Source organism: Streptomyces sp. NPDC000229 (assembly GCF_040300825.1).
Classification (GTDB): Bacteria; Actinomycetota; Actinomycetes; order Streptomycetales; family Streptomycetaceae; genus Streptomyces.
In genome coordinates, this window is the sequence record NZ_JBEPEL010000047.1 from 1 (window position 1) to 56086 (window position 56086).

At 72.3% G+C, this 56086-nt stretch carries 53 protein-coding genes and 1 pseudogene (1 of these 54 cut by a window edge); 27 read left to right on the forward strand and 27 right to left on the reverse strand.

The window, feature by feature from the left end:
- From ABT360_RS21980 to hmgA, 3 genes are all read right to left on the reverse strand, one after another.
- Positions 1 to 796 (reverse strand): type ISP restriction/modification enzyme (locus tag ABT360_RS21980; RefSeq protein WP_351819002.1); only part of this gene is annotated, 796 nt, incomplete at its 3' end.
- A 14-nt stretch (positions 797 to 810) separates the two neighbouring features.
- Complete coding sequence (locus tag ABT360_RS21985) at positions 811 to 1560, reverse strand: GntR family transcriptional regulator (RefSeq protein WP_351819005.1); 750 nt, start codon at positions 1558 to 1560, stop codon at positions 811 to 813.
- A 12-nt stretch (positions 1561 to 1572) separates the two neighbouring features.
- Positions 1573 to 2907 carry a homogentisate 1,2-dioxygenase gene (gene hmgA, locus ABT360_RS21990; RefSeq protein WP_351819007.1) on the reverse strand — a complete coding sequence of 445 codons (1335 nt, stop codon included), beginning with the start codon at positions 2905 to 2907 and terminating at the stop codon, positions 1573 to 1575.
- 146 nt (positions 2908 to 3053) lie between these two features.
- Between hmgA and ABT360_RS21995 the strand changes: the two genes are divergently transcribed.
- The 6 genes from ABT360_RS21995 to ABT360_RS22020 all read left to right on the forward strand — a co-directional run bounded on the left by ABT360_RS21995 (position 3054) and on the right by ABT360_RS22020 (position 10311).
- Positions 3054 to 3668, forward strand: coding sequence for a TetR/AcrR family transcriptional regulator (locus ABT360_RS21995; protein ID WP_351819010.1), 615 nt, complete (start codon positions 3054 to 3056; stop codon positions 3666 to 3668).
- Between the two features lie 82 nt (positions 3669 to 3750).
- Positions 3751 to 5949, forward strand: a complete 2199-nt coding sequence (locus tag ABT360_RS22000; RefSeq protein ID WP_351819013.1) for a molybdopterin oxidoreductase family protein — start codon at positions 3751 to 3753, stop codon at positions 5947 to 5949.
- A gap of 121 nt (positions 5950 to 6070) precedes the next feature.
- Positions 6071 to 7456, forward strand: a complete 1386-nt coding sequence (locus ABT360_RS22005) for a CitMHS family transporter (protein WP_351819014.1) — start codon at positions 6071 to 6073, stop codon at positions 7454 to 7456.
- Positions 7456 to 8661 carry an MFS transporter gene (locus ABT360_RS22010; RefSeq protein ID WP_351819016.1) on the forward strand — a complete coding sequence of 402 codons (1206 nt, stop codon included), beginning with the start codon at positions 7456 to 7458 and terminating at the stop codon, positions 8659 to 8661. Before ABT360_RS22005 ends, ABT360_RS22010 begins: the two co-directional genes overlap by 1 nt.
- A gap of 96 nt (positions 8662 to 8757) precedes the next feature.
- Positions 8758 to 9300 carry a Tn3 family transposase gene (locus tag ABT360_RS22015; protein WP_351819019.1) on the forward strand — a complete coding sequence of 181 codons (543 nt, stop codon included), beginning with the start codon at positions 8758 to 8760 and terminating at the stop codon, positions 9298 to 9300.
- Between the two features lie 243 nt (positions 9301 to 9543).
- Positions 9544 to 10311: a dienelactone hydrolase family protein gene (locus ABT360_RS22020; protein WP_351819021.1), complete on the forward strand. Its 768-nt coding sequence runs from the start codon at positions 9544 to 9546 to the stop codon at positions 10309 to 10311.
- 224 nt (positions 10312 to 10535) lie between these two features.
- Here ABT360_RS22020 and ABT360_RS22025 read toward each other — a convergent pair whose 3' ends face one another.
- Positions 10536 to 11156, reverse strand: a complete 621-nt coding sequence (locus tag ABT360_RS22025) for a TetR/AcrR family transcriptional regulator (RefSeq protein WP_351819024.1) — start codon at positions 11154 to 11156, stop codon at positions 10536 to 10538.
- A 158-nt stretch (positions 11157 to 11314) separates the two neighbouring features.
- Between ABT360_RS22025 and ABT360_RS22030 the strand changes: the two genes are divergently transcribed.
- From ABT360_RS22030 to ABT360_RS22055, 6 genes are all read left to right on the forward strand, one after another.
- Positions 11315 to 12778, forward strand: coding sequence for an APC family permease (locus ABT360_RS22030; RefSeq protein ID WP_351819027.1), 1464 nt, complete (start codon positions 11315 to 11317; stop codon positions 12776 to 12778).
- A gap of 96 nt (positions 12779 to 12874) precedes the next feature.
- Positions 12875 to 14455 carry an amidohydrolase gene (locus ABT360_RS22035; RefSeq protein ID WP_351819030.1) on the forward strand — a complete coding sequence of 527 codons (1581 nt, stop codon included), beginning with the start codon at positions 12875 to 12877 and terminating at the stop codon, positions 14453 to 14455.
- 112 nt (positions 14456 to 14567) lie between these two features.
- Entirely contained in the window at positions 14568 to 15035 is a 468-nt protein-coding gene (locus ABT360_RS22040; RefSeq protein ID WP_351819033.1) for a DUF3574 domain-containing protein, read from the forward strand.
- A 98-nt stretch (positions 15036 to 15133) separates the two neighbouring features.
- Positions 15134 to 16528, forward strand: a complete 1395-nt coding sequence (locus ABT360_RS22045; protein ID WP_351819036.1) for an aldehyde dehydrogenase family protein — start codon at positions 15134 to 15136, stop codon at positions 16526 to 16528.
- A 34-nt stretch (positions 16529 to 16562) separates the two neighbouring features.
- Complete coding sequence (locus tag ABT360_RS22050; RefSeq protein WP_351819039.1) at positions 16563 to 17642, forward strand: zinc-binding dehydrogenase; 1080 nt, start codon at positions 16563 to 16565, stop codon at positions 17640 to 17642.
- Positions 17643 to 17878: 236 nt separating this feature from the next.
- On the forward strand, positions 17879 to 19207 hold the full coding sequence (locus ABT360_RS22055) for an MFS transporter (RefSeq protein ID WP_351819042.1): 1329 nt from the start codon (positions 17879 to 17881) through the stop codon (positions 19205 to 19207).
- Here the strand turns inward: ABT360_RS22055 and ABT360_RS22060 are convergent.
- A pseudogene (locus ABT360_RS22060) lies at positions 19126 to 19807 on the reverse strand (ArsR/SmtB family transcription factor); the annotation flags it as partial. The gene ABT360_RS22055 and the pseudogene ABT360_RS22060 overlap by 82 nt on opposite strands.
- 76 nt (positions 19808 to 19883) lie before the next feature.
- Positions 19884 to 20561 carry a TetR/AcrR family transcriptional regulator gene (locus ABT360_RS22065; RefSeq protein ID WP_351819045.1) on the reverse strand — a complete coding sequence of 226 codons (678 nt, stop codon included), beginning with the start codon at positions 20559 to 20561 and terminating at the stop codon, positions 19884 to 19886.
- Between the two features lie 55 nt (positions 20562 to 20616).
- Here ABT360_RS22065 and ABT360_RS22070 point away from each other — a divergent pair, with 55 nt between their 5' ends.
- From ABT360_RS22070 to ABT360_RS22080, 3 genes are read left to right on the forward strand one after another with little or no spacing between them, the layout of a single operon-like run.
- Positions 20617 to 21768, forward strand: coding sequence for an acyl-CoA dehydrogenase family protein (locus ABT360_RS22070; RefSeq protein ID WP_351819047.1), 1152 nt, complete (start codon positions 20617 to 20619; stop codon positions 21766 to 21768).
- Positions 21769 to 21827: 59 nt separating this feature from the next.
- Positions 21828 to 22115: a YiaA/YiaB family inner membrane protein gene (locus ABT360_RS22075; protein WP_351819050.1), complete on the forward strand. Its 288-nt coding sequence runs from the start codon at positions 21828 to 21830 to the stop codon at positions 22113 to 22115.
- A 58-nt stretch (positions 22116 to 22173) separates the two neighbouring features.
- Positions 22174 to 22824: a TetR/AcrR family transcriptional regulator gene (locus ABT360_RS22080; protein WP_351819053.1), complete on the forward strand. Its 651-nt coding sequence runs from the start codon at positions 22174 to 22176 to the stop codon at positions 22822 to 22824.
- On the opposite strand, the gene ABT360_RS22085 is transcribed toward ABT360_RS22080, so the two are convergent.
- Positions 22815 to 23276, reverse strand: a complete 462-nt coding sequence (locus tag ABT360_RS22085) for a MaoC family dehydratase (RefSeq protein WP_351819056.1) — start codon at positions 23274 to 23276, stop codon at positions 22815 to 22817. The genes ABT360_RS22080 and ABT360_RS22085 overlap by 10 nt on opposite strands.
- A gap of 104 nt (positions 23277 to 23380) precedes the next feature.
- On the opposite strand from ABT360_RS22085, the gene soxR reads away from it, so the two are divergent.
- Positions 23381 to 23866, forward strand: a complete 486-nt coding sequence (gene soxR / locus ABT360_RS22090) for a redox-sensitive transcriptional activator SoxR (protein ID WP_351819059.1) — start codon at positions 23381 to 23383, stop codon at positions 23864 to 23866.
- Between the two features lie 51 nt (positions 23867 to 23917).
- Here soxR and ABT360_RS22095 read toward each other — a convergent pair whose 3' ends face one another.
- The 6 genes from ABT360_RS22095 to ABT360_RS22120 all read right to left on the reverse strand — a co-directional run bounded on the left by ABT360_RS22095 (position 23918) and on the right by ABT360_RS22120 (position 29213).
- Positions 23918 to 24391, reverse strand: coding sequence for a DUF2267 domain-containing protein (locus ABT360_RS22095; protein ID WP_351819062.1), 474 nt, complete (start codon positions 24389 to 24391; stop codon positions 23918 to 23920).
- An 83-nt stretch (positions 24392 to 24474) separates the two neighbouring features.
- A complete protein-coding gene (locus tag ABT360_RS22100; protein WP_351819144.1) occupies positions 24475 to 24897 on the reverse strand; it encodes an Hsp20/alpha crystallin family protein in 423 nt (140 codons plus the stop codon).
- 98 nt (positions 24898 to 24995) lie between these two features.
- Positions 24996 to 26063 carry an RNA ligase (ATP) gene (locus ABT360_RS22105; protein ID WP_351819064.1) on the reverse strand — a complete coding sequence of 356 codons (1068 nt, stop codon included), beginning with the start codon at positions 26061 to 26063 and terminating at the stop codon, positions 24996 to 24998.
- Positions 26064 to 26088: 25 nt separating this feature from the next.
- A complete protein-coding gene (locus tag ABT360_RS22110) occupies positions 26089 to 26859 on the reverse strand; it encodes a 3-keto-5-aminohexanoate cleavage protein (protein ID WP_351819067.1) in 771 nt (256 codons plus the stop codon).
- 181 nt (positions 26860 to 27040) lie between these two features.
- A complete protein-coding gene (locus ABT360_RS22115) occupies positions 27041 to 27652 on the reverse strand; it encodes a hypothetical protein (RefSeq protein WP_351819070.1) in 612 nt (203 codons plus the stop codon).
- 322 nt (positions 27653 to 27974) lie between these two features.
- Complete coding sequence (locus ABT360_RS22120) at positions 27975 to 29213, reverse strand: exo-beta-N-acetylmuramidase NamZ family protein (RefSeq protein WP_351819073.1); 1239 nt, start codon at positions 29211 to 29213, stop codon at positions 27975 to 27977.
- A 164-nt stretch (positions 29214 to 29377) separates the two neighbouring features.
- Here ABT360_RS22120 and ABT360_RS22125 point away from each other — a divergent pair, with 164 nt between their 5' ends.
- From ABT360_RS22125 to ABT360_RS22135, 3 genes are read left to right on the forward strand one after another with little or no spacing between them, the layout of a single operon-like run.
- Complete coding sequence (locus tag ABT360_RS22125) at positions 29378 to 30142, forward strand: SDR family oxidoreductase (RefSeq protein WP_351819076.1); 765 nt, start codon at positions 29378 to 29380, stop codon at positions 30140 to 30142.
- Entirely contained in the window at positions 30139 to 31803 is a 1665-nt protein-coding gene (locus ABT360_RS22130) for a class I adenylate-forming enzyme family protein (RefSeq protein ID WP_351819078.1), read from the forward strand. Before ABT360_RS22125 ends, ABT360_RS22130 begins: the two co-directional genes overlap by 4 nt.
- Positions 31804 to 31845: 42 nt before the next feature.
- Positions 31846 to 32439 carry a TetR/AcrR family transcriptional regulator gene (locus ABT360_RS22135; protein WP_351819080.1) on the forward strand — a complete coding sequence of 198 codons (594 nt, stop codon included), beginning with the start codon at positions 31846 to 31848 and terminating at the stop codon, positions 32437 to 32439.
- Positions 32440 to 32451: 12 nt separating this feature from the next.
- On the opposite strand, the gene ABT360_RS22140 is transcribed toward ABT360_RS22135, so the two are convergent.
- The 3 genes from ABT360_RS22140 to ABT360_RS22150 form a co-directional block, all read right to left on the reverse strand.
- On the reverse strand, positions 32452 to 34215 hold the full coding sequence (locus tag ABT360_RS22140) for a lysyl oxidase family protein (RefSeq protein WP_351819083.1): 1764 nt from the start codon (positions 34213 to 34215) through the stop codon (positions 32452 to 32454).
- Between the two features lie 264 nt (positions 34216 to 34479).
- Positions 34480 to 35694: an acyl-CoA dehydrogenase family protein gene (locus ABT360_RS22145; RefSeq protein WP_351819086.1), complete on the reverse strand. Its 1215-nt coding sequence runs from the start codon at positions 35692 to 35694 to the stop codon at positions 34480 to 34482.
- A gap of 9 nt (positions 35695 to 35703) precedes the next feature.
- A complete protein-coding gene (locus ABT360_RS22150; protein ID WP_351819089.1) occupies positions 35704 to 36726 on the reverse strand; it encodes a phosphotransferase family protein in 1023 nt (340 codons plus the stop codon).
- Positions 36727 to 36873: 147 nt separating this feature from the next.
- On the opposite strand from ABT360_RS22150, the gene ABT360_RS22155 reads away from it, so the two are divergent.
- Positions 36874 to 38163 (forward strand): glucarate dehydratase family protein, encoded by a 1290-nt coding sequence (locus tag ABT360_RS22155; RefSeq protein ID WP_351819092.1) that lies wholly within the window; start codon positions 36874 to 36876, stop codon positions 38161 to 38163.
- A 19-nt stretch (positions 38164 to 38182) separates the two neighbouring features.
- Here the strand turns inward: ABT360_RS22155 and ABT360_RS22160 are convergent, their stop codons facing one another.
- The gene (locus ABT360_RS22160; protein WP_351819094.1) at positions 38183 to 38479 is read right to left on the reverse strand and encodes a hypothetical protein; all 297 of its coding nucleotides are present in this window, start codon (positions 38477 to 38479) and stop codon (positions 38183 to 38185) included.
- Positions 38480 to 38585: 106 nt separating this feature from the next.
- Between ABT360_RS22160 and ABT360_RS22165 the strand changes: the two genes are divergently transcribed.
- Positions 38586 to 39521 carry an NADP-dependent oxidoreductase gene (locus tag ABT360_RS22165; RefSeq protein WP_351819097.1) on the forward strand — a complete coding sequence of 312 codons (936 nt, stop codon included), beginning with the start codon at positions 38586 to 38588 and terminating at the stop codon, positions 39519 to 39521.
- A 457-nt stretch (positions 39522 to 39978) separates the two neighbouring features.
- Here ABT360_RS22165 and ABT360_RS22170 read toward each other — a convergent pair whose 3' ends face one another.
- The 3 genes from ABT360_RS22170 to ABT360_RS22180 are packed head-to-tail and all read right to left on the reverse strand — an operon-like array spanning position 39979 to position 41218.
- On the reverse strand, positions 39979 to 40299 hold the full coding sequence (locus ABT360_RS22170; protein WP_351819100.1) for a DUF202 domain-containing protein: 321 nt from the start codon (positions 40297 to 40299) through the stop codon (positions 39979 to 39981).
- Entirely contained in the window at positions 40299 to 40691 is a 393-nt protein-coding gene (locus ABT360_RS22175; RefSeq protein WP_351819102.1) for a YidH family protein, read from the reverse strand. Before ABT360_RS22175 ends, ABT360_RS22170 begins: the two co-directional genes overlap by 1 nt.
- Positions 40688 to 41218: an NUDIX hydrolase gene (locus ABT360_RS22180; protein WP_351819105.1), complete on the reverse strand. Its 531-nt coding sequence runs from the start codon at positions 41216 to 41218 to the stop codon at positions 40688 to 40690. The genes ABT360_RS22175 and ABT360_RS22180 overlap by 4 nt, the downstream gene beginning before the upstream one ends.
- Before the next feature lie 85 nt (positions 41219 to 41303).
- On the opposite strand from ABT360_RS22180, the gene ABT360_RS22185 reads away from it, so the two are divergent.
- Positions 41304 to 42962, forward strand: coding sequence for an FAD-binding dehydrogenase (locus ABT360_RS22185; protein WP_351819108.1), 1659 nt, complete (start codon positions 41304 to 41306; stop codon positions 42960 to 42962).
- Positions 42963 to 43053: 91 nt separating this feature from the next.
- Here the strand turns inward: ABT360_RS22185 and ABT360_RS22190 are convergent, their stop codons facing one another.
- The 4 genes from ABT360_RS22190 to ABT360_RS22205 form a co-directional block, all read right to left on the reverse strand.
- Positions 43054 to 43422: a nuclear transport factor 2 family protein gene (locus tag ABT360_RS22190; protein ID WP_444852303.1), complete on the reverse strand. Its 369-nt coding sequence runs from the start codon at positions 43420 to 43422 to the stop codon at positions 43054 to 43056.
- Positions 43423 to 43478: 56 nt separating this feature from the next.
- Complete coding sequence (locus tag ABT360_RS22195; protein WP_351819113.1) at positions 43479 to 43904, reverse strand: ASCH domain-containing protein; 426 nt, start codon at positions 43902 to 43904, stop codon at positions 43479 to 43481.
- Positions 43905 to 43967: 63 nt separating this feature from the next.
- On the reverse strand, positions 43968 to 45365 hold the full coding sequence (locus tag ABT360_RS22200) for a GntT/GntP/DsdX family permease (RefSeq protein WP_351819115.1): 1398 nt from the start codon (positions 45363 to 45365) through the stop codon (positions 43968 to 43970).
- Positions 45366 to 45391: 26 nt separating this feature from the next.
- Positions 45392 to 45901 (reverse strand): gluconokinase, encoded by a 510-nt coding sequence (locus ABT360_RS22205; protein WP_351819118.1) that lies wholly within the window; start codon positions 45899 to 45901, stop codon positions 45392 to 45394.
- A 142-nt stretch (positions 45902 to 46043) separates the two neighbouring features.
- Between ABT360_RS22205 and ABT360_RS22210 the strand changes: the two genes are divergently transcribed.
- From ABT360_RS22210 to ABT360_RS22225, 4 genes are all read left to right on the forward strand, one after another.
- Positions 46044 to 46745 (forward strand): FadR/GntR family transcriptional regulator, encoded by a 702-nt coding sequence (locus ABT360_RS22210; protein WP_351819121.1) that lies wholly within the window; start codon positions 46044 to 46046, stop codon positions 46743 to 46745.
- 205 nt (positions 46746 to 46950) lie between these two features.
- Positions 46951 to 48417 (forward strand): amino acid permease, encoded by a 1467-nt coding sequence (locus ABT360_RS22215; protein WP_351819124.1) that lies wholly within the window; start codon positions 46951 to 46953, stop codon positions 48415 to 48417.
- A gap of 139 nt (positions 48418 to 48556) precedes the next feature.
- Positions 48557 to 49642 carry an S-(hydroxymethyl)mycothiol dehydrogenase gene (locus ABT360_RS22220; RefSeq protein WP_351819127.1) on the forward strand — a complete coding sequence of 362 codons (1086 nt, stop codon included), beginning with the start codon at positions 48557 to 48559 and terminating at the stop codon, positions 49640 to 49642.
- Entirely contained in the window at positions 49642 to 50271 is a 630-nt protein-coding gene (locus ABT360_RS22225) for an MBL fold metallo-hydrolase (protein WP_351819130.1), read from the forward strand. Before ABT360_RS22220 ends, ABT360_RS22225 begins: the two co-directional genes overlap by 1 nt.
- On the opposite strand, the gene ABT360_RS22230 is transcribed toward ABT360_RS22225, so the two are convergent.
- From ABT360_RS22230 to xylB, 3 genes are read right to left on the reverse strand one after another with little or no spacing between them, the layout of a single operon-like run.
- Positions 50255 to 51184 carry an RluA family pseudouridine synthase gene (locus tag ABT360_RS22230; protein ID WP_351819133.1) on the reverse strand — a complete coding sequence of 310 codons (930 nt, stop codon included), beginning with the start codon at positions 51182 to 51184 and terminating at the stop codon, positions 50255 to 50257. The two genes, ABT360_RS22225 and ABT360_RS22230, sit on opposite strands and share 17 nt — an antisense overlap.
- Positions 51181 to 53448: an alpha-xylosidase gene (gene yicI, locus ABT360_RS22235; RefSeq protein WP_351819136.1), complete on the reverse strand. Its 2268-nt coding sequence runs from the start codon at positions 53446 to 53448 to the stop codon at positions 51181 to 51183. The genes ABT360_RS22230 and yicI overlap by 4 nt, the downstream gene beginning before the upstream one ends.
- Positions 53445 to 54884, reverse strand: coding sequence for a xylulokinase (gene xylB / locus ABT360_RS22240; RefSeq protein ID WP_351819139.1), 1440 nt, complete (start codon positions 54882 to 54884; stop codon positions 53445 to 53447). The genes yicI and xylB overlap by 4 nt, the downstream gene beginning before the upstream one ends.
- A gap of 87 nt (positions 54885 to 54971) precedes the next feature.
- Between xylB and xylA the strand changes: the two genes are divergently transcribed.
- Positions 54972 to 56086, forward strand: partial view of a xylose isomerase gene (gene xylA, locus ABT360_RS22245; protein ID WP_351819141.1) — the 5' portion only. 55 nt of this gene lie beyond the right edge of the window; the window shows 1115 of its 1170 coding nt (coding positions 1-1115); its start codon is at positions 54972 to 54974; its stop codon lies off the right edge, out of view.

Sequence of the window (56086 nt, forward strand, 5' to 3'; positions counted from 1 at the left end):
CGACCGCGGTTTCCGGTGTCAGGTGGTACCGGTCACCCTCCATGGGGACGTAGCGGGGCTCGCCGCCCCGGGCGCCGCGCAGCTGGACGTCCGTCATGCGGCGGCCCAGCGCCACGCCCGCCGCCCAGGCGGCCGGGTCGGCGGGCAGCGGGACGGCGCACCCGGCGGGGGAGGGGCGCGCGGCCGCCACCGCCCAGGCCAGCAGGTCCTCGGGGGCGACCCCGGTGCCGTACCGCGTGCTCAGCAGCTCCCCCAGCCCGGGCGTGACGTTCGGCTCCCGCCCGCCGGGGCGCCGGTACAGCGGCCGGATGCGGCCCGGGCGGCCCGCGGGGGAGCGGCCGTCCGGCAGCGCGGCCGTCACCAGCAGGGCCGGGCCCGGCGCCCCGGGAACGTACCCCTGCTCGACGGCGAACACCTGCCGCTCGCCGTCCGCCACGCGCCACAGTTCCGGGCGGGCCACGTCCAGCAGCCGGTGGTCGGGCAGCAGCCACTGCTCGTCGAACGGTCCGTGGGCCAGCCGCACCGGCTCCGGGCACGGCCCGGCCTCCCGGGCGAACCGGGCCGTCCCCGTCCGCTGCCCCGGCAGCGCGGCGACCGAAGTCGCGAGCGTCCGCGCCCGGCTGGGCCGGAACAGGGCCTCCCGCTCGTCGCCGCCGGACCGTACCAGCGCGTCCCAGCGGGCCCTCAGCGTGCGCACGTCCGGAGCCACGACCCAGGAACGCCCCAGTCGCAGCGGCGCCACGGACCAGGGCATCAGGTCGTCGAGGAGGGGCACATCATCCGTCACGGCCCGCATCGTAGTGACCGCGTTCAGTCCGCCTCCACCGTGACGGTGAAGGAGAACCGGTCGCCCCGGTAGCGGATGCGCGCCACGTCGACCACCCGGCCGTCCTCGCCGTACGTCACACCCGTGTAGTGCAGGATCGGCGACAGCAGCGGGACCTGGAGCAGCTCGGCCGTCTCGGGGTCCGCGAGCCGCGCCTCCACGGTGTCGGTGATCCGGCTGATCCGCACCCCGACCGCGTCCCGCAGCACCTTCGTCATCGGCCACCTCTCGAGGTCGGCCAGGTCGATCCCGGCCGCGATCTCCGGGCGGACCGCGTTCTCCGCCCAGTTCGTCGGCTCCCCGCTCTCGCCGTCGCAGCGCAGCCGCCGGTAGGTGACCACTTCCGCGAGGTCCGGGAAGTGCTCGGCGAGTTCACCGGGGACCTTGTCCTCGCCGTGACCGAGAATCGTCGTCCGCTCACCCGACTGCTGGGCCACGATCGCGTCGATCGAGCCCAGCAGCCGGCGCGGCGCGCTGCGCCGGGCGCCCGGCTCGATGAAGGTGCCGCGCCGCCGGTGCCGGCTGATCAGCCCTTCCGCCTCCAGCTCCTTGAGCGCCTGGCGCATGGTCAGCACGCTGACCCCGTAGTGCGCGGCCAGCTGTTCCTCGGTGGGCAGGCGCAGGGAGGCGTCCGGCGCGCGCCCGAGTATGGAGGCGCGCAGGGACTGCGAGACCTGGTACCACAGCGGGAGCTTGCGGTTCAGGACCAGCGAGTCGGGGGCGAAGGCGGTCACGTGTACTCCGTACTACGGCCGAAAGTGGCGCTCAAGACCCTGCCACACGTCGTCGTACCCGCGCTGCAGGTGGTCGGCGTTCGCGGCCTGGGCGGTGGCCGTGACGGGCCAGCGGGTCTCGAACATGAAGGCCAGACCGTCGTCGATCTTCTGCGGCTTCAGCTCCGCCGCGCTCGCCTTGTCGAACGTCTCCCGGTCGGGGCCGTGCGCCGACATCATGTTGTGCAGCGAGCCGCCGCCGGGGACGAACCCTTCGGCCTTGGCGTCGTACGCGCCCTCGATCAGGCCCATGTACTCGCTCATCACATTGCGGTGGAAGTACGGGGGGCGGAAGGTGTCCTCACCGACCAGCCAGCGCGGCGCGAAGACCACGAAGTCGACGCCCGCGAGGCCGGGGGTGTCGGACGGCGAGGTGAGCACGGTGAAGATCGACGGGTCGGGGTGGTCGTAGGAGATCGTCCCGATGACGTTGAAGGTGCGCAGGTCGTAGACGTACGGGACGTGGTTGCCGTGCCAGGCGACGACGTCGAGGGGGGAGTGGTCGTACGTCGCGGTCCACAGGTTGCCGCAGAACTTGTTCACCACCTCGACCTCGCCCTCGACGTCCTCGTACGCGGCGAGGGGCGCGCGGAAGTCGCGGGCGTTGGCCAGCCCGTTGGCGCCGATCGGGCCGAGGTCGGGGAGCTGGAACGGCTGCCCGTAGTTCTCGCAGACGTACCCGCGGGCGGTCTCGTCGAGGAGCTCGACGCGGAAGCGCACCCCGCGCGGGATCAGCGCCACGTCACCGGGGCGGGCGGCGAGGATGCCCAGCTCGGTGCGGAGCAGCAGTCCGCCGCGCTCGGGGACGATCAGCAGCTCACCGTCGGCGTCGCTGAAGACCCGGTCCATGGGCGCGTTGGCGTGGTACAGGTGCACCGCCATGCCGGTGCGCTGGGTGGCGTCGCCGTTGCCGCCGAGGGTCCACAGGCCGGCGAGCCAGTCCGTGCCGGGCGCCGGGTCCGGGAGCGGGTTCCAGCGCAGCCGGTTGGGGTCGGGGACGGTCTCGGTGAAGGGCGCGGTGCGGAGGGCGCCATTGCCGGTGCGCGTGAAGGGCGGGTGCGCGGCCGAGGGGCGGATCCGGTAGAGCCACGAGCGGCGGTTGTGGGCGCGCGGCTCGGTGAACGCGGAGCCGCTCAGCTGCTCGGCGTAGAGGCCCAGCGGTGCGCGCTGGGGGGAGTTCCGGCCGAGCGGCAGGGCGCCGGGCAGGGCCTCGGAGCTGTGCTCATTGCCGAAGCCGGAGGAGTACTCCAGCGCCTCGGCGATCTTCAGTGCCTGTTCCCGCCGCTGTTCGGTGCCGTCGTTCGTCATCGCCCGCTCCTGCCCGCTCGACCTGTCCTGTCACGGAATCCTATGTAAGACCGTAGGATTCCGTGCGGCCCGCGTCAACGGGGGCGGGTCTTGGACGATTCCCGGTGGGCCCGGGTTCCGGCGTCCCCGGGCGGCATCATGGAGCCGTGCCCCCGCCACCTCCGCTCCGCCGTACACCGGTGCAGCAGCGCAGCGCCGAGCGCCTGGCCAGGATCCTCGACGCCTGCGCACAGCTCCTCGACGAGGCCGGCTACGAGGAGCTGAGCACCCGTGACGTCGCCGTGCGCGCCGGCGTGCCGATCGGATCGGTGTACCGCTTCTTCTCCGACAAGCGCGCCATGGCCGCCGCCCTCGCCCATCGCAACCTCGACCGTTACGCCGAGCGCGTGGCGGCCCGGCTGGCCGAGCGCGACCAGGACCGCGGGGTCGGTGTCGTGGTCGACGTCATGCTCGACGAGTACCTCGCGATGAAGCGCGCCGTCCCCGGCTTCGCGCTGGTCGACTTCGGGGTGCCGGCAACCGTGGAGAGACCGGGCGACGACCCCAACCACCTCGTCGCCGACCGGCTCTGCGGCCTGCTCGCCGCCCACCTCGGCCGCACCGCCGACGACGTACTCCGGCGCAAGGTGCTCGTGGCCGTCGAAGCCGCCGACGCGCTGCTCCGGCTCGCCTTCCGCGCCGGGCCGCCCGGCGACCCGCAGCTGGTCGCCGAGACCCGCTTGCTGCTCCACGCCTACCTCTCACCCGTCCTCGCGGGCTGAACCGTCGCCAGCATGCCTACCGGTCGGTATGCTCGGCGGGGTCTGCGCGTCATCGTCAACGCCGCCGCCCCGGGAGGCCCCCATGCCCACCGCCCTGCGTATCTGCCCGCTCTGCGAAGCCACCTGCGGGCTCACGCTCACCATCGACGGCACGCGCGTCACCGGCGCGCGCGGTGACCGGGACGACGTCTTCAGCCAGGGGTTCATATGCCCCAAGGGCGCGTCGTTCGGCGAGCTCGACGCCGACCCCGACAGGCTCAGGGCCCCGCTCGTACGAGGCGAGGACGGCGCTCTCCGGGACGCTTCCTGGGAGGAGGCCTTCGACCTGGTCGCGCGCCGGCTGCCGCCGCTCGTCGAGCGGCACGGCGCCGACGCCGTCGGGGTCGTCCTCGGCAACCCCAACGTCCACACCATGGCCGGGGCCCTCTACCCGCCGGTCCTCCTCGGCGCCCTGCGCACCCGCAACCTGTTCACCGCGTCCACGCTCGACCAGATGCCCAAGCACGTCTCCAGCGGGCTGATGTTCGGTGACCCGTTCGCCATCCCCGTCCCGGACCTGGACCGCACCGCCCACCTGCTGGTCATCGGCGCCAACCCGCTGGAGTCCAACGGCAGTCTGTGCACCGCCCCGGACTTCCCCGGCAAGCTCAAGGCGCTGCGCAAACGCGGCGGCACCCTCACCGTCGTCGACCCGCGCCGCACCCGCACCGCGCGCCTCGCCGACCGGCACGTCGCCATCCGCCCCGGCACCGACGCGCTCCTGCTCGCCGCCCTCGTCCACGTGCTGTACGAGGAGGACCTCACCGACCTCGGGGCGCTCACCGGCCACGTCCAGGGGGTCGAGGAAGTCACGGACGCGGTACGGGAGTTCACGCCCGAGGCGGTCGCCGGCGCGTGCGACGTGGACGCCGCCACCATCCGGGCGCTCGCCCGTGAGCTGGCGGCGGCGCCGGCGGCGGCCGTGTACGGGCGGATCGGCGGCAGCACCGTCGCGTACGGCACCCTCACCAACTGGCTCGTCGACGTCCTGAACGTCCTCACCGGCAATCTCGACCGGCCCGGCGGCGCCCTGTTCCCGCTCTCCGCCACCGCTCCCGCGCCCCGCCCGGCGGGCCCCGGCAAGGGCTTCGCGCTGGGCCGCTGGGCGAGCCGGGTGTCCGGGCACCCCGAGGCGAAGGGCGAACTGCCCATGGCCGCCCTGGCGGAGGAGATCGAGACCCCCGGCGAGGGCCGGATCCGCGCGCTCGTCGCCATCGCCGCCAACCCGGTCCTGTCCGCCCCCGACGGCGACCGCCTCGACCGCGCCCTCGGCGGACTGGACTTCATGGTGAGCGTCGACCCGTACCTCAACGAGACCTCGCGCCACGCCGATGTGATCCTCCCTCCGCCGCCACCGTCCCAGAGCGCCCACTTCGACTTCGCGTTCAACGGCTTCGCCGTCCGCAACCAGGCCCGCTACACACCCGCGCCCGTCCCCCTGGAGCCGGGCCGCATGGACGAGTGCGAGATCCACGCCCGGCTGATCCTCGCGGCTACGGGCATGCACGGCGCCGAGCCCCGGGCCGTCGACGACATGGTCATCGCCCGCACCCTCGCCAAGGCCGTCACCGAGCCCCACTCGCCCGCCCACGGCCGGGACCCCGAGGAGTACGCGGCCGGGCTCACCGGCGGCACCGGCGCCGAGCGACGCCTGGACCTGATGCTGCGCCTCGGCCCGTACGACCTGACCCTGGACCGGCTGCGCGAGCACCCCCACGGCATCGACCTCGGCCCCCTCGAGCCCCGTATCCCGTCGCTGCTCAAGACCCGCAGCGGCCGTGTCGAGCTCCTGCCGGACCCGGTCGCCGCCGACCTGCCCCGGCTGCGCGCCGCCCTCACCGCCGGGAACGACGCCCTGGTCCTCGTCGGCCGCCGCCACCTCCGCTCCAACAACAGCTGGATGCACAACGTCCCCACGCTCAACAGCGGCACCAACACCTGCACCCTCCAGGTCCACCCCGACGACGCGGCCCGCCTCGGCCTCGCCGACGGCGCGCCCGCCCGGGTCAAGGCCGAGGGCGGCGAGCTCCAGGTCCCGGTGGAGGTCACCGACACCGTACGGAGAGGCGTGGTGAGCCTCCCGCACGGCTGGGGGCACGACCGGCCCGGGACGCGCATGGCCGTCGCCGCGGCGCGCCCCGGGGTGAACGTCAACCAGCTCCTCGACGGGACCCGGCTCGACCCCCTGTCCGGCACCGCCGTGCTCAACGGCTTCCCCGTCCATGTATCGCCAGCGCTATGACCTGGGGTTTTGCTCGTATTGCTCACACGTCAACATCTTGTTAAGGGCTCAACGAGGCACCTAACGTCATCCGGACCGCCGCCCCCCGGTGGAGTTCAAGGGTGAACGTTAGGTGTCCTCCATGCTGACAGTCCTCGGCTTCGCCATGATCGCGACCTTCCTGGTCCTGATCATGATGAAGAAGATGTCGCCGATCGCGGCGCTCGTCCTCATCCCCGCCCTCTTCTGCGTCCTCGTCGGACAGGGCGCACAGCTCGGCGACTACGTCCTCGAAGGCGTCGGCAACCTGGCGCCCACCGCCGCGATGCTGATGTTCGCCATCGTCTACTTCGGCGTGATGATCGACGTCGGCCTCTTCGACCCGATCGTCCGGGGCATCCTGCGCTTCTGCAAGGCCGACCCGATGCGGGTCGTCGTCGGTACGGCGGTGCTCGCCGCGATCGTCTCGCTGGACGGCGACGGCTCGACCACCTTCATGATCACCGTCTCGGCGATGTATCCGCTCTACAAGCGCCTGAAGATGAGCCTGGTCGTGATGACCGGCGTCGCGGCCACCGCCAACGGCGTCATGAACACCCTGCCCTGGGGCGGCCCCACCGCCCGCGCGGCCACCGCGCTCAAGCTGGACGCCGGTGACATCTTCGTACCGATGATCCCGGCCCTCGGCGTCGGACTGCTCTTCGTCCTCGCCCTCGCGTACGTGCTGGGGCGGCGGGAGCGCAAGCGCCTCGGCCACCTCACCCTGGACGAGGTCCTGGAGCCGCGGACCGAGACGGTACTGGTCACGGCCGGCGCGGGCGGCGGCGAGGACCGGCCCAGGGCCACGGGTGGCGGCGTCGGCGTCGGACCGGAGACCGACGAGGGGTTCCAGGGGCTCGACCCGAACCGCCCCACCCTCCGCCCCAAGCTGTACTGGTTCAACGCGTCCCTCACCGTGGCCCTGCTCACCGCCATGATCATGGAGGTGCTGCCCATCCCGGTGCTCTTCCTGATCGGCGCGGCCCTCGCCCTCACGGTCAACTTCCCTCACATGCCCGACCAGAAGGCCCGGATCGCCGCCCACGCCGACAACGTCCTCAATGTCGCGGGGATGGTCTTCGCCGCCGCCGTCTTCACCGGCGTCCTCACCGGCACCGGCATGGTCAAGCACATGGCGGACTGGCTCGTCGGCGCCGTCCCCGACGCCATGGGCCCCCACATGGCGCTCGTCACCGGACTGCTGAGCCTGCCGCTGACGTACTTCATGTCGAACGACGGCTTCTACTTCGGCGTCCTGCCCGTCCTCGCCGAGGCCGGTGCCGCGCACGGCGTCTCGCCGCTGGAGATCGCCCGCGCCTCGCTGGTGGGCCAGGCCCTGCACATGTCGAGCCCGCTCGTGCCCGCCGTGTACGTCCTGGTCGGCATGGCCAGGGTCGAGTTCGGCGACCACACCCGGTTCACCGTGAAGTGGGCGGCGCTCACCTCGCTGGTGGTGCTCGGAGCCGGAATACTCTTCGGCATCATCTGATGGAGCGCCGGTACTGGCTGCTGCGCCTCGTCATCGCCTTCGCCTTCGTGCAGGGGGCGGTGTCGATGGCGCGGCCCGCCGTTTCGTACCGCGCACTCTCGCTGGGCGCCGACGAGCGCGCGATCGGTGTCATCGCGGGCGGGTACGCGCTGCTGCCGCTGTTCGCCGCCGTGCCGCTGGGGCGCAGGACCGACCGGGGGCGGTGCGCGCCCCTGCTGCCGGTCGGTGTCGTGCTGATCGCGGGCGGGTGCGCGCTGAGCGGGACGGCGGGTTCGCCGGTGTGGATGGCGGCGTGGAGCGGGGTCATGGGGCTCGGTCACCTGTGCTTCGTGATCGGCGCCCAGTCGCTGGTGGCCCGCCGGTCCGCCCCGGCCGAACAGGACCGCGACTTCGGCCACTTCACCATCGGCGCCTCGGTGGGGCAGCTCGCCGGACCGGCCGGGGCGGGGCTCCTCATCGGCGACGACATGGGCCGCAGCAGCGCCCTCGCGCTGGTCGTCTCGGCCGCCGTCGCCGCCGTGTCCCTCACATCCCTGTGGCGCGTCGAGGACCGGGACGCGAGCCCCCGGCACGCGCGCGTGGAGCGGGAAAAGGCGCGGGATAAGGAGCCCGACAAAGTCCCCGTCCACCGCATCCTCCGCACGCGCGGGGTGCCGGCCGGCATCTTCATCAGCCTCGCCGTGCTCTCCGCGACCGACATCCTCACCGCCTACCTGCCGGTCATCGGCGAGCACCGCTCCCTCGCCCCCGCCACCGTCGGCCTGCTGCTGAGCCTGCGCGCCGCCGCCACCATCGCATGCCGACTGGTCATGACCCCGATGATCCGGCTGCTGGGCCGTACGGCATTGCTCAGCGTGACGTGTCTGCTCGCCAGCTTGCTGTGCGCGGGCATCGCGCTGCCCGTCCCGGTGTGGGCGCTCGCCGTGATGCTGGCCCTGCTCGGCTTCTGCCTCGGGGCCGGCCAGCCGCTGTCGATGACCACCGTGGTCCAGGCGGCTCCCCAGGAGGCCCGCTCCACGGCCCTCGCGCTGCGCCTGACGGGCAACCGGCTCGGCCAGGTCGCGGCACCCGCGTCCGCCGGGCTGATCGCCGGACTCGCCGGGACGGCCGCCCCGTTCGTGATGCTGGGCGCCCTGCTGCTCGCGGCGGCGGGCCTGGGGGCACGGGCGGGGCGGGGGCCGGGCGAGGCCGCCGCGGGGGTGTGACCGAGGTACGCCCCAAAGGGGCAACGGGATCTTGAAGCCCTGAGCGCCCGTCGCCCGTCCCATTCGGCTCAGTGTCGTTGGCGGTGATGTTGAGCGTTGTCCGGGGCCTGGGGTGGGTTCACACTGCTCAAGCGCCTGCGCTCCGGGTCACGGAAGAACGCCACCTACGCCGCCTTCCGCGAGGTCGGCCGCGTGATCCGCACCGTGCAGCTGCTGCGCTACCTCTCCGAGGCGCCGCTGCGCCGACGGGTGACTGCGGCGACCAACAAGGTCGAGTCGTTCAACCGGTTCTCCCAGTGGATCGACTTCGGCAACCGTGGCGTCATCGCCGACAACGGCCCCATCGAGCAGGAGAAGGCGATGAAGTTCAACGCGCTGCTCACGAACGTGGTGATCTTCCACAACGCCCTGGACATCGCGGAGATCGTGCGGCAGCTGCTGGAGGAGGGATGGGAGATCGACCCGGAAGCCCTGGCGCACATCTCGCCGTACCTGACCGAACACATCAACCGGTTCGGCGAGTACAACACCCACGAACTCGGCATCCAGCCCGAGGCCTACGACCCGAAACCCGACGTCGACTTCACCCCGCTGCGCGAGCAGGACCTGACCCCCGCCGGCCTCGGCCAGGCCGCCTGAACCGTGAGGTGAACCAGCTGGTGACGCCCTTCACGGGAGCGCGCCGGTATACCTCAGAATCCTGCTGCGAGGGTCAGCCTCCACCACCGTGGCCTGGGCAGGTGATCCGACAGCGCTGCCGTGGGGACGGGGTTTGTGACGGAGCTCGTGAGCCCTCGCCGTATGTCAGCGGGATACCCGCGCTGATCTGCCAGCGGCAGAACACCAGCCGGACCGGGCTCGACGATCACTACAGTCCAGTTCATGACGACGATTACGACGCGTACGGTCGAGTATCCGGCCGACGGGTTGACGATGATCGGGCACCTCGCGCTCCCGGCCGGTGTCGACCGCCGGCCCGCGGTGCTGCTCGGACCAGAGGGCATGGGGCTCAGCGACGTCGAGCGCCGCCGGGCCGATGCTCTCGCCGAACTGGGATATATAGCGCTGGCCTTCGACCTTCACGGCGGGCGCTATTTGGGCGACCCCGAGGAGATGCTGGCCCGTTGCCTGCCGCTGCTCGCTGATCCCGACCGGATGCGGGACATCGGCCATGCGGCGCTCGACGTGGTGCGCACCGAACCGCGGACGGACCCCGACCGGATCGCCGCCGTCGGCTACGGCACCGGGGGCGCCGTCGGGCTGGAACTCGGGCGCGGCGGCGTCAGCCTGCGCGCGATCGGGACAGTCAACGCAACTACCACGGGCCGACCGGGCGAGGCGGCGCGCATTCGCTGCCCGGTGTGGGCCGGGGTCGGGTCGGAAGACCCGATCATGCCGCCCGCGCAACGGGACGCGTTCACCGCTGAGATGCAGGCTGCGGGCGTCGACTGGCGCCTCGCGGTCTACGGCGGCGCCTTGCACGCCTTCCACCACCCGCCGGTCGGCCACCCTGTGGTCCCCGGCGTCGGCTACCACCCACGGCACGCGCAGCGAGCCTGGCGCGACGTCGTCGACCTGCTCGCCGAGTGCCTGCCCGTGACGGAGGATCTGGGGCATGACCCAGGTAAGCGTGCTGGCGCCGGGCGCTGACAGTCCCCTCCCCTCAAGTCCGCACAGCAGAACCATATTCGGGCGGATGCTCGATCGCGGAAACGCGTTCACAACTGCCGCAGTAAATGCCGGATTTACCGCGACAGGGCCCGTGCTTCGCCGCACGTAACTCCGAGCGGATCAGGGCTTCACGATCATCCCGTTGCCCCTTTGGCGCGTATCTCGGCCACACCCCCCGCGGGGACGGTGAGCCGCGGGGCACGTCAGCGGGCGTGACCCCGGCGGCCGAGCAGCGTCCGGCAGTGGCCGATCAGCCCCTCCAGGGCCACTTCGAAGGCCGCCTCGGCCCGCCCCGCCCCCACTGCCTTCAGGGCACGGGCGAGCCGCGGAGTGCTGGTCTCCTCGGTCAGCTCCCACATGGTCTCGGGCGCGGCCAGGTCCAGCGCGGAGCCCAGGACCAGGTTCTCCAGGCCGGTGAGCACCGGCATCACGTCCGCCACGTCGAACCCGGCGTCCAGCAGCACGCCCACCGCCCGCTCGTACTGCTCCAGCACCTTCGGTGCCCGCACCGGTGACGTGGTCAGCAGCGGGATCACGCGCGGGTGGGCGGCGAAGGCGGCACGGTACGACCGGGCCCAGGCGGCCAGCGCCGCGTCCCAGGGCTCCATGTCCAGGGTGGCCGACTCGATGGCCTCACAGATCCGCTCCCGCATCAGCTCGACGATGCCGTCCCGGCCGTCCACATGGTGGTACACCGAGCCCGTCTGCGTACCGAGCCGTCTGGCGATCTGCGGCACGCTGAACTCGCCCTGCTCGTCGACCAGTTCCAGCGCGGTCGTGGTGATGCGAGCGCGGTCGAGCAGTGGTGTGCGCGGCCGTCCCATGGCGCAAGCTCCTGTCGTCAGCCCTTCCCGGATCCCCTGACGGAGGCTACATTGCCGAAACCGAAAGCCTTTAGGTTTTCGCCCGGGTTCCCGTTCCGTTTCCGTTCCCCCCGGCTCGCAGCCCCGCCATCCGTACGCAGAAGGGCTCACCCACACCCATGTCCGTGACCTCCAAGGCGTCCCCGGAGAGAGCCGAACGGCAGCCCGCCGGGGCCCGGCTCCGCACCGGCACCCTCGGCACCGCCGACATCACCTTCTTCGTGGTCTCCGCCGCCGCCCCGCTCACCGTGATGGCGGGCGTCGCGCCCATCGCCATCGTGCTGGGCGGCATCGGAGCCCCGGCCGCCTACCTGATCGCAGGCATCACCCTCACGGTCTTCACCGTGGGGTTCACCACCATGAGCCGTCACATCCGCAGCGGCGGCGCCTTCTACGCCTACATCACCCAGGGCCTCGGCAAACCGGTCGGCATCGGCGCGGCGCTCCTCGCCGTGGTGGGCTACAACGGCATGGAGATCGGGGTGTACGGGCTGCTCGGCTCCGCCACCGCCGACACCGCCCACGCCCTGTGGGGCGTCGACATCCCCTGGCTGCCCATCGCGCTCGTCGGGCTGGTCCTCATCTGGTACGGCGGTTACCGGTCCGTCGACTTCGGCGCCAAGGTCCTCGGCGTCCTCCTCGTCGCCGAGACCGGGATACTCGTCCTCCTCGCGGGCGGCGTGCTCGTCGAAGGCGGCGCCGACGGCCTGTCCCTCGCCTCGCTCGCCCCGGACAACGTCCTCGTCCCCGGCACCGCCGCCGTCCTCGCCTTCGCGTTCATCGCCTTCACCGGCTTCGAATCCACGGTGATCTACCGCCGCGAGGCCCGCGACCCGTCCCGTACCGTCCCCCGCGCCACCTATGCCGCCGTCTGCTTCCTCGGCGTGTTCTACGCGTTCATCGTCTGGGCCGTGATCCAGGCCTTCGGCGACGCGCAGGTCGTCAAGGCGGCGGCCGACGACCCCGGCGGCCTGTTCTTCGCCGCCATCACCACCTATGTGGGCGCCTGGGCCGCCGGCCTGATGCACGTCCTCATCGTCACCAGCATCCTGGCCTCGCTGCTGGCCTTCCACAACGCCATCAACCGCTACGGCCTCGCCCTCGCCGAGGAGGGCGTCCTGCCGCCGTCCCTCGCCAAGGTGCACCCCCGGCACCGCTCCCCGTACGTCGCCGGAATCGCCCAGACCGTGCTCGGCCTGGTCGTCGTGCTGGCCTTCGCCCTCGCCGGGGCCGACCCGTACACACAGCTCCTGCTCTGGGTGAACACCCCCGGCGGCATCGGGCTGATGGTGCTCCAACTGCTCGCCGCGATCGCCATCCCCTGCTACTTCCGCCGGGTCCCGCACAACGAGGGAGCCGTCCGCACGATCGTCGCGCCCGTGACCGCCGCCGTGCTCCTCACGGGCGCGATCGGGCTGGTCGTCTCGAAGATCGACCTCTTCACCGGCGCCTCGGCCACCGTCAACACCGTCCTGGTCGCCCTCGTCCCCGGGGTCTTCCTCCTCGGCCTGCTGCTCGCCCGCCGGCTCCGCCGCAGGCGGCCCGAGGTGTACGCCCGGTTCGCCGAAGAGCCGGCCCCATGACACGAAGGCCCGCCGAACGACCCGAACCAGCCGCATGACACCAACGCCCGCCGAACGACCCGAACCAGCCACACGACCCGAACAAGGAGTACGTCCGTGCCCGCAGCCGACCTCGTCCTCACCGGCGCCAAGGTCCGCACCCTCGACCCCGCCCGGCCGCACGCCACCGCCGTCGCCGTACGCGACGGGCTGATCGCCGCCGTGGGTGACGCCTCCGACGCGCGCGACTGGGCGGGCCCCGGCACCGAGACCGTCGACCTCGCCGGGGCCGCCCTCACCCCCGGCCTCACCGACTCCCACAGCCATCCCGTGTGGGGCCTCGACATGGCGACCGGGCTCGACCTGTCCACGGTCACCGACGTCGAGGGGCTGCGGACGACGCTCGGGAACGCCGAGCGCACCGGGGGCTGGGTCGTCGCGTACGGCCTCGACCACAACACCTTCGGCGGCCGCCCCGTCGACCGGGCTCTCATCGAGGACGTCGTGCCGGACGTCCCCGTCCTCATCCGCCTGTACGACGGTCACTCCGCGCTCGTCAACGAGGCCGCCCTGAAGGCCGCCGGGATCGACGGGCCGCGCACCTTCGCCCAGCGCTCGGAGATCGTGTGCGACGCGGACGGGCGGCCCACCGGCCATCTGGTCGAGCACGCGGCCATGGCCCTGGTCACGGGCGTGGTGCCCGCACCGTCCTACGAGGAGCGGCGTGCCCGGCTCGTCGAGCTGCTGTCCGCCATGGCCGCCACCGGACTGACCGCCGCGCACGTCATGGACCTCGGCGACGGCGACGTACCGGACCTGCTGGCGGCCGTCGAGGAGACGGAGGACCTGCCGCTGCGGTTGAGGCTCGCGCCCTGGTGCATGCCGGGCGCCGGCCCGGAGGCGCTGGACGAACTGATCGCCCTCCAACGGCTGCGTGGCCGGAACTGGCTGGTCGGCGGGGTGAAGTTCTTCATGGACGGCACCGTCGAGGGCGGCACCGCGTGGCTGGAGCACGCCGACTGCCACGGTCAGGGCACGGAGGCGTTCTGGCCGGACCCGGCCGAGTACAGCGCCGCCGTGCGCCGGCTCCATGCGGCGGGGGTGCGCACCGCCACCCACGCGATCGGCGACGCCGCCGTGCGGCACGTCCTCGACACCGTCGCGTCCCTGGGGGAGAGCGGGCGGCTCGCGCACCGCATCGAACACATCGAGACTCTCCCCGCCCACCAGATCGCCCGCTTCGCCGAGCTGGGCGTCATCGCCTCCATGCAGCCGCCGCACACCGCGTACACCCGTGCCGACCGCACCGACGAGTGGTCCAGGCGGCTCGGCGAGGAGCGGGCCGCGCGCGCCTGGCGGTGCCGGGACCTGCGGGACGCCGGGGCGTACGTGGCGCTCGGCTCCGACTGGCCGATCGCCCACTACGACGCCCGGCAGGTCCTCGCCACGGCCCGTGCCCCGCGCGGCGCGGCGGCGGCCGGGCGGGGCCTGACCGGCCTGATGGCCCTGGAGGGGTGCACGACCCACGCGGCGGTCGCGGCGGGTGAGCAGGCCGTGGCGGGGCGGATCGCGCCGGGGCTGCGCGCCGACCTCACGGCGTTCGCGGTGGATCCGGTCGACGCGCCGGTCGACGAGGTCGTGGACGCCCCGATCCGGTTGACCGTCTCCGCGGGCCGGGTGACGCACCGGGCGCCCTGAGGGCGGCCGGCACTCGGATCCGGCCGAATCCGGTGTTTCGGCCGGGCCGCGCGGCGGCGGACTGCCAGAGTGATCGGCGCTCACGCACCCCCACGGAAAGGGCTGTGCCGCCATGCCGATCCTCACCACCACCCGCACCCGTCTGGCCGCCACCACGGCGACCGTCCTGCTCGCCGCCGGTGCCCCCGCCGCGTACGCGACCCTCGGGGACCCGACCGCGCCCGCGGCCGCCACCACCACCGCCCGGGGCGCGGCGTACCTGGAGACCCGGCTGTTCTTCGGGACCGAGCGGCCCGACGGGGGGCCGGACGTGACGGACGCGCAGTTCATGGCGTTCGTCGACCGGGAGGTGACGCCCGCCTTCCCGGAGGGGCTGACCGTGCAGGACGGCCGCGGGCAGTGGCGGGACGCGAACGGCAGGATCGAGCGGGAGCGTTCGTACGAACTGATCCTGCTGTACCCGGCGTCGGAGGCGAAGGCCCGCGATCCGCGGATCGAGCGGATCCGCAGCGCCTACGAGCGCGCATTCGGCCAGGAGTCGGTGGCCCGCCTCGACGAACGGACCACGGCCGACTTCTGATGTGATGTGCTCGGTCCCGAAGCCCCTGGCGCCAGAAAACTACCACCGCTAGTTTGGGGGCCGGACGACCACGGAGAACCGGCCCGAAGGAGAAGCGGATGAAGGCGCACGACGGGATGTACATAGACGGCGCGTGGCGGCCCGCCGCCGGCACCGACACCATCGCGGTGGTGAACCCCGCGGACGAGCAGGTCATCGCCCATGTCCCGGCCGGCACCGCCGAGGACGTGGACGCGGCGGTCCGGGCCGCCCGCGCGGCCTTCCCGGCGTGGGCCGCCACCCCGCCCGCCGAGCGGGCCGCACGGCTCGCCGCCCTGCGCGACGCGCTCGCCGCGCGCCAGGAGGAGATCGCCGAGACGGTGACGGCGGAGCTCGGCGCGCCGCGGCAGCTCGCCCAGCAGGTGCACGCCGGTCTGCCGGTCCTGATCGCCGGCACCTACGCGGAGATGACCGCCTCGTACCCGTTCGAGGAGAAGGTCGGCAACTCCACGGTCCTGCTCGAACCGGTCGGCGTGGTGGCCGCGATCACGCCCTGGAACTACCCGCTGCACCAGGTCGTCGCCAAGGTGGCGCCCGCCCTCGCCGCCGGCTGCACCGTCGTCCTCAAGCCCGCCGAGGACACCCCGCTGACCGCCCAGCTCTTCGCCGAGGCCGTGGACCGGGCCGGTCTGCCCGCCGGCGTCTTCAACCTCGTCACCGGCCTCGGGCCGGTCGCCGGCCAGGCGCTGGCCGAGCACGAGGGGGTGGACCTGGTGTCCTTCACCGGCTCCACCGCCGTCGGCAAGCGGATCGGCGCGCTCGCGGGCGGGGCGGTCAAGCGCGTCGCCCTGGAGCTCGGCGGCAAGTCCGCCAACGTCATCCTGCCCTCCGCCGACCTGGCCAAGGCGGTCCAGGTGGGTCTCGCCAACGCGCTGTCCAACTCCGGCCAGCGGTGCAGCGCCCTGACCCGGGTGCTGGTGCACAAGGACCAGTACGAGGAGGCCGTGGCGATCGCCGCCGAGGCCGTCGCCAAGTACACCCCGGGCGACCGGATCGGCCCCATGGTCAACGCCAAGCAGCGGGAGCGCGTGCGCGGGTACATCGAGAAGGGCATCGAGGAGGGCGCCCGGCTCGTCACCGGCGGCACCAGGGCTCCGCTCGAACGGGGCTACTACGTCAGCCCGACGGTCTTCGCGGACGTCACCCCCGAGATGACCATCGCCCAGGAGGAGATCTTCGGCCCGGTCGTCGCGTTCCTCAAGTACGAGGACGAGGACGACGCCCTGCGCATCGCCAACGGCACGGCGTACGGCCTCGCCGGCGCCGTGTGGGCCGGCGACGAGGCCGAAGCCGTCGCCTTCGCGCGACGCATGGAGGCGGGGCAGGTCGACATCAACGGCGGCAGGTTCAACCCGCTGGCCCCCTTCGGCGGTTACAAGGAATCGGGCGTCGGCCGCGAGCTCGGCGCGCACGGTCTCGCCGAGTACCTCCAGACCAAGTCCCTCCAGTTCTGAGCCGGTCGACGAACCGGGAGAGAGAGAAACGATCGTGGTCCGCGCCGCCGTCCTGCCCGCCATAGGTGCTCCTCTGGAGATCACCGGTATCGAGCTCCCGGAGCCCGGCCCCGGCCAGGTGAGGGTCCGCCTCGCCGCCGCCGGTGTCTGCCACTCCGATCTGTCCCTGTCCAACGGCACCATGCGGGTGCCCGTCCCCGCCGTCCTCGGCCACGAGGGCGCGGGAACCGTGCTCGCCGTCGGCGAGGGCGTCACCCATGTCGCGCCCGGCGACGGCGTGGTCCTCAACTGGGCGCCGTCCTGCGGCTCCTGCCACCCCTGCACGCTCGGCGAGGTGTGGCTGTGCGCCGACGCCCTCACCGGCGCGGGCACCGTCTACGCCGTCACCGAGGACGGCACGGAACTCCACCCGGGCCTGAACGTGGCCGCGTTCGCCGAGGAGACCGTCGTCGCCGCCAACTGCGTGCTGCCGGCCCCCGACGGGGTACCGCTCACCGACGCCGCCCTGCTGGGCTGCGCCGCCCTCACCGGGTACGGGGCGATCCACCACTCCGCGCGGGTGCGCGAGGGCGAGTCGGTCGTCGTCTTCGGCGTCGGCGGGGTGGGCCTCGCCACCCTCCAGGCGGCCCGGATCGCGGGTGCGGGGACGATCATCGCCGTCGACGTGTCGCCCGCGAAGGAGGACCTCGCCCGGCAGGCCGGTGCCACCGAGTACCTCGTCGCCTCCGACACCACCGCCAAGGACGTCCGGAAGCTCACCGGCGGCCACGGCGCCGACGTCGCCGTCGAGTGCGTCGGCCGCGCCGCCACCATCCGGACCGCCTGGGACTCCACCCGGCGCGGCGGCCGCACCACGGTCGTCGGCATCGGCGGCAAGGACCAGCAGGTGGCGTTCAACGCCCTGGAGATCTTCCACTGGGGCCGCACGCTCTCCGGCTGTGTGTACGGCAACTCCAACCCCGCCGAGGACCTGCCCGTCCTCGCCGCCCACATCCGGGCCGGACGGCTCGACCTGGGCGCGCTCGTCACCGAGCGGATCGCGCTGGAGGGCATCCCGGCGGCGTTCGACAACATGATCGCGGGCAAGGGCGGGCGGGCGCTGGTCGTCTTCTAGGCCTTCCCGCCCGCCTTCCCGCCTGCCCGGTTGAACACCCCGGCCGCACCACGCGGCCGGGGTGTTCGTGCTGCGGAAGCCCGGCCGAGGCCTGCGGGGAGGCGGGCGGGTGCCCGTGGCCGCGCGTCGAAACTGTGACCGTACGAGCCGTTGACCGCCATACCAGCCGGTCGGTACGGTCCCCGTCAACTCAAGGCGCCGCCCCCCGTTCCCCGCACCCCCGGAGTGTGCTCCGCATGGACACGGCACCCCCTCCCGCCTCGCCCACCACCGCTCCCAGCAGCCGCAACCGGCGCAGGGTGGCCACCGCGGCCGCGCTCGCCTCCGCCGTCGAGTGGTACGACTACTTCGTCTTCGGTATCGCCGCCGCCCTCGTACTCGGCGATCTCTACTTCCCGTCCGGCAGCGCGTCCGCGGGAGTCCTCGCCGCCTTCGCGACGTTCGCCGTCGGGTTCCTCGCCCGGCCCGTCGGCGGTGTCATCGCGGGACACTTCGGTGACAAGCGGGGCCGCAAGCCCATGCTGGTCCTCGCGCTCACCCTGATGGGCCTGGCCACCGCCGGCATCGGCCTGCTCCCCACGTACGAGACGATCGGCATCGCCGCTCCGGTGCTGCTCGTCGTGTTCCGCGTCCTCCAGGGCATCGCCGTCGGCGCCCAGTGGGGCGGCGCGATGCTCATGGCGACCGAGTACGCCCCCGAGGGCAAGCGGGGCCTGTACGGCAGCCTCGTCCAGCTCGGTGTCCCGATCGGTGTGGTGACCGCCAACACCGTGTTCCTGGTCGCCGGGGCGTTCACCAGCGACGCGGCGTTCGCCTCCTGGGGATGGCGGGTGCCGTTCTTCGTCGGCTTCCTGGTCCTCGCCCTCGCCTGGTACATCCACGCGCGGGTAGAGGAGACGCCGGCCTTCAAGGAAGCCGAACGTGCCCTGGCGGAACAGGAGAAGAGCGCCGCGCGCTCACCGCTGCGGACCATTCTGCGCAGCCATCTCGGCACGGTCTTCCTCGCCGGCGGTTCCTTCGCCGTCAACACCGCGACGTTCTACATCATCATCACCGGGGTGCTGGACTACTCGACCCGCTCGCTGGGCATGGAGCGCGGCGCGGTCCTCACCGTGTCCCTCGGCGTCAGCCTCACCCAACTGGTGCTGATACCCGCCGCGGCGGCCCTCTCCGACCGCATCGGACGCCTGCGCATCTACACGCTGGGCGCGATCGGCCTGCTGGTGTGGGCGGTCCCGATGTTCCTGCTCATCGACACGAAGTCGCTGCTGTGGCTGGCCGTGGGCACGTTCGTCACCAGTTGCTTCCTCAGCATCATGTACGGGCCGCAGGCGGCGCTGTTCGCCGAGCTGTTCACGGCGGAGATGCGCTACACCGGGGCCTCGCTCGGCTACCAGATCGCCGCGGTGTTCGGCGGCGGCCTGGCGCCGTTCGTGATGGTGCTGCTGCTGGAGGCGACCGGCACCTCGATGGCCGTCTCCGGCTACATCATGGGCCTCGCCGTCATCGCCCTGATCTCCATCAAGATCCTCGCTTCGCGGGCTTCACGGGCCGCCTCCCACTGACGGCGGCGCCCTCCGCGCTCCCGGCCGCGGCATCCCCCTTCCGCGACCGGGAGCGCGACCGCCTCCGGCGCGTACCGGCACAGCGCCGCGCCGGTGGCCCCGGCGAGGTGCGGCGTCCGCTCCGTCCAGTGGCGGCACCCGCGCGCCACCGGCCGCCGCCCCTTCACCTCCAGCCGGATGCCCGAGGCCCCGAACCGGCCCACCCCGTGGTCGGTGAGCGCGAACCCGGTGTCCTGGCGCAGCAGTCCGCGCACGGTCAGCGCCTCCGCGATCGCGACCCCGAGCCTCCCGGCGAGGTGGTCGTAGCGGGTCCGGCCCCGCGCCATGGCGCCGCGCACACCCGCCCCGCGCGGCGACCGGGGCGCCTCGCCCTCCGGGCCCGACCGGGCCGCCAGGCCCTCCACCGGCTGCGCGATCCGCCCGTCGGCCAGCCGCACGTACCGGCGCCGCCCCTGCCGCTCCTCGGTCAGCACGCCACCGGCGACGAGCCGCCCCAGGTGCTCAGTCGCCGTGGACGGCGCCACGCGCGCGTGCTCCGAGTTCGCCCGCCGTCCACGCCCGCCCGTCGAGCAGGGCGAGGCGGAAGGCGGCGAGGGTCTCGGCGCGGTCTTATCGGCGGACCGTGCGAGCGAAGGCGGCGAGGGTCTTGGCGGTCGTGCCGCTCGGGATGGCGCCCCTACGCTTCGGCCGGCGCCGAACCCTCCCGGTTCCGTGCCCCGTCGTACTGGACCGCCAGCCCGTCCAGCAGGGCCCGCAGGCCCGTCTCGAAGGCGCCCTCGTCGACCTGTTCCTGGTGCTCGGCGAGCAGGTGGGCCTGGCCCAGGTGGGGATAGTCGGCGGGGTCGTACGCCGTCTCGTCGTCGACGAAGCCGCGCGCGAAGGAGCCGAGCGCCGAGCCGGTGATGAAGTACCGCATCAGGGCGCCGATGTGGGTGGCCTGGGCCGGCGGCCAGCCCGCGCGGACCATGGCGCCGAAGACCGCGTCGGCGACGCGGAGGCCGGCCGGGCGGCGGCCGGGGCCGCGGGCGAGGACGGGGACGATGTTGGGGTGGTCGGTGAGGGCGGCGCGGTAGGAGACGGCCCAGTCGTGCAGGGCCGTGCGCCAGTCACGGCCGTCGTCCTCGTCGAACATCGACAGGTCGACCTTCGCGCTCACCGCGTCCGCGACCGCCTCCAGGATCTCGTCCTTCGTCCGGAAGTGGTTGTAGAGCGACGGCCCGCTGACGCCCAGTTCGGCGGCGAGGCGCCGGGTCGAGACGGCGTCCAGTCCCTCCGCGTCCACGAGGGCACCGGCCGTGGCGACGATGCGGTCTCGGCTGAGGAGGGGCTTGCGCGGTCGGGCCATGCGGCACATAGTAGGCCTGACCAAAGAAACTAGCACTGATAGTTAAAGTGGGGTGGGTCCGCGCATGAACCTGGAGCTGAGCGAGGAACAGGCGGCCGTCCGGCAGCTCGCCGAGGACTTCGTCCAGCGCGAGATCGCCCCGCACGCCGTCGAGTGGGACCGCGCCGAGAACGTGGACAAGTCGATCGTCAAGAAGCTCGGCGCGCTCGGCTTTCTCGGCCTCACCGTCCCCGAGGAGTACGGCGGCTCGGGCGGCGACCACCTGGCGTACTGCCTGGTCACCGAGGAGCTGGGGCGCGGTGACTCGTCCGTGCGCGGCATCGTGTCCGTCTCGCTGGGCCTGGTCGCCAAGACCGTCGCGGCCTGGGGCGACGAGGAGCAGAAGCGCCACTGGCTGCCCCGGCTGACCGCCGGGGACGCGCTGGGCTGCTTCGGCCTCACCGAGCCCGGCACCGGTTCCGACGCCGGGAACCTCACCACCCGCGCCGTGCGCGACGGCGGCGACTACGTCATCAACGGCACCAAGATGTTCATCACCAACGGCACCTGGGCCGATGTGGTGCTCCTCTTCGCCCGCACCAACGACCGCCCGGGCCACCGGGGCGTCTCCGCCTTCCTCGTCCCCACCGACACGCCCGGCCTCACCCGCCGCACCATCCACGGCAAGCTCGGCCTGCGCGGCCAGGCCACCGCCGAACTGGTCCTCGAGGACGTCCGGGTGCCCGCCTCGGCGCTGATGGGCCCCGAGGGCAAGGGCTTCTCCATCGCCATGTCCGCCCTCGCCAAGGGCCGGATGTCGGTCGCCGCCGGCTGCGTCGGCATCGCCCAGGCCGCACTCGACGCGGCCGTGCGGTACGCGGGGGAGCGCGAGCAGTTCGGCAAGCCGATCGCCTCGTACCAGCTCGTCCAGGAACTGATCAGCGACATCTCCGTCGACGTGGACGCGGCGCGGCTGCTGACCTGGCGGGTCGCCGATCTCGTCGACCGGGGCGAGGAGTTCGCCACGGCCGCCTCCAAGGCCAAGCTCTTCGCCTCCGAAGCCGCCGTGCGCTCCGCCAACAACGCCCTCCAGGTCTTCGGCGGTTACGGCTACATCGACGAGTACCCGGTCGGCAAACTGCTGCGCGACGCGCGCGTGATGACGCTCTACGAAGGCACCAGCCAGATCCAGAAGCTCATCATCGGCCGCGCCCTGACGGGGGTCTCCGCCTTCTGAGTACGACCATGAGTACGAGGGCGGATGTGGGCCCCGTCACAGCAGCGCAGGCTGTCCCCATGAGTGACACACCGGTCAAGCAGCAGAACACGGCCGCCTACTACGGCCAGGCAGTCGCCTCCTTCGCGATCGCCCTGGGCGCGGTCGCCCTCGGCATCTTCAATCTGGAGACCGACGCGTGGGTGCGCGCCTTCCTGGGTGTCGCCGTGCTCTACCTCACCACCTCCGCCTTCACGCTCGCCAAGGTCGTCCGCGACCGGCAGGAGGCCGGGCAGATCGTCAGCCGGGTCGACCAGGCCCGGCTGGAGAAGCTGCTCGCCGAGCACGACCCGTTCCAGAAGCTCTAAGCGCTTGCTCACTGTCGGGGTATGGTGTTCGTCCTGTGACCACCGGAAGGGGCGAACGATGAGCACGGCGGAGGAAACGGCCGGCGGCGAGGACACGCCATGGGACGAGGTGACCCCTGACGCGGCCAGGAGGCTGCTCGTCGCCGCCGTCGAGGCCTTCGCCGAGCGCGGCTACCACGCGACCACCACCCGCGACATCGCGGGCCGGGCCGGGATGAGCCCGGCCGCGCTCTACATCCACTACAAGACCAAGGAAGAGCTGCTCCACCGGATCAGCCGCATCGGCCATGTCAAGGCGCTGGAGATCCTCCAGGCCGCCGCCGACGGGCCCGGAACCGCCGCCGAGCGGCTCGCCGACGCCGTACGCTCCTTCGTCCGCTGGCACGCCGGGCGGCGCACCACCGCACGCGTGGTCCAGTACGAACTGGACTCGCTCGGTGACGAGCACCGCGCGGAGATCTTCGAGCTGCGCCGCAAGAGTGACGCCGCGGTGCGCCGCATCATCAACGAGGGCGTCACGGCGGGCGAGTTCGACGTCCCCGACGTCTCCGGCACCACTCTCGCCGTGCTCTCGCTCTGCATCGACGTGGCCCGCTGGTTCAGCACCGAGGGGCGCCGGACGCCCGACGAGATCGGCGCGCTCTACGCCGACCTCGTCCTGCGCATGGTGGGCGCCGGGGCAGCGGAGCCCTCTCCGGCTCAGAAGTAGTAGCGGGACACCGACTCGGCGACGCACACGGGCTTGTCGCCGCCCTCGCGCTCCACCGTCACCGCGGCCGTCACCTGCACCCCGCCGCCCGCGTCCTCGACGCCCTTCAGCACGGCCGTCGCGCGCAGCCGCGACCCCACCGGCACGGGGGCGGGGAAGCGGACCTTGTTCGCCCCGTAGTTGACGCCCATCTTCATACCCTCCACCCGCATGACCTGCGGTACGAGGAGGGGGAGCAGTGACAGCGTCAGGTACCCGTGCGCGATGGTCGTCCCGAAGGGCCCCGCCGCAGCCCGCTCGGGGTCCACATGGATCCACTGGTGGTCGCCCGTCGCCTCGGCGAACAGATCGATCCGCTTCTGGTCGACCTCCAGCCAGTCGCTGTGCCCCAGATGCTCGCCGACCGCGCCGCGCAGCTCGTCGGCGGAGGTGAAGATCCTCGGCTCTGCCATGTCCCGGCTCCCTGACTCTCGATGTCTAAGCGCTTGCTCAGCATGCTGGGGTGAACGCGGTCCTGTCAACGGACCGCCGGGCGGCGGCCAGTAGGGTTCGAGGGGTGCCGCAGATTCCAGAGAAGATCCACGAGCTCACCGTCGGCCAGCTCTCCGCGCGGAGCGGAGCAGCCGTCTCCGCCCTGCACTTCTACGAGTCCAAGGGCCTGATCAGCAGCCGCCGCACCAGCGGCAACCAGCGCCGTTACGGCAGGGACGCGCTGCGCCGGGTCGCCTTCGTACGCGCCGCCCAACGCGTGGGCATCCCGCTCGCGACGGTCAGGGACGCCCTGGCGGAACTCCCGGAGGAGCGCACGCCCACCCGGGAGGACTGGGCGCGCCTGTCCGAGGTGTGGCGCTCGGAACTCGACGAGCGGATCAAGCAGCTCGGCCGGCTGCGGGACCACCTCACCGACTGCATCGGCTGCGGCTGCCTCTCCCTGGAGACGTGTGTGCTGTCCAACCCGGACGACGTCTTCGGCGAGCGCATGGCCGGTTCGCGCCTCCTGCCCGAGCGGCGCCGGCCGACGTCACAGGAGGCGCCGTCGTAGCGGGCGCGCTCGGGGGTCCGTCGCGGGAGGCGCCGTCGCGCCGGGAGCCGTTCAGACTTGCGGAGGCAGGCCGGGTTCGGTCATCCCGGTCTGCCCGGGCTTCCCGGGGGCGGCCTCCGGCTGCCTGGGCTCGCTCATACCGGGACGGCCGAACAGCAGGTCGTAGCCCGGCGGCAGTTGGAGCAGGATACGGCGCATCAGATCCTCGTCCGCCGTGTCGGCCACGACACTGAGGACGGCGCCGATGTCCCACTTGGCCGTCTCCTCCGTGGCGCCCTCGATCCACGCGGCCGTGGCCCGCACGAACCGGTCGGGCCCGAGCGGTTCGGCGGCCGGGAGCGGGTTGAGCAGCACCAGGGCACAGGTCTCCGGCAGGCCGGCGGCCAGCTCGGCCCGCTCGTTGCCGACGAGGTGTGCGCCCAGCAGGGCCAGGACGACCCGGGCGGCCCGGTCGGCCTCCCGCCGGGAGGGGTATTCACCGCGTTCTTGCACCGCGGCCAAGAACGCGTCCCACTGCATGCGCATCTTTCTCCCTCGGCCTTGATCGACGGGCATGGGCGGGGCCGGGAGGAACCCGTCCCCGCCCATCATGCGGTGCGGCGGGCGGATCAGCCGCTGATCTGCCTCCGGTCGCTGCCGCCGCTGATCTCGATCTTGCGCGGCTTGGCCTGCTCGGCGACCGGGATCCGCAGGGTCAGTACGCCGACGTCGTAGGACGCCTCGATGCGTTCGGTGTCCAGCGTCTCGCCCAGGAACAGCTGGCGGCTGAAGGTGCCGGACGGCCGCTCGGCGATCACCATCTCGGCGTCGCCGTCGGGAGCCGTACGGCGCTCGGCCTTGACGGTGAGGACGTTGCGCTCGACATCCAGGTCGATGCTTTCGGGGCTCACGCCGGGAAGATCCAGCTGGACGACGAACGTGTCCCCTTCGCGGTAGGCGTCCATCGGCATGGCCGCCGGGTGGGCGGTGGTGCCCAGCAGGCGCTCGGTGAGCCGGTCGAGCTCACGGAAGGGGTCGGTCCGCATCAGCATCATCGGTCCCTCCTCTTGTGTCTCACGGATGCTGCTGACCGTCTGCTATTTCTTATAACTCCACCGGCCAAAGTTGACAAGCTCGGACTCAAGAAAACTCACTCATACTCGGTGCCGCCCTTCCGGGTCAGGTACGCCGGGCTCACGGCCTTGGCGATCGCCCGCCCGCCCACCACCGGGCTGTACCGCTCGGCGGCCGACCGGATCACCACGCCCTCCCGCAGGTGCAGCTCCCGGCCCGACACCGTCTCCGGGCCGGTGGCCAGCTCCAGCACCTTCGCGATGTCGTACGGCCCCGCGTACAGCCGGGGGACCAGTGGCAGCTCACCCTCCAGCAGCTCGGCCGGGTCCAGCCGGCGGACCTGGCCGTCGACCTCGGCGGCCACGTCGAAGACCGCGTAACCCAGCTCCTCGCTGCGGCCGTCGGCGCCGTACGCCAGGTCCTGTACCCCCGCGCCGTACACCTCACCGAACACGCCGACCCGGGTCGCGCCCAGCCGTGCGGCGAGCCGGGCGGCCACGGCGGGCACGTCGTACGTACGGATCGCGCGCCAGTACAGATTGCGCGGGTCCTCCTTCAGGGCCAGGCCCTTGGCGCCGAAGCCCTTCGAGGAGACGAGCACCCGGTCGTCCCCGGCGACGTACGTCATCAGGCAGGCCGTGCCGTGCAGCTTCTCGGTCAGGACCACCGGCTCGCCCGGCGTGAAGATGTCCGGGTACCGCTGGATGTTCTCGATGTCGACCCACGGCAGCAGGTCGGGCGCCGACTCCACCTCACCGTCCATCGTGGTCGGCACCGGCGGTGCCCATTTGGTGATGCCCAGGGCCTCCGCGAAGTCCGTCCTCTCGGCCGCCGCCCGCGCCAGGTCGACGTCCGCCAGCGCCCGCGGCCGGCACACCAGGCCCTGCGACAGCTCGCCGCGCAGCCGGACCGCCTTGACCCGGTTCGACGCCTTCCCGGACAGCCGCCCGGTCAGCCCCAGCTCCTCGACGAGCTCGGGCGGCAGCACCGCCTGCTCGGGTATGTACACGGCGGCGTCACCGGTGCGATAGGCGCCCTTGGCGACGACCGCGCGGTACAGCCCGACCTGGGCCAACTCCAGGGCGTCGGCGTTCGGATGGCCGTGGACGGTCAGCAGCTCGGCGGTGACACGCAGGGTCGACACGGGTGGACTCCTCTTGGTGCGGTTCTCATCGCCGACCACTGTCGCCGCGCGGGAATCCGGTGGGCCACCGGATTTTGCGCCTGATAGCGTCACGCTCTTCGCACGCCGCCTCGACCAGCCGTGCGTTCGACTCCGCGGGGCGTCCGTCCGGCAGGAGCAGCGTGTCCTCCAGGCCCACGCGGGTGTCCAGCCCCAGCCGTATCGCCAGGCGCAGCACCGGCCACGCGCCGCCGTCCTCGCCGTGCAGCAGGACGGGTACACCGTGCGTGCCGCCCAGCTCCGCCAGCAGGGACCGGGCCGTGCCGACGGCCGTCCCGGGGTCCGGGTCCGTCACCTCGGCCAGCACGCGCAACACCCGGGGCGCCAGGGGTGACGCCAGGAACCGCAGCGCCCCGTCCGTCCCCGACCAGATGCCCGCCTCCACGCCGACGCCGCGCTCCAGCAGCGCGGCGGCGACCTCCTCGGCACCCGGCTCGTGCCAGTTGACCGAGGCGTGGTCGGGGAGCACCGTCCAGGAGCGCACCCGCTCCAACCGCCGCCGCGGGTCCGGCTCGGCCCAGCAGCCCGTGGTCACCCCGACCGGGACGTCCACGGCCTCCCGTATCGCCTGGAGTGCCGCGCCCACCACACGCGGCGACAGCGTGTCGTCCCCACACGGCGTCCTGGGGTGGACGTGCACGTCGGCGGCCCCGGCGGCAACCGCCCGGGCGGCCGACTCCGCCATCGCGCCGGGCGACATGGGCACGGCCGCGGAATCCCCCGTCCCGCGACGCCCGTTCAGACAGACCTGGATCATGCCTCGATGGTGACACCCACCACTGACAGCGGGCTCGGGCCGGATGAGTTCATGCCGGACCCCATGGACTCGCACCGCATGAGCGCATCCTCGCCCCACTCACCGCCGACGGGCCTGTCTCGCGGACCCCGGGCAACGGGGGCGTGCCGGCGCTGTTGCGCGCCCCCGCGCGTTTCCGCGCTCATGCCACCGAGACGAGCTCCTTGCGCCGCCCCCGTTTGGCCATCGCCAGCGCCTCGGGGGTCAGCACCGCCTGGGGCACCAGCACGCCACAGCCCGTGCACACCGGCCCGAACCACGGCTCGTTGGACAGGTCGGGCCGCCAGACGATCGCGTCCCCCGCACACACCGGGCAGTGCTCACCGGGCCCCGCCTCCAGGGCGGTGATCAGCCGGCGCAGCGCCACGGCCAGCGGCACTGTCGGGTGCACCGACGGGTCGTCGCACCGGGCTATGCCGTTGCCGCCCCAAGTGCGCCGGTGCCAGTCGTCGATCCAGCCGGGGCGCCGCAGCCCGTCGTGCTTCTCGCGCTTCCGGCGCTCCGCGAACTGCTCCTCGTAGGCGAGCCAGACCGCCCGCGCCTCTTCCAACTCGTCGAGCGCGGCCACCAGCCGCGCCGGATCGGGCTCCCGGTCCTCGGGACCGAACCTGTGCCTGGAGCACAGGTGGTCCCAGGTGGCCCGGTGCCCATAAGGGGCAAACCGCTCAAGGCACTTCCGCAGCGAATACCGCCGCAGTGCCAGATCACATCCCGGATCACGCACCTGTCTTGCAAGGCTCCGGAAACCGGCCATCGCACTGCCACCTCCGTCACTCGTACTTCGGCGTCGATGAATGGACGTACGGGTTCCCAGTTCGGCTCCATCGAAAAACGAATGGAGCCCATCAGCGGGGCATCTGACGCGAAATGCCCCCACGGCGCCCCGTGTGGCGATTCCGGGGAGGTGACGCTCCCTCACCACACCGGGGGTGCCGCGCCGTCAAGGGGCGTACAAATGTGCCCTCACCGGCCGCATCGCCCGATCACCGGCATCGGCGGGATACCACCGCCCCCGGAGGCCGGCCCGAGAGGCCGTCACCTCCTCCGGCGGTGGCCGTTTTGGACACCCCCGGCCGTCAGCGGTACAGCAGGTGGCGCCGCCGCACGGCCCGGAAGGCCGCCAGGTCCGCCTCCCAGGCGTCCACGACCTCGTCCGTGCCCGCGCCCGCGTCGATCAGCGTCCTCACCTTCGCCGAACCGGTCAGCTTGTCGATCCAGTTGTCCGCCCGCCAGGCGAAGCCGCTCCAACTCCGCTTCGCCGTCACCAGCAGTCCGATACCCGTGCGCACCGGGTCGAACGCCTCCCGGTCGTGCACGTGCACCTGCACCCCGCCCACCGTCTTCCCCTGGAACTTGGAGAACACCGGTGCGAAGTACGCCTCCCTGAACCGCACGCCCGGCAGCTCCAGCGCGTTCGCCGCCTCCGCCCACCGCCGGTCGACGCCCGCCGCGCCCAGCAGCTCGAAGGGCCTGGTCGTGCCGCGCCCCTCCGACAGGTTCGTGCCCTCGAACAGGCAGGTCCCCGCGTACACCAGCGCGGTGTCCGGCGTCGGCATGTTGGGGCTGGGCGGCACCCACGGCAGGCCCGTCCCGTCGAAGAAGTCCGCCCGCCGCCAGCCGGACATGCGCACCGTCGCCAGCTCCACCGGCCTGGCCAGGAACTCGGCGTTGAACAGCCGCGCCAGCTCCGCCACCGTCATCCCGTGCGCCTGGGAGATCGGCTCGCGCCCCACGAAGGTCGCGAAGGCCTTGTCCAGTACGGGCCCGAGGGCGGCCCGCCCGGTCACGGGGTTCGGCCGGTCCAGCACCATGAAACGTTTCCCCGCCAGCGCCGCCGCCGCCATGCAGTCGTACAGCGTCCAGATGTACGTGTAGAACCGCGCGCCCACGTCCTGGATGTCGAACACGACCGTGTCGACGCCGGAGGCGGTGAAGATGTCCGCCAGCGCCTGCCCGCTCTTCAGGTACGTGTCGTACACCGGCAGCCCCGTCGCCGGGTCGTCGTACCGCCCCTCCGAACCGCCCGCCTGGGCCGTGCCCCGGAAGCCGTGCTCGGGGCCGAACACGGCGATCAGGTCCACCCGGTCGTCGGCGTGCATGACGTCCACGATGTGCCGCACCTCGGCAGTGACCCCCGTGGGGTTGGTCACCACGCCCACCCGCTGACCGGCCAGCGCCGCGTACCCGTCGGCCGCGAGCCGGTCGAAGCCGGTCCGCACCCGGCGGCCACCGCCGTGCGCGAAGGCGGGCGACGCCGTCGCCGCCACCCCCACCGCGCCACCGGCGACCAGCAGACCCCGTCTGGACACGCTCATCCGCACACCTCCGTGACCGCTCGACCGCTCCGGCCACGCACGCTAGCGCGCGCGTCCGTCCCAGGGAACGAGGCAGGCGCCATGGCCTTCCCCCGCGACATACCGACCGGTTAGTCTGTCAACCCGGACGGCAGCGAGCAGTCACGAGGGAGAGGCGGGTCCCGATGAGTACGGTCCAGGGCGCGAGCGTGGTCGTCACAGGAGCGGGCGGCGGGATCGGAGCCGCACTCGCCCGCAGGTTCGCCGCGGAAGGCGCCCGCGTCGTCGTCAACGACATCGACCCCGGCCGCACCAAAGCCGTCGCCGACGAGATCGGCGCCACCGCCGTACCCGGGGACGCCTCCCGAATCGTCGACGAGGCCCGCGACGCACTCGGCGGCACCGTCGACGTCTACTGCGCCAACGCCGGGCTCCCCTCGCCCGGCGACGCCTTCGCGGGCGAGGACGTCTGGGCGGCCGCCTGGGACGTGAACGTGATGGCCCATGTCCGCGCCGCGCGCGCCCTGCTGCCCGACTGGCTGGAGCGCGGCTCCGGGCGCTTCGTGTCCACCGTCTCGGCCGCCGGGCTGCTCACCATGGTCGGCGCCGCGCCCTACAGCGTCTCCAAGCACGGCGCGTACGCCTTCGCCGAATGGCTCTCGCTCACCTACCGCCACCGCGGCCTCAAGGTCCACGCGATCTGCCCGCAGGGCGTCCGTACCGACATGCTCACCGCCGCCGGCTCGGCCGGCGAACTCGTCCTCGCGCCCACCGCCATCGAGCCCGAGGACGTCGCCGACGCGCTGTTCGAGGGCATCGAGTCCGACCGGTTCCTGATCCTGCCCCACCCCGAGGTCGCCGGCTACTACCGGGCCCGTGCGAGCGACCCCGAGCGCTGGCTGAACAATATGAGCCACATCCAGCAGAAGTGGGAGGGCACCGGGCAGTGAACCCGACGACCTCGATCTACGCCGCCAAGCCGTGGCTCGCGCAGCTCAGCGACGCCCAGCGGGCCCCGATACGGCCCGCCGCCACCGTCGTGCACGCCTTCCGCGCGGCCGTCGCCCGTGCGCCCGAGCACACCGCCCTGGCCTACTTCGACGGGCGCCTGACCTACCGCGAGACCGACGCGCTCTCCGACTCGGTGGCCGGATACCTCGCCTCCCGGGGCGTCGGACGCGGCGACCGGGTCGCGATCATGCTCCAGAACACCCCGCACTTCGTCCTCGCCCTGCTCGGCGCCTGGAAGGCGGGCGCCACGGTCGTCCCGCTCAACCCGATGTACAAGTCGGCCGAGGTCGCCCACGTCCTGAACGACTCCGGCGCGACCACGCTGATCTGCGCCGACCGCGCCTGGGACGGGTACCTGCGCCGGACGGCCGCCGACTCGCCCGTACACATCGCCCTCACCGCCTGCGAGAAGGACCTCCAGACGCGCGACGACCCGCGCGTCCTCGGCTTCGAACGGCTGCCCGTGCCCGCCGACACCGACGACCTGATCACCGTCGCCCGGGCCGAACACCCGGCGCCTCACTACGGGCGGGACCTCACCGCCACCGACGTGGCCCTGATCAGCTACACCTCCGGCACCAGCGGCACGCCCAAGGGCGCCATGAACCTGCACCGCGGGATCATGTACAACGCCGAGCGGCAGCGCACCGGCCACCCCATCGCCGAAGGCGCCGCCTACTTCGCCCTCGCCCCGCTCTTCCACATCACCGGCATGGTCTGCGAGCTGGCCGTCTGCGTCGCCAACGCGGGCACCCTCGTCCTCGCGTACCGCTTCGAGGCGGGCGTCGTCCTGGACGCCTTCGCCGAGCACCGCCCCGCCTACACCGTCGGCCCCTCCACCGCCTTCATGGCCCTGGCCGCCCACCCCGCCGCCACGCCCGGCCACTTCGCCTCCTTCCAGGTGATCTCCTCCGGCGGCGCGCCCGTGCCCCCGGCCCTCGTCGAGAAGTTCCGCGCCGACTTCGGCCCGTACATCCGCAACGGCTACGGGCTCACCGAATGCACCGCCCCCTGCGCCGCCGTACCGCCCGAGAAGGAGGCCCCCGTCGATCCCGCGTCCGGCACCCTGTCCGTCGGCGTCCCGGGACCCGAGACCGTCGTGCGGATCCTGGACGAGAACGGCAAGGAAGTGCCGTTCGGCGAGCAGGGCGAGATCGCGGTACACGGACCCCAGGTCGTCCCCGGATACTGGCGGCTGCCGGAGGCCACCGCCGAGACCTTCCCGGACGGCGAGCTGCGCACCGGCGACATCGGCTTCATGGACCCGGACGGCTGGCTCTACGTCGTCGACCGCAAGAAGGACATGATCAACGCCTCGGGCTTCAAGGTGTGGCCGCGCGAGGTCGAAGACGTCCTCTACACCCATCCGGCGGTCCGCGAGGCGGCCGTCGTCGGTGTCCCCGACACCTACCGGGGGGAGACGGTCAGGGCGTACGTCAGTCTGCGCCCGGGCACCTCGGTGGAGCCCGCCGAGCTCTCCGCGTACTGCGAGCAGCGGCTGGCGGCGTACAAATACCCCCGCGAGGTCGAGATCCTGCCGGAGCTGCCGAAGACCACGAGTGGGAAGATCCTCAGGCGGGAACTGCGGCACCCCGCGTAAACGACCCCGAACCGCACGAGTGCACGAGAGAGGTGGCGGCACATGGCCAGGACGACGGACGGGAACGGCACCCCCGTCCCCCAGAGGCTGCTGGCCACCGCCACCCGGCTCTTCGCCGAACAGGGCTACGACCGCACCTCCGTCCAGGAGATCGTCGAAGCGGCGGGAGTCACCAAGGGGGCCCTCTACCACTACTTCGGCTCCAAGGAGGACCTGCTCCAGGAGGTGTACTCGCGCGTGCTCCGGCTCCAGCAGGAGCGCCTGGACGCCTTCGCGGGCGCCGACGCGCCCGTGGAGGAGCGGCTGCGCGCCGCCGCCGCCGACGTGGTGGTCACCACCATCGAGAACCTCGACGACGCGTCGATCTTCTTCCGGTCGATGCACCACCTGAGCCCGGAGAAGAACAAGCAGGTACGGGCGGAGCGGCGCCGGTACCACGAGCGCTTCCGGGCCCTCATCGAGGAGGGGCAGGCGGCCGGTGTCTTCTCCGCGGCCACACCGGCGGACCTGGTGGTGGACTACCACTTCGGCTCGGTCCACCACCTGTCCACCTGGTACCGCCCGGACGGGCCGCTCAGCCCCCAGCAGGTGGCCGACCACCTGGCCGACCTGCTGCTGAGGGCCCTGCGGCCCTGACCGGTCAGGACGTCAGTTGGCGTTCACCAGGTCGTGCGCCGGCACGGTCACCGTGCGCGCGCCCTTCTTCCCGCCGAGGACGATCTTGCGCAGCGCGCTGTTGTTGGTGAGGTCGGTCTCCTTGAGCCGCTTCTCCGGGTTGGCCAGCACCTGGATGTAGTAGGTGCCGTTCGGCAGCGTGGTGATGTCGAACGACTGGCCGGGCAGGTCCTGGGTGTAGGTGTCGCCGGAGCCGACGTCGAGCACCTCACGGACGGAGATGGAGTTCTCCTGGCCGCACGCCGTGGACAGGTCCGTGTTGTACGGGTGCCAGTTGGCGTTCTTCACCGTGTAGTCGACCGCGTCGGTGTTGGCCAGGCAGAAGGCCTCCTTGCCGCTGCGCACGGCCTCCTTCTGGTCGGCCTTCAGCAGCCGGTAGCTGGCGAAGTCGGTGAAGTGCCAGTGCACGTGGCCGGGGCGCGGGTCCCACTCCATGGTGCCGGTCGGGGTGTAGCCGACCTGCTTGCCGCTGGCGTCGTAGAAGTACTGGTAGGCGTCCATCAGCTCCTTGCCGGGCGAGCGGAAGCCGTCGACCACCAGTTGCGCGGGGCCCGCGTTCCACACGTTGGCGCTGAAGGCGAGGAAGTCCTTGCCCTTGTCGGGGCCCTCGGTGGTGGGCTCGCTGATGGTGATGCCGTAGGCGGGCAGCGAACGGAGGTCCGGCTTGGGGACGTTCGGCACGGTCGCCTTGCCCGTCGGCCGCTTGGCCGCGGGCTTCACCGCGGGCGCCTTGCGGGAACCATCGGTCTGCCCGGCTCCGTCACCCATCCGCGCCCCCGCCTTGAGGCCCTGCTTCTTCACCGCCCACGGCACGGCGGGCGGTGCGGGGATCAGGGGCCCGTGGCCCACGTTGTACGAGGGCCCGGCGCCGCTCGTGGGAGCGGCGGGAGCCGCCGGGGCCACCGCGCCGTGACCGCCGTGACCGGCCGCTCCACCGTGACCGGCGTGCCCCGCCCGACCGGCAGGCGCGGCGTGGCCGGCGTGACCGGCCGCGTGGGACTCGCGCCGCGCCGAGGGCGCCCCGCCGACACCGCCCTCGGAGCTGACCTCGCGCACGGTCACCTTGACCGTCTGGGGCTTGTCCGCGATGCCGAAGACCTCGCGGTAGCGCTTCGCGACGGACACCTTGGCCGTGTACTTCCCGGCCGGCAGGACGACGGGCTCGGAGTAGACACCCGCGTAGGTGTTGGCGGCCCAGCCCTGCTCCACGCCCCACACGGAACCGAGCGTGAAGGGGTTGGTGGGGCAGCTCTCGGGGTACTTCGACGTGGCCGGGGCGTCGGGGCGCACCCGACCGGACGCGTTGTTGGGGCAGAAGTCCTCGGCCCTGTTCAGCACGGTCTTGCCGGCCGCGTTGGTGACCGTGATCTGAAGGAAGCCCGGCAGCCCGCTGAAGTCCTTCACCAGGCCCGTGGGCAGGGCCTTGGCCCGGGTCTTGCCGCCCTCCTTGACGATCTGCGTGGCGACGACCGGGTCCTTGTAGGACTTACGGGTCACCTTGAGTTCCAGCGGGGCGTTCTCGGCGGTGACGTACGTGCCGAGGTCGAGGTAGACGCCGGGGTCTTCCTTGTACGAGTCGAGCGTCACGGACTGGGAAGCGGCGATCAGGCTGAGCTGTGGTGTGGTCGGGGCCGCCTTGCCGTCGGGAGCGGCGGCGATGATACCGGCGGTCACGGCGATGGCCGCGGCTCCGGCGATCACCGAGCGCCCGAGACGAGCCTTGTGGGATCTGGTCATCGTTCCTCGTTCTGCGAGTGCCTGCGGGACGGCGGACGACGGCCGGCGCGTGTGGTCCTGACGCGTGGCTGTCTCCGTCCTGTGAGAGTCGGCGGTCGGCACTGTGGGTTGTCTGTGAGCCGGTGAGTCCGGGATCCTTGGCCGAAACTAGGCCGTGGACACGGGATCGCGCCGTCTTAGTGCCGTTCTCGCCGGGCAGGCTGCCCGCTTGTGGTACAAGCCCGGGGCGGTGAAGGCCCCGGGCTTCTCACCACCGCGCGGAACTCAGAGGTACTTCTTCAGCTCCCGCCGCGCCAGCGACCGCTGGTGCACCTCGTCCGGGCCGTCCGCCAGCTTCAGCGTCCGCGCCGCGGCCCACAGTTCGGCGAGCGGGAAGTCCTGGCTGACGCCGCCCGCACCATGGACCTGGACCGCCTTGTCGATGATGTCCACCACCGCGCGCGGCGTCGCGATCTTGATGGCCTGGATCTCGGTGTGCGCGCCCCGGTTGCCGACGGTGTCCATCAGCCAGGCGGTCTTCAGCACCAGCAGCCGCAACTGCTCCACGGTCACCCGGGCGTCCGCGATCCACCCCTGCACCTGCCCCTGGGCGGCCAGCGGCTTGCCGAAGGCCGTACGGGACACGGCCCGGCGGCACATCAGCTCGATCGCCCGCTCGGCCATGCCGATCAACCGCATGCAGTGGTGGATCCGGCCGGGGCCGAGGCGGGCCTGGGCGATGGCGAACCCGCCGCCCTCCTCGCCGATCAGGTTCGCCGCCGGGACCCGGACGTCCTCGAAGACCACCTCGGCGTGACCGCCGTGGGAGTGGTCCTCGTACCCGTACACCTGCATCGCGCGTCGCACGTGCAGACCCGGGGTGTCGCGGGGGACCAGGATCATCGACTGCTGGCGGCGGATGTCCTCGCCGTCGGGGTCGGTCTTGCCCATCACGATGAAGATCGCGCAGTTCGGGTTCATCGCGCCGGAGATGTACCACTTGCGGCCGTTGATGACGTAGTCATCGCCGTCCCGCGCGATCCGCGTCTCGATGTTCGTCGCGTCGGACGAGGCGACCTCCGGCTCGGTCATCGCGAACGCGGAGCGGATCTCCCCGGCGAGCAGCGGCCGCAGCCACCGCTCCTTCTGCCGCTCGTCGCCGAACTGGGCCAGCACCTCCATGTTGCCGGTGTCCGGTGCGGCGCAGTTCAGCGCGGTGGGCGCCAAATGCGGGGAGCGGCCGGTGATTTCGGCGAGCGGCGCGTACTGGAGGTTCGTCAGACCCGCCCCGTGGTCCTGGTCGGGGAGGAAGAGGTTCCACAGGCCCTGCCGGCGCGCCTCGGCCTTCAGCTCCTCCACCACGGCCGGGGTGTCCCACGGGGAGGCGAGCTTCGCCCGCTGCTCCTCGGCGACCGTTTCGGCCGGGTACACGAACTCGTCCATGAAGGCGAGGAGTTGCGCCCGCAGTTCCTCGGTGCGCGCGTCGTATGCGAAGTCCATGGGTGTCGGTCAGCCTTCCTGGAGGGTGGTGAGGCCGTGCTCGATGAAGACGGGAACGAGGTCGCCGATCCGGTCGAAGCCGGCGCCGACGGTCTGCCCGAGGGTGTAGCGGTAGTGGATGCCCTCCAGGATCACGGCGAGCTTGAACCAGGCGAACGCCGTGTACCAGGAGATGGCGGAGGTGTCGCGGCCGGAACGGGCGGCGTACCGCTCGATCAGCTCGGCGGGCGACGGGTGGCCGGGCGCCGCCGCGGTGGTGGAGACGGGGGAGTGTGGCAGCTCCAGCCGGACGCTGTACATGGCCAGCAGGCCCAGGTCGGTGAGCGGGTCGCCCAGCGTGGACATTTCCCAGTCCAGTACGGCGTTGACCTTGTCGTCCTCGCCCAGCAGGGCGTTGTCCAGGCGGTAGTCGCCGTGGACGACGGCCGGGGCGGGGGAGTTGGGCAGTTCGCGGCCGAGGGCGGCGTGCAGCTCGTCGATCCCCGCCAGGTCGCGGCTGCGCGAGGCGTCCAGCTGCTTGCCCCAGCGCCGCAACTGCCGGTCCAGGAAGCCGTCCGGCCGCCCGAAGTCGCCGAGCCCCACCGCACCGGGGTCCACGGCGTGCAGGTCGACCAGTGTGTCGACCAGGCCCAGCACCGCGGCGCGGGTGCGCCCGGGTCCGAGCGGGGCGAGCTGCTCGGCGGTGCGGTACGGCGTGCCGGCCACGAACTCCATCACGTAGAACGGTGCTCCGAGCACCTCCTCGTCCTCGCACAGCACCAGCGGCTCGGGGACCGGGACGGCCGTCGGGTGCAGGGCACTGATCACCCGGTGCTCGCGCCTCATGTCATGGGCGGTGGCCAGGACGTGGCCGAGCGGCGGGCGGCGCACGACCCACTGGCCGGTGCCGTCGGTGACGACGTACGTGAGGTTCGACCGGCCGCCCTCGACGAGGCGGGCGCTGAGCGGTCCGCTCACCAGGCCGGGCCGCTCGCGGTCCAGGAAGCCGCGCAACCGCTCGGGATCGAGACCTGGTGGGGGAGCTGAGCTCATCGTTCGCACCTCCGGCGACGGGAAAGACAAGGAAGGACAGTGGTGGTACGCAGCATGACCGACCAGTCGGTATGTCGTCCAGTGCCGGACCGGAAACCGGCTGCGCGAGTCTGGCTCCGGGGTTACGCGGCTGAATAGGGTTCACCTATGGATACCGCGCTGCTGATCGACGACGTCCGGCTCACCCCGATCCTCATCGCCGACCCGCCCCTCCTCAACATCCAGGGCGTTCACCAGCCCTACACCCCCCGCCTCATCGTGGAGGTCACCACCCGGAGCGGCGTCACCGGCGTCGGCGAAACCTACGGCGACGGCACGTACCTGGACCTCGCCCGCCCCCTCGCCGAGGCGCTCCCCGGCCACTCGGTCACCCATGTGAACGGACTGCACCACCTCGCCGAGCGGGTGTGCGGCGGCTCACCGGCTCCGGAGGCGGGCGTCGACGCCGGCGGGCTGCGGGGCGTCCGTACCGCCGGCAAGCTGCGACTCTCCGTGGTCTCCGGGTTCGAGGTCGCCTGCCTGGACGCGCTCGGCAAGACCCTCGGCCTGCCGGTGCACGCCCTCCTCGGCGGCAAGGTCCGCGACGCCGTCGACTACAGCGCGTACCTCTTCTACCGCTGGGCCGAGCACCCGGCGGGCGGCGCGAAGGACGACTGGGGCGCCGCCCTCGACCCGGCCGGCATCGTCGCCCAGGCCCGGCGCCTCGTCGCCGACCACGGCTTCCGCTCCTTCAAGCTCAAGGGGGGTGTCTTCCCGCCGGACCAGGAGATCGCCGCCGTCCGCGCGCTGGCCGAGGCCTTCCCCGGCCGGCCCTTGCGCCTGGACCCCAACGGCGCCTGGTCCGTGGGGACTTCCCTGTACGTGGCGCGGCGGCTCGGCGGCGTCCTCGAATACCTGGAGGACCCGGCGAGCGGCACCGACCGCATGGCCGAGGTGGCCGCCGGCACCGACGTACCCCTCGCGACCAACATGTGCGTGACGACCTTCCCCGAGATCGCCGGGGCCTTCGCCCGCGACGCCGTCCAGGTGGTGCTCTGCGACCACCACTACTGGGGCGGCCTCCACCGGACGCGGGAACTGGCGGCGATCTGCCGGACGTACGGCGTCGGCCTGTCCATGCATTCCAACACCCACCTCGGGATCAGCCTCGCCGCCATGACCCACGTCGCGGCGACCGTCCCCAACCTGGACCACGCCTGCGACAGCCACTACCCGTGGCAGACCGAGGACGTCATCACCGCCCGCCATGTCTTCGAGGGCGGCCGGCTCGCCGTCTCCGACGCGCCCGGCCTCGGCGTCGAACTCGACCGCGAGCGGCTCGCCGCCCTGCACCGGCGCTGGCTCGACGACGACGGCACGATGCGCGAGCGCGACGACGCGGCGGCGATGCGGCGCGCGGACCCGGAGTGGGTCGTCCCGGCCGTCCCGCGCTGGTGAAGACGTCCAGTGAAGACGTTCAGTGGTCGTCCCAGTGGCCGTCGTGCGCGGCGTGCCGGTGCCCTTCGTGCACATAGTCGAGATGGTCGCCGTGCGCGACGGCCGGGTGCCCGCAGTTCTCGCCGTGCTCGTGGGTGTGACCGCTGTGGGCGATGTGCTCGCCCGGCTCGCACTCGTCCCAGTGCCCGGAGTGCTCCCGGTGCAGGTGCCCGTCGTGGACGTAGTCGAGGTGGTCGTTGTGGACCATGGCCTGGTGTCCGCAGGCCGGTCCGTGGATGTGGGCGTGCGAGGAGTGTTCCTGATGGAGGGCGGTCATCGCGGGACCTCCGGCGTGTGTCGACAACACCTCCAGGCTAGTCCTTTTTGTCGGGCCTGATCCGTTTCGGCTTGCGGGTGGGCGGAGCGGGCCGGAGGGTCGGACCATGAAGGCGATCAGCTACAGCCGGTACGGCGGCCCGGAGGTCCTCGAGTTCGGCGACCGCCCCGACCCCAAGGTGGGCCCGGACAAGGTGCTGGTCAGCGTACGCGCGGCGGCCGTCAACCCGGTCGACTGGAAGGCCCAGGCCGGGTACCTCGACACCTCCTTCGACGCCGTCTTCCCGGTGATCCCCGGCTGGGACGTCTCCGGCGTCGTCGTCCAGCCCGGGGTGTCCGTTCCCGAGTTCGCCGTCGGGGACGAGGTGATGGGGTACGTACGCGAGGACGTCCTGTGCCACGGCACCTTCGCCGAGTACGTCGCCGCGCCCGTCCGCACCCTCGCGCGCAAGCCGCGCAACCTGGGCTTCGAGGAGTCGGCGGCCCTGCCGCTGGCCGGGCTCACCGCCTACCAGGTGCTGCACCGGGCGCTGCGCGTCCGGCCGGGCGACACCGTCCTGGTGAACGCCGCGACGGGCGCCGTGGGCTCGATGGCCGTCCAGATCGCCCGGCACCTCGGCGCCCGCGTCATCGGAGCGGCCCGCGACGACGGCCAGGACCGGGTGCGCGAGCTCGGGGCCGAGCCGGTGGCGTACGGCGACGGCTTCCCCCGCCGCGTCAAGGACCTCGCCCCGCACGGCGTCGACGCCGCGCTCGACACGGTCGGCGGCCAGGTCCTGAAGGACTCGGCCCACCTGCTCGCCCCAGAGGGCCGCCTCGCGTCCGTCGCGGACGGCGAGGTGACCGGTCTGGGCGGCCACTACTACTGGGTACGCCCCGACCCGGCGGACCTGACGGCGCTCGCCGAGCTGGTGGAGCAGGGCGCCCTGACGGTACGGGTCGCCAGGACGTTCCCCCTGGAGCAGGCCGCCGCCGCCCAGCGCGCCCACAGGGAGGGCGGCCTGCACGGCAAGGTCGTCGTCACCGTGGACTCCGGCCACTGACGCCGGTGGGGCGTCACCGGACGGGGGCGCGCAGTTACTCGTGGTTCCCGGTGACGAAGAAACCGCCGTACCGCGACTCCAGACCCCCGCAGGGGACGGGCGGCGGGGCCGAGTTGGGCGGCGGTGCCGTCGGCCAGGTCGCCGACGATCGTCACCAGGCCGGCCTGGAGCTCATTGACCATGCGGACGATGCGCTCGGTGGGGGAACGCCCGAGCAGGGGGCCCGGGTGGATGTCGCTGACCACGGCGATGCGCAGACCGGCCGGCCGCGTGTCCACCTTCGACAGGGTGACCGGTACGCGCTTGACCATGGGGTCGCCGAGCGCCACGGACATGCCGTGTCCGACGGTGCCCAGGGCGGTGGCCCCGGCCAGGGCGCCCACCGCCCGGCCGAGGAAGAGACGCCGGCCGAGCAGGCGGTCGCCCCCGGCCCCGCGATCAGGCACGCCCCAGGCGGTCACACCACCACCGCCACGGCGAACGCGGCCAGCGCCACCGTGCACGCCGCCGCCGTCACCGCCCCGCGCGGCGTCATCGCCCCCGGCCGCGCCGCGCTGAGCGTCCGCATCCGTCGGTGCGCAACCCCCAGAAACCCCAGCCACACCAGCAGCGACAGCCCCGTGCCCACCAGCCCCGCCGCCGTGACCTCGTCGTGCACGGCCTGCTTGGCGGCGAGCACCGCGGCGACGGTGGCCGACAGCGTCGTACGCCGCCACGCCAGCCGCGTCCGCTCCGGCTGGAGCCCCGGGTCGCGGACGTCCGGCGGACCACCCGCCATCAGCGGCTCCAGCCGAACAGGACCACCACCACCATCGCGCCGGCGACCAGCCCCACGGCCAGGCTCAGCACAGTCGGGAAGCGGCTGACGGGCAGGTCCTCGTCACGCCGCATGGCCCGCTCGCAGCGCACCCAGTGGTTCACCGCCCGCAGCGCGCACAGCGCCCCCGCGGCGAGCAGCGCGAGCGCCATCCCCACCCGGACACCCCAGCGCAGGCCCGGCAGGAACTGGTCCACCGCGAACCCGCCGCCGACGAGCGCCAGCGCGGTACGGATCCAGGCCAGAAACGTGCGCTCATTGGCGAGGGAGAACCGGTAGTCGGGCGTCTCGCCCTCTTCCCGGATCCGCTGCGGCGCGAACCACAGCCGCAGACCCCGCACGAATTCGCTCACATGATCAGCTTACCGGCGTGGTGCTCGCGCAGCCTTTCGTACGCCGCCAGCCCGTCCGGCACCCAATCCCACTCGCCGAGCCGCGCCCGGAGCTCCGGCTCCGGCAGGAACGCGTGCCACGCCACCTCCTCCACCTGGGGGTCCACCGGCAGCGTGCACCGCACCTCGTACACGGCCGACCACCACGAGCCGCGCCCGCCGCCGTCCTCGTACAGGAACTTCAGCAGCGGCGTGGGCCGCGGCAGCCCGCGTACACCCAGCTCCTCCTCCGCCTCCCGCAGCGCCGCGTCGTCGTAGCTCTCGCCCGCCCCGACGACACCGCCCACGAACATGTCGTACAGGGACGGGAAGACCAGCTTGGTCGCCGTGCGGCGGTGGACGAACACCCGGTCCTCGGCGTCCCGCGCGAGGACGAACACACAGCGGTGGCGCAGGCCCCGCGCGTACACCTCGCCGCGCGGCAGCCGCGCCACCACCTCGTCGTGCTCGTCGACGACGTCCAGGATCTCTTCGGCGGGTGACTTCATGCCGCCATGAAATCACCGCCCGCCTGTTGACGTGTTACCGCCGCGTACCGAAGATCGGTACACCCTGCCGACAAGGATGAGGACCATGGCCTACGACGCTGATGTGATCGTGATCGGGGCGGGCCTCGCCGGCCTGGTCGCCACCGCCGAGCTGGTCGACGCCGGGCGCAGCGTCATCCTCCTGGACCAGGAGCCGGAGCAGTCCATCGGCGGCCAGGCGCACTGGTCCTTCGGCGGCCTGTTCTTCGTCGACTCGCCCGAGCAGCGCCGGATGCGCATCCGCGACAGCCACGCCCTCGCCCTCCAGGACTGGCTCGGCACCGCCGGCTTCGACCGCCCCGAGGACCACTGGCCGCGCAAGTGGGCCGAGGCGTACGTCGACTTCGCGGCCGGCGAGAAGCGGGCCTGGCTGCACCGGCAGGGCGTCCGCTTCTTCCCCGTCGTCGGCTGGGCCGAGCGCGGTGGCTACGACGCCACCGGCCACGGCAACTCGGTGCCGCGCTTCCACATCACCTGGGGCACCGGACCGGGCCTGGTCGCCCCCTTCGAACGGCGGGTGCGCGCGGGCGTCGCCAGGGGCCTCGTACGGCTGCGGTTCCGGCACCGCGTCACCGGTCTCGGCCGCACCGCGGGCGCCGTCGACACCGTCAGCGGCGAGATCCTGGAGCCGTCCGGCGCCGAGCGCGGCACGGCCAGCGGCCGGGAGGTCACGGGGGCCTTCGAGTACCGGGCGCAGGCCGTGATCGTCACCTCCGGCGGCATCGGCGGCAACCACGACCTCGTCCGCGCCCAGTGGCCCGAGCGGCTCGGCACCCCGCCGGAGAAGATGCTCTCCGGCGTGCCCGCCCACGTCGACGGCCTGATGCTGGGCATCGCGGAGGCGGCCGGCGCCCACCACATCAACCGCGACCGGATGTGGCACTACACCGAGGGCATCGAGAACTGGAACCCCATCTGGGCCCGGCACGGCATCCGCATCCTGCCCGGCCCGTCCTCCCTGTGGCTGGACGCGCACGGCCGTCGGCTGCCCGTCCCGCTCTTCCCCGGCTTCGACACGCTCGGCACCCTCGAACACATCATGAAGTCCGGGCACGGCTACACCTGGTTCGTCCTCAACCAGCGCATCATCGGCAAGGAGTTCACCCTCTCCGGCTCCGAACAGAACCCGGACCTCACCGGCAAGTCCGTCCGCGGCGTCCTGGACCGCGCCCGCGCCGACGTCCCCGGACCGGTCAAGGCGTTCATGGACCACGGCGTCGACTTCGTCATCGAGAAGGACCTGCCGTCCCTGGTGCGCGGCATGAACGCGCTCACCAAGGAACCGCTGATCGACGAGGGCGAGCTGCGCCGCGAGATCACCGCCCGCGACCGGGAGATCGCCAACCCGTTCACCAAGGACCTCCAGGTGACGGCGATCCGCGGCGCCCGCAAGTACCTCGGCGACAAGCTGATCCGTACGGTCACTCCGCACCGCATCCTGGACCCCAAGGCCGGCCCGCTGGTCGCCGTGCGCCTGAACATCCTCACCCGCAAGTCGCTCGGCGGCCTGGAGACCGACCTGTCCTCCCGCGTCCTGACCGCCGACGGCACCCCCCTGCCCGGCGTGTACGCGGCGGGCGAGGCGGCCGGCTTCGGCGGCGGAGGCGTCCACGGCTACCGCTCCCTGGAGGGCACCTTCCTCGGCGGCTGCCTCTTCTCCGGCCGCGCGGCGGGCAGGGCGGCGGCGAGGGCGGTCGGCTCCTAGGGAGCGGCCGTTCCCCGGGCTCCCGGCGGAACGCGCGTGCGCCGTAGAGGAACGACGACTCCGCCGGAGGCACGGTCGCCTCCGTACGCGGTCATGATTCCTCCTCACTCCTGCGGCCCTCGGCCCAACGGCGCACCGCACCCCAGGGCGTGTCCTCCGGCACCGGCGTCCCCTGGTGGTAGTACAGCCGCCAGGCGCCCCCGGAGTCCGGGTCCCGGCGCCACAAGGAGCTGCGCCGGACCCGGCGGGCCTCCACGACCGTCTCGTACGTCAGGTGCACCAGGCCCGGGGCGAGGGGGACGCCCGTCATACCGGACACCTCGTACCACTCCTCGCCGGGGTCGCCGCCCGCCATCCCCGGCAGTGCGGCGAGCATCTCGTCCCGGCTCCACCGCCGCCCGGACGCGCCGACTTCCACGAAGTCCGGGTGCAACAGCCGCGCCGCCTCGGTCCGCGACATCCGTACGGCCGGGTCGAGGAGCCGCAGTTCGCCCGCGACGGCCTCGTCGACGCCGGTCACCGCAGCCGCTCCACGACCCGGAACCGCTCGGCGACCAGCATGGTGGTGTCGTCGACCGTGAAGTCCGGGTCCCCGAGCGCCTCGCGCATCTCGGCACCGTGCCAGAACTCCTCGTGGCCCGCCCGCCATTCGGCGACCGACGTGTACCCCTCGCCCTCGTCGAGCGCGTGTTGCAGGTCCACCTCGCCGAGCGGGAGCACCCGCACCTCCGTCACCTCGACCACCGCCACCTCGCGGCCGTCCGAGTCGATGAGCGCCGAACGTTCGCCGATCTCCGGCAACTCCTCGTTCTCCGCCTCGTACTCGGCGAGGAGGCCGGTCGTCGAGACCTTCTCGCCGGAGAGGACGGCGGCGACCAGACGGTCGCGCAACGGCCCGGGGAAGGCCAACAGACAGGGCTTGAGCTGCTCGGTGTCGGTCATGGGGCGACAGTCTGGCAACCTGCCGCCCCGCTTGCGACGCAATAAGTCGCGGCAACCGGTGCGCTACAGCACCAGGGAAAGCAACAGCACGAACACGATCCCGACGACCGAGATGATCGTCTCCATCACCGACCAGGTTTTGATCGTCTGCCCGACGTTCATCCCGAAGTACTCCTTCACCAGCCAGAACCCGGCGTCGTTGACATGGCTGAAGAAGAGGGAACCCGCGCCGATCGCCAGCACCAGCAGCGCCGCGTGCGACGTCGACATGTCGGCCGCCAGCGGAGCGACCAGTCCGGCCGCCGAGATGGTGGCGACGGTCGCCGAGCCGGTGGCCAGCCGGATCGCCACCGCGATCAGCCAGGCCAGCAGCAGCGCCGGGATCGCCCAGTCCTCGGAGAAGTCCAGGATCATCTGGCCGACGCCCACGTCGATCAGCGTCTGCTTGAAGCCGCCACCCGCGCCGACGATCAGCAGGACGCCCGCGATCGGGGCGAGCGACGTCTCGACGGTCGAGGAGATCCGCTCCTTGGTGAAGCCGGCCGCCCGGCCCAGCGTGAAGATGCCCACCAGCACCGCGGCGAGCAGCGCGATCAGCGGCGAGCCGATGACGTCGGTCACCCGCTGGACGTGGTTCTCCGGGTCGTCGACGACGATGTCCACCAGCGCCTTGACCAGCATCAGCGCCACGGGCAGCAGGACGGTCGCCACGGTGACGCCGAAGGCCGGCCGCCGCTGAAGGTCGTCCGACGTCCGCTGCGGGATCATGCGTTCGGGAGCCGGCACATCCACCCACCGCGCCGCGTACCGGGAGAACAGCGGACCGGCGATGATCACGGTCGGGATGGCGACCAGGATGCCCAGGGCCAGCGTCACCCCCAGATCGGCCCCGACGGCGTCGATCGCCACCAGCGGGCCGGGGTGCGGCGGGATCAGGCCGTGCATCACGGACAGACCGGCCAGCGCCGGCACACCGATCCGCATCAGCGAGTAGCCGCCGCGCTTGGCGACCATCAGCACCACGGGGATCAGCAGCACGATGCCGACCTCGAAGAACAGCGGCAGCCCGATCACCGAGGCGATCAGCACCATCGCCCACGGCATGGCGCGCCCGCCCGCCTTCGCGAGGATGGTGTCGACGATCTGGTCCGCGCCGCCCGAGTCGGCGAGCAGCTTGCCGAGGATCGCCCCGAGGGCGATGAGCACACCGACGCCCGAGACGGTCGAGCCCAGGCCCTTGGTGAACGACGCGATCGTCGCGTCGAGCGGGGCACCGGCGAACGCGCCGAGCCCGAGCGAGCCTATGGTCAGCGCCAGGAAGGCGTGCAGCTTGAACCTGGTGATGAGCAGGACGATGACGGCGATGCCCGCCAGGACGGCGATGCCCAGCTGGGCGTTGCCGGCCGAGGTGATCGGCTCGGTGGCGTCCGCTGCCAGCATCTCGACGTTGAGACTGGTCACAGGGGGAGTCCTCGGGGTCGGGTGGGTCAGGGAGCGAGCCGGCGCAGCGCGGCGACGGCCCGGTCGGTGATGTCCTCGGGGGTGCCGGACACGTCGACGGCCACACCGGCCTCGTCGTCCCCGAGCGGCTGGAGGGTCGCGAACTGCGAGTCCAGCAGGGCGGTGGGCATGAAGTGCCCCTTGCGCGCGGCCATCCGCTCCTCGATCAGCGTCCGGTCGCCGGTCAGATGCAGGAAGACGACGCCGGGAGCGGCCGCCCGCAGCCGGTCGCGGTACGCCCGCTTCAGCGCCGAGCTGCTCACCACTCCGCCGAGGTCCGACCGCCCGTGCGCCCACCGGCCGATCGCGTCGAGCCAGGGCCACCGGTCGTCGTCGTCCAGCGGGGCGCCGGCCGACATCTTGGCGATGTTCGCCTCGGGGTGGAAGTCGTCGCCCTCGGCGTAGGGCACGCCGAGACGTTCGGCCACCAGCGGACCGATGGTGGTCTTGCCGGTGCCCGCCACGCCCATCACGACGACGACTGGAGGTTGCTGCATGGGTGGTGCCTCGCTGTCTTCCTCGACATCGACCCGGACGCCACTGCGGCATCCGTCGCCGGACACTGAAACCCATCGGGTACGACGTATTCAAGAGTCTGTGACATAAAAGTCATACTTTTTAGACGGTTACGCTATGCACATGACGACACAGGCACAGGGGCTGCATACGCATGTGCTGGACACCCTGGGCCTCGCCATCACCGCCGGGGAGTACCCGCCGGGCAGTGTGCTGCGCACCGACGAGCTGGCCCAGCGGTTCGAGGTGTCACGCACGGTGATCCGCGAGGTGGTGCGCGTCCTGGAATCCATGCACCTCGTGGAGTCGCGACGCCGCGTCGGCGTGACCGTGCGCGCCACCGAGCAGTGGAACGTCTACGACCCGCGCGTCATCCGCTGGCGGCTGGCCGGCACCGACCGCCCTCGCCAGCTCCGCTCGCTGACCGTGCTGCGCTCGGCCGTCGAACCCGTCGCCGCCGGCCTCGCCGCCACCCGTGCCACCCCCGAACAGTGCCGGGAGCTCACCGAGCAGGCCCTCGGGATGGTCGCCACCTCGCGCGGTGGGCAGCTGGAGGCGTACCTCGTCCACGACATCGCCTTCCACCGTGTCGTCCTGAACGCCTCCGGCAACGAGATGTTCGCCCGCCTCGGCGACGTGGTCGCCGAGGTCCTCACCGGCCGCACCCACCACCAGGTGATGTTCGAGGATCCCGACCCGGCCGCCGTCACGCTCCACGTCCGGGTCGCCGAGGCCGTCCGGGCCCGGGACGCGGTCCGTGCCGAGGAGCTGACCAGGGAGATCGCCGCGGGGGCGCTGCGGGAGCTCGATGTCCTCGCGCCGTAGCCGCACCCCTTAAGCTGCTCATTGCTGATTAACCAGTCGGTAACCTCAAAAACACCTCAGATCAGCCCGTACGTGACATAGGCCACAGCCAAAACGCCGGTGCAGCCGTGACTATGTGCCCTGGCCTTCATGCCGCGGTGACCACCTTCATCACCCACGTACGGCTGGCTGATACCGCACGACCCCTCACAAAGGCGATTCTTAGATGAGTGACCGCACCATGCCTGCGGCCGACACCCTGAGCCCCGGTTCCCCGGCGGCGACGGGCGCCCCCCACATCGACGCCGGTGACGCCGGTTACAGCAAGGACCTCAAGTCCCGCCACGTCAACATGATCGCCATCGGTGGCGCGATCGGCACCGGCCTCTTCCTCGGCGCCGGTGGCCGCCTGGCGGGCGCGGGCCCCTCCCTCGCGATCGCGTACGCCGTCTGCGGCGTCTTCGCCTTCTTCGTCGTCCGGGCCCTCGGTGAGCTGGTGCTCTACCGCCCGTCCTCCGGCGCCTTCGTCTCCTACGCCCGTGAGTTCATGGGCGAGAAGGGCGCCTACACGGCCGGCTGGCTGTACTTCCTGAACTGGTCGACCACCGCCGTCGCCGACATCACCGCGGCCGCGACCTACGCCCACTTCTGGGCCATGTTCAGCGACGTCCCGCAGTGGATCCTCGCCCTGATCGCCCTCGCCGTCGTCCTCACCGCGAACCTGATCTCGGTGAAGTACTTCGGCGAGATGGAGTTCTGGTTCGCGATCATCAAGGTCGCCGCGCTGGTGATCTTCATGTGCGTCGGCATCTTCCTGGTGGCCACCCAGCACGAGGTCGGCGGTCACACCCCGGGCCTGGCCACCATCACCGACAACGGCGGCATCTTCCCGATGGGCATGCTGCCGATGCTGATGGTCGTCCAGGGCGTCGTCTTCGCCTACGCCTCCGTCGAGCTGGTCGGCGTCGCCGCCGGTGAGACCAAGAACCCCGAGAAGATCATGCCGAAGGCGATCAACTCGATCATGTGGCGCGTGGGCCTGTTCTACGTCGGCTCGGTCGTCCTGCTGGCGCTGCTGCTGCCGTACACCTCCTTCTCCGGCGACCAGAGCCCCTTCGTCACCGTCTTCGACAAGCTCGGCATCCCGGGCACGGCCGGCATCATGAACCTGGTCGTCCTCACCGCCGCCCTGTCCAGCCTGAACTCCGGCCTGTACTCCACCGGCCGCATCCTGCGCTCCATGGCCATGGCAGGCTCCGCGCCCAAGTTCACCGCCCGCATGAACAAGGGCCAGGTGCCCTACGGCGGCATCCTGCTCACCGCCGCCTTCGGCGTCCTCGGTGTCGGCCTGAACTACGTCATGCCCGGCGAGGCCTTCGAGATCGTGCTGAACCTCGCCTCCATCGGCATCCTCGGCACCTGGGGCATGATCATGCTCTGCTCGCTGCTGTTCTGGTTCCGCTCCAAGGACGGCCGGGTCACCCGCCCCTCCTACAAGCTGCCCTGGGCCCCGTACACCCAGATCGTGACGCTGGTCTTCCTCGCCACCGTCCTGTTCCTGATGTGGTACGGCGGCGGCATCGGCCGGACGACCGTCAACCTCGTCCCGGTCATCGCGCTCCTGCTCGTCGGCGGCTGGTTCGCCGTCCGCAAGCGGGTGGGCGTGCTGGCGGCCTCGCAGTCGCAGGACTGACCCACCGGGTACGCACGAAGCCCCCGCCGGACACCCGTCCGGCGGGGGCTTCGCGTATGCGGCCGAATATCCACCCCGGAGGGCACCCGCGACCGGAATAGTGGTGCCGGACATCCGCGCGACGAAGGGAAGAGCCGCGATGGCGCAGCAGGTCACAGGGGTCGTTGCCCCGGGGAAGAACCAACCCGTGCGGGTGGAGACGATCATCGTCCCGGATCCCGGCCCCGGCGAAGCCGTCGTGAAGGTCCAGGCGTGCGGGGTGTGCCACACCGACCTGCACTACAAGCAGGGCGGCATCAACGACGACTTCCCCTTCCTCCTCGGCCACGAGGCCGCCGGCGTGGTCGAGTCGGTCGGCGACGGTGTCACCGACGTGGCGCCCGGCGACTTCGTGATCCTGAACTGGCGGGCCGTCTGCGGGAAGTGCCGGGCCTGCCGGCGCGGCAGGCCCTGGTACTGCTTCGACACCCACAACGCCACGCAGAAGATGACCCTGACGGACGGCACGGAGCTGTCGCCGGCGCTCGGCATCGGGGCGTTCGCCGAGAAGACGCTGGTCGCCGCCGGTCAGTGCACCAAGGTCGACCCGTCCGTGGCCCCGGCAGTCGCCGGTCTGCTGGGCTGCGGCGTGATGGCCGGCATCGGCGCGGCGATCAATACCGGCCAGGTCGGCCGGGGCGACTCCGTCGCCGTCATCGGCTGCGGAGGCGTCGGCGACGCGGCGATCGTGGGCTCCCGTCTGGCGGGCGCCGCGCGGATCATCGCCGTCGACATCGACGACCGGAAGCTCGCCACCGCCCGGTCGATGGGCGCCACCCACACCGTCAACTCCCGCACCGCCGATCCCGTCGAGGCGATCCGGGACCTCACCGACGGGTTCGGCGCCGACGTCGTCATCGAGGCGGTCGGCCGGCCCGAGACGTACCGGCAGGCGTTCTACGCCCGCGACCTCGCCGGCACGGTCGTCCTCGTCGGCGTACCGACCCCCGAGATGAAGCTGGAGCTGCCGCTGCTCGACGTCTTCGGGCGCGGCGGAGCGCTCAAGTCGTCCTGGTACGGCGACTGCCTGCCCTCCCGCGACTTCCCGATGCTCGTCGACCTGCACCAGCAGGGCCGCATCGACCTGGCCGCCTTCGTCACCGAGACGATCGGTCTCGGCGACGTCGAGAAGGCGTTCGCGCGGATGCACGAGGGCGACGTCCTCCGCTCGGTGGTGGTCTTCTGATGACCGCGCGTATCCAGCACCTCGTCACCTCCGGCACCTTCACCCTGGACGGCGGTACCTGGGACGTCGACAACAACGTGTGGATCGTGGGGGACGGCGCCGAGGCGATCGTCATCGACGCCGCGCACGACGCCGACGCCATCCTCGCCGCCCTCGACGGCCGCACGCTGCGGGCCATCGTCTGCACCCACGCCCACAACGACCACATCGACGCGGCCCCGGCGCTCGCCGCCGCCACCGGCGCCCGCATCCTCCTCCACCCCGCCGACCTGCCGCTGTGGAAGCAGACGCACCCCGACGGCTACCCCGACGGGGAACTCGCCGACGGCCAGACCCTCACCATCGCGGGCGCCGACCTCACCGTCCTGCACACCCCCGGCCACGCGCCCGGCGCGGTCTGCCTGTACGCGCCCGACCTGGGCACCGTCTTCACCGGCGACACCCTCTTCGCCGGCGGCCCGGGCGCCACCGGCCGGTCCTTCTCCCACTTCCCGACGATCATCGACTCGATCCGCGACCGGCTCCTCACCCTTCCACCGGACACGGTCGTCCGTACGGGACACGGCGACACCACCACGATCGGAGCCGAGGCCCCGCACCTCCAGGAGTGGATCACCCGAGGCCACTGAGCGCCAGCCGACTGGTGAACCGCATCGGGGCGCCCGTGACCGGGTCGGTGAACTCCAGCGTCCGCGCCAGCAGTTGCAGCGGACGCGAGTGGTCCTCCGGCCCGTCCTCCCGTACGACCGGATACAGCGGGTCGTGCAGGATCGGCACGCCCAGCCGGGCCATGTGGACCCGCAGCTGGTGGGTCTGGCCGGTCGCCGGCACCAGCCGGTACCGGCCGAGCCCGCCCCGGTGCTCCAGCAGCTCGATGAGGCTCTCGCTGTTCGGCTCACCGGGCTCCTCACGCGCCGCGAGCACCCCCCGCTCCTTCACGATCCGGCTGCGCACGGTCACGGGCAGGGCCAGCTCGGGGGCGTACGCGGCCACCGCCTCGTACTCCTTGCGCACCCGCCGGTCCCGGAACAGCGTCTGGTACGCGCCCCGGTCCTCCGGCCGTACGACGAACAGCGCGAGCCCCGCCGTCAGCCGGTCCAGCCGGTGCGCCGGCTGGAGCTCGGGAAGGTCCAGGTCACGCCGCAGCCGCGCCAGCGCCGTCTCCGTGACGTGCCGCCCGCGCGGCGTCGTCGCCAGGAAGTGCGGCTTGTCGGCGACCACGATCCGCTCGTCCCGGTGGACGATCCCCACCTCGAACGGCACCCGCTCCTCGTCCGGGAAGTCCCGGTGGAACCACACGTACCGCCCTGGTGTGTACGGCTCCTCCGCACCGACCGGTCGCCCGTCCGCTCCGACGAACCGCCCCTCCGCCAGCATCGCGTCCACCCGCTCGGCGCCGATGGCCGCCGCGTACCGCCCCAGCAGATGGTCCCGGACGGATCCCCACGCCCCGTCCGGGTCGGCGGGCAGCCGCAGCCGTACCGGGTCGATGCCGGCACGCTGCGGAAGCGGGGCCGCCGGGGCCTTGGTCCTGCGTCTCACTCACCCACGGTAAGCGGTACGGTCACCTCGCCCGCGCCCCGGGCGGACCCGGCGCCGACCACCCGCACCCGGAAGGGCCGGTCCGTCCCGCTCGCCGTCACCCGCAGCGCCCGCCCCTCGCGTACGACCGTGTACGTGGCGGCCGGGGCGCCGCCGTGGTCCGGCACCGTCACAGGCCGGTGCCCGCGCCCAGGGGTGACCAGCAGCGTCAGTCCCTCCAGCCAGTCGCCGTCAGGGCGCTGGTCGTCGGCGCCCAGCGGCAGCACGGCGCCCGGCCGCACGTACAGCGGCAGGCTGTCGAACCCGTGGTGTTCGCGCCGCCAGCCCGGCCCGGTCACCGTCCCGCCGGTCAGCAGGTGCGTCCACACCCCCTCGGGCACGTAGAACTCGACCTCGCCGTCCACCGAGAAGACCGGCGCGACCAGCAGATCGGGGCCGAGCATGTACTGACGGTCCAGCGTCCGGCAGGCCGGGTCGTCGGGAAACGCCAGCACCATGGGCCGCATCAGCGGCGTCCCCTCGCGGTGCGCCTCGACGGCCGCCCCGTACAGGTAGGGCATCAGGCGGTGCTTCAGCTCGGTGAACCGGCGGGCCACCTCCACCGCCTCGTCGCCGAACTCCCACGGCACGCGGTACGACATGTTGCCGTGCAGCCGGCTGTGCGACGACAGCAGCCCGAAGGCCAGCCACCGCTTGAACACCTCCGGTTCGGGCGTGCCCTCGAACCCCCCGATGTCGTGGCTCCAGAAGCCGAACCCGGACAGGGACAGCGACAGCCCGCCCCGCAGCGACTCCGCCATGGCCTCGAACGAGGCGAAACAGTCCCCGCCCCAGTGCACCGGGAACCGCTGGCCGCCCGCCTTCGCCGACCGCGCGAACAGCACCGCCTCCCCGGCGCCCCGCTCCTCCTCCAGCAGTTCGAAGACGCACTCGTTGTACAGGTGCGTGTAGTAGTTGTGCATCCGCTCCGGGTCGGAGCCGTCGTGCCACACCACATCGGTCGGGACACGCTCGCCGAAGTCCGTCTTGAAGCAGTCCACGCCCTGGTCGAGCAGCGCCTTCAGCTTCGACCGGTACCAGGCACGGGCATCGGGGTTCGTGAAGTCGACCAGCGCCATCCCCGCCTGCCACAGGTCCCACTGCCAGATGTCACCGTCGGGTCTGCGCACCAGGTAGTCATGGAGAGCCCCTTCCTCGAACAGCGCCGACTTCTGGGCGATGTACGGATTGATCCACAGGCTGATCCTGAGACCCCGCTCCTTGAGCCGGGCCAGCATCCCCTCCGGATCCGGAAAAGTATCCGGATCCCAGCGGAAATCCGACCACTGGTACTCGCGCATCCAGAAGCAGTCGAAGTGGAACACCGACAGCGGGACGTTCCGCTCGGCCATGCCGTCCACGAACGAGGTCACCGTCCGCTCGTCGTACGGCGTGCAGAACGACGTCGTCAGCCACAGCCCGAACGACCACGCCGGCGGCAGCGCCGGCCGCCCGGTCAGCGCCGTGTAGCGGGCGAGGACCTCCTTGGGGGTCGGCCCGGCGACGACGTAGTACTCCAGAGACTGGTCCTCGACGCTGAACTGCACCTGCCCGACCGACTCCGAGCCGAGCTCGTACGACACCCTGCCCGGGTGGTTGACGAAGACGCCGTAACCGCGCGAGGAGAGGTGGAACGGGACGTTCTTGTACGCCTGCTCACTGCTGGTCCCGCCGTCCGCCTGCCAGATGTCCACGCTCTGCCCGTTCTTCACGAACGGCGTGAACCGCTCGCCGAGCCCGTAGACGTACTCGCCGACGCCCAGCGCGAGCTGCGCCACCATGTGGTGCGCGCCGCCGGCCGTCGTGGCGAACGCCGTCCCCTTGGCCTCGACGGCGGTCAGCCGCCGCCCCTCGGCGTCCAGGAAGGTGAGCCCCCATGGCCCGTCGCGGTCCAGGCGCACGGTGAGCGGCCCACTCGTCAGCTCGGTCACCGAACCGTCGCGCCGGGTCTTCGCCACGGGGCTCCCGCCGGAGAGCGCGAAGTCGGGGCCGTGGCGAGCCTTCCCCGCGTGGTGGGTGGCGCGGACCCCGATGACGCCCTCGGCGGGGGAGAAGCACTCCACCGTGATGAGGGGCGCGTTGAGGGTGTGGCCGCGGTGCTCCACACGCCTGACCGCCGCGTAGGCGGTGAAACGGTCGCCGCCGACATGGAGATCGCGCACTTCGGTGGCGTACGAGACGTGCACGCCGTCACGCATGAGCCAGAAGCCGTCGGTGAACTTCATCGGGACCCCAGGGAGCCGAGGGCGGGCAGTGCGGCGGCGATCCGGTCCCAGGCGGCACGGTCGCGTTCGACGGGAGGCAGCGTCCGACCCTCGCCGCCGCCCCAGGCGGTCGCGACGGCCACCGGGTCCTCCCCGGTCACCGCGCCCGCGGCCAGGGCGGCGGCACCGACGGCGACGAGTTCGGCGGTACGGGGCAGGACGACGGGCCGCCCGGAGAGGCGGCGCACGGTCTCCACCCACGTACGCCCCCGGGCTCCGCCGCCGATCAGCCGCAGCGCCACGTCCTCGCCCGTGCGGGGCAGCTCGTCGAGGGCCCGCAGGACCGTGAACACGGCGCCTTCGTACGCGGCGCCCAGGAGCTGCTGCCGGGTGGTGGCGTGGCGGAGTCCGGTCAGCAGCCCGGACGCGCCCGGAAGGTCGGGGGTGCGTTCTCCGTCGAGGTACGGCAGGAGGACGGCCTCACCCCCGGGGACGGCGTCCTCGCGGTCGAGGCCCAGCAGCGCGGCCACCTTGTCGACGGCGAGCGTGCAGTTGAGCGTGCAGCCGAGGGGGAGGTGGGTGCCGTCGGTGGCGGCGAAGCCCGCGAGGGCGGCCGTGGCGGGCCGGGTGCGGGTGGCCGCGAAGACGGTGCCGGACGTGCCGAGGGAGACCACCGGGTGGTCGAGCAGGCCCCGGCCGCCCAGCCCGAGGCCCACGGCGGCGGCCATGTTGTCCCCGGTGCCCGCGGCGACGGCGATGCCTTCCGGCAGGCCCAGCCGTTCGGCCGCCGTGGCGGTCAGCGAGCCGACCCGGGTGGCGCCGGTCGGGGCGACGGCCGGGAGGAGGGCGGGGTCCAGCCCGAGCAGGTCGAGCAGGCCGGGGTCGTACGCCCCGGTCGCGGTGTTGTACCAGCAGGTGCCCGACGCGTCGCCGGGGTCGGTCGCGGCCGTCCCGCCGAGCCGCTCGGTGAGGAAGTCGTGGGGGAGGCGCACGGCGGCGGCCGCCTCGGCGGTACGGGGCTCGTGCTCGCGCAGCCACTGCCACTTGGCGGCCGTCATCGACGCCACCGGTACGGAGCCGGTCCGGGCGAGCCAGCCGTCGGCGCCGAGCTTCTCGGTGAGGGCGGCGGCCTGGGGTGCGGAGCGGGTGTCGTTCCACAGCAGGGCGGGGCGGCGCGGGTGGCCGGAGGCGTCCAGGACGACCAGGCCGTGCTGCTGGCCGGCGACGGCGATGCCGGTGACCGCGCGGGCGTCGAGCCCCTCCAGGGCCCCGGCGACCGCTTCGGTGAGCGCCCGCCACCACTGCTCCGGGTCGCTCTCGCGCGCCCCGGCCTCGCCGCACACCGTGTGGGCGGCCCGGCCCATGCCGAGAATCCGCCCGGAGGCGGCGTCCACGACGGCCGCCTTGGCGGACTGGGTGGAGCTGTCCACGCCGATGACGGCCGGGGGCGACGGCATCCTCGCACCTCTTCCGAGTCTCTTGGCCGATGGGCATCCGTAGCGTATTAGTAATGTGAGAAAACAAATAGACCCGGAGGCCGGAACATGTCGGAACGCTTCATTCCCACCACCGAGGACAGGTTCACGTTCGGGCTGTGGACCGTGGGCTGGCAGGGTGTCGACCCCTTCGGCACGGCGACCCGCCCCGCCCTCGACCCCGTCGAATCGGTCGAGCGCCTGGCCGGTCTCGGCGCGTACGGCGTGACCTTCCACGACGACGACCTGATCCCCTCCGGGTCCTCCGACGCCGAGCGCGAGGCGGCGGTCAAACGGTTCCGCGACGCCCTGGACCGCACCGGCATGAAAGTGCCGATGGCCACCACCAACCTCTTCACGCACCCCGTCTTCAAGGACGGAGCCTTCACCGCCAACGACCGTGACGTCCGCCGCTACGCCCTGCGCAAGACGATCCGCAACATCGACCTGGCGGTGGAGCTGGGCGCGCAGGTGTACGTGGCCTGGGGCGGCCGCGAGGGCGCCGAGTCGGGCGCGGCGAAGGACGTCCGGGCGGCCCTGGACCGCATGAAGGAAGCCTTCGACCTCCTGGGCGAGTACGTCACGAGCCAGGGCTACGACCTCCGCTTCGCCATCGAGCCCAAGCCCAACGAGCCCCGCGGCGACATCCTCCTGCCCACCGTCGGCCACGCCCTCGCCTTCATCGAGCGCCTGGAACGCCCGGAACTCTTCGGCGTCAACCCGGAGGTCGGCCACGAGCAGATGGCGGGCCTCAACTTCCCGCACGGCATCGCCCAGGCCCTGTGGGCGGGCAAGCTCTTCCACATCGACCTCAACGGCCAGTCCGGCATCAAGTACGACCAGGACCTCCGCTTCGGCGCGGGCGACCTCCGCCAGGCCTTCTGGCTGGTCGACCTGCTGGAGAGCGCGGGCTACGACGGCCCCCGCCACTTCGACTTCAAGCCGGTGCGTACCGACGGCGTCGACGGCGTCTGGGAGTCCGCGAAGAACTGCATGCGCAACTACCTGATCCTCAAGGAGCGCGCCGCCGCCTTCCGCGCCGACCCGGAGGTCCAGGCCGCCCTCACGGCCTCCCGCCTCCCCGCCCTCGCCCGCCCCACCGCCGAAGACGGCCTCACCTCCCTGCTGGCCGACCCCTCCGCCTACGAAACCTTCGACGTGACCGCCGCAGCCGCCCGCTCCAT

Excerpts from the sequence above, each read along its gene's own strand:
- hmgA (WP_351819007.1), bottom strand. The coding sequence starts at position 2,907 with ATGACGAACGACGGCACCGAACAGCGGCGGGAACAGGCACTGAAGATC.
- ABT360_RS22000 (WP_351819013.1), top strand. The coding sequence starts at position 3,751 with ATGCCCACCGCCCTGCGTATCTGCCCGCTCTGCGAAGCCACCTGCGGG.
- ABT360_RS22005 (WP_351819014.1), top strand. The coding sequence starts at position 6,071 with ATGCTGACAGTCCTCGGCTTCGCCATGATCGCGACCTTCCTGGTCCTG.
- ABT360_RS22010 (WP_351819016.1), top strand. The coding sequence starts at position 7,456 with ATGGAGCGCCGGTACTGGCTGCTGCGCCTCGTCATCGCCTTCGCCTTC.
- ABT360_RS22020 (WP_351819021.1), top strand. The coding sequence starts at position 9,544 with ATGACGACGATTACGACGCGTACGGTCGAGTATCCGGCCGACGGGTTG.
- ABT360_RS22025 (WP_351819024.1), bottom strand. The coding sequence starts at position 11,156 with ATGGGACGGCCGCGCACACCACTGCTCGACCGCGCTCGCATCACCACG.
- ABT360_RS22030 (WP_351819027.1), top strand. The coding sequence starts at position 11,315 with ATGTCCGTGACCTCCAAGGCGTCCCCGGAGAGAGCCGAACGGCAGCCC.
- ABT360_RS22040 (WP_351819033.1), top strand. The coding sequence starts at position 14,568 with ATGCCGATCCTCACCACCACCCGCACCCGTCTGGCCGCCACCACGGCG.
- ABT360_RS22045 (WP_351819036.1), top strand. The coding sequence starts at position 15,134 with ATGAAGGCGCACGACGGGATGTACATAGACGGCGCGTGGCGGCCCGCC.
- ABT360_RS22055 (WP_351819042.1), top strand. The coding sequence starts at position 17,879 with ATGGACACGGCACCCCCTCCCGCCTCGCCCACCACCGCTCCCAGCAGC.
- ABT360_RS22065 (WP_351819045.1), bottom strand. The coding sequence starts at position 20,561 with ATGTGCCGCATGGCCCGACCGCGCAAGCCCCTCCTCAGCCGAGACCGC.
- ABT360_RS22070 (WP_351819047.1), top strand. The coding sequence starts at position 20,617 with ATGAACCTGGAGCTGAGCGAGGAACAGGCGGCCGTCCGGCAGCTCGCC.
- ABT360_RS22075 (WP_351819050.1), top strand. The coding sequence starts at position 21,828 with ATGAGTGACACACCGGTCAAGCAGCAGAACACGGCCGCCTACTACGGC.
- ABT360_RS22080 (WP_351819053.1), top strand. The coding sequence starts at position 22,174 with ATGAGCACGGCGGAGGAAACGGCCGGCGGCGAGGACACGCCATGGGAC.
- ABT360_RS22085 (WP_351819056.1), bottom strand. The coding sequence starts at position 23,276 with ATGGCAGAGCCGAGGATCTTCACCTCCGCCGACGAGCTGCGCGGCGCG.
- ABT360_RS22095 (WP_351819062.1), bottom strand. The coding sequence starts at position 24,391 with ATGCGCATGCAGTGGGACGCGTTCTTGGCCGCGGTGCAAGAACGCGGT.
- ABT360_RS22100 (WP_351819144.1), bottom strand. The coding sequence starts at position 24,897 with ATGCTGATGCGGACCGACCCCTTCCGTGAGCTCGACCGGCTCACCGAG.
- ABT360_RS22110 (WP_351819067.1), bottom strand. The coding sequence starts at position 26,859 with ATGATCCAGGTCTGTCTGAACGGGCGTCGCGGGACGGGGGATTCCGCG.
- ABT360_RS22115 (WP_351819070.1), bottom strand. The coding sequence starts at position 27,652 with ATGGCCGGTTTCCGGAGCCTTGCAAGACAGGTGCGTGATCCGGGATGT.
- ABT360_RS22120 (WP_351819073.1), bottom strand. The coding sequence starts at position 29,213 with ATGAGCGTGTCCAGACGGGGTCTGCTGGTCGCCGGTGGCGCGGTGGGG.
- ABT360_RS22125 (WP_351819076.1), top strand. The coding sequence starts at position 29,378 with ATGAGTACGGTCCAGGGCGCGAGCGTGGTCGTCACAGGAGCGGGCGGC.
- ABT360_RS22135 (WP_351819080.1), top strand. The coding sequence starts at position 31,846 with ATGGCCAGGACGACGGACGGGAACGGCACCCCCGTCCCCCAGAGGCTG.
- ABT360_RS22140 (WP_351819083.1), bottom strand. The coding sequence starts at position 34,215 with ATGACCAGATCCCACAAGGCTCGTCTCGGGCGCTCGGTGATCGCCGGA.
- ABT360_RS22145 (WP_351819086.1), bottom strand. The coding sequence starts at position 35,694 with ATGGACTTCGCATACGACGCGCGCACCGAGGAACTGCGGGCGCAACTC.
- ABT360_RS22150 (WP_351819089.1), bottom strand. The coding sequence starts at position 36,726 with ATGAGCTCAGCTCCCCCACCAGGTCTCGATCCCGAGCGGTTGCGCGGC.
- ABT360_RS22155 (WP_351819092.1), top strand. The coding sequence starts at position 36,874 with ATGGATACCGCGCTGCTGATCGACGACGTCCGGCTCACCCCGATCCTC.
- ABT360_RS22160 (WP_351819094.1), bottom strand. The coding sequence starts at position 38,479 with ATGACCGCCCTCCATCAGGAACACTCCTCGCACGCCCACATCCACGGA.
- ABT360_RS22165 (WP_351819097.1), top strand. The coding sequence starts at position 38,586 with ATGAAGGCGATCAGCTACAGCCGGTACGGCGGCCCGGAGGTCCTCGAG.
- ABT360_RS22170 (WP_351819100.1), bottom strand. The coding sequence starts at position 40,299 with ATGGCGGGTGGTCCGCCGGACGTCCGCGACCCGGGGCTCCAGCCGGAG.
- ABT360_RS22180 (WP_351819105.1), bottom strand. The coding sequence starts at position 41,218 with ATGAAGTCACCCGCCGAAGAGATCCTGGACGTCGTCGACGAGCACGAC.
- ABT360_RS22185 (WP_351819108.1), top strand. The coding sequence starts at position 41,304 with ATGGCCTACGACGCTGATGTGATCGTGATCGGGGCGGGCCTCGCCGGC.
- ABT360_RS22190 (WP_444852303.1), bottom strand. The coding sequence starts at position 43,422 with ATGTCGCGGACCGAGGCGGCGCGGCTGTTGCACCCGGACTTCGTGGAA.
- ABT360_RS22195 (WP_351819113.1), bottom strand. The coding sequence starts at position 43,904 with ATGACCGACACCGAGCAGCTCAAGCCCTGTCTGTTGGCCTTCCCCGGG.
- ABT360_RS22205 (WP_351819118.1), bottom strand. The coding sequence starts at position 45,901 with ATGCAGCAACCTCCAGTCGTCGTCGTGATGGGCGTGGCGGGCACCGGC.
- ABT360_RS22210 (WP_351819121.1), top strand. The coding sequence starts at position 46,044 with ATGACGACACAGGCACAGGGGCTGCATACGCATGTGCTGGACACCCTG.
- ABT360_RS22215 (WP_351819124.1), top strand. The coding sequence starts at position 46,951 with ATGAGTGACCGCACCATGCCTGCGGCCGACACCCTGAGCCCCGGTTCC.
- ABT360_RS22220 (WP_351819127.1), top strand. The coding sequence starts at position 48,557 with ATGGCGCAGCAGGTCACAGGGGTCGTTGCCCCGGGGAAGAACCAACCC.
- ABT360_RS22225 (WP_351819130.1), top strand. The coding sequence starts at position 49,642 with ATGACCGCGCGTATCCAGCACCTCGTCACCTCCGGCACCTTCACCCTG.
- yicI (WP_351819136.1), bottom strand. The coding sequence starts at position 53,448 with ATGAAGTTCACCGACGGCTTCTGGCTCATGCGTGACGGCGTGCACGTC.
- xylB (WP_351819139.1), bottom strand. The coding sequence starts at position 54,884 with ATGCCGTCGCCCCCGGCCGTCATCGGCGTGGACAGCTCCACCCAGTCC.